The following is a 55,624-nucleotide window of genomic DNA, read 5'->3' on the forward strand; positions in this document are numbered from 1 at the left end:
ATCCCCGGCACCACGGCTACGACCAGCAGCGATCGGTACGTGACGGCAGCCAGCGCGGCCGTCAGCGTGAGCGGGTCGAGCGCGGGCGCCGAGCCATGCTCCACCCACAGGGCGTCGGCCCCGGCAGCCTCGAACGCCACGGCGTCGGTGAGCCACTCCCCCGGATCCCCCTGCGGCCTGGGCAGGACGATCCCCACCCCGACGCCATCGCCGGACCGCCCCAGCTCGCCCGTCATATCGCTCGCCTCCCGCACCTCGCTGCCCGATGACGCCGATCCCGCCGCTGACGTGCCGCCCCTCCGTCATGACGCCCTCTCCGCCATGACGCCACCTCCGTCATGACGCCACCTCCGTCATGACACCCACCCCCTCCGTCATGACGCCCCCTCCTCCCCCGACCCCGAGCGCAAACCTTCCTCCCCCTGTCCGGATCCGGTGACGACGCGGTGGCGGTCGTCGAGGCGGCGGGTGAGGCGGAGCCGGTCCAGGTGCTCCAGCAGCGGGATCACGACGCGCCGGTTGGTGCCGAGCGCCGCCCGCGCGTCGCCGGCCGTGAACGGCTGCGGCAGTCCCGCCAGGATCCGTACCGCCGCCCTGTCCGCCCCGGGCAGCAGCACGACGCCGTCGGCGAGCCGCAGCACCAGCCCGGCCCGTGCGGCCAGCGCGACCACCTGCCGGCTGAGCCCGAGCTCGGACAGCCGCGCCGCCTCCGGCGCCAGGTACGGCGCTCCGGCCAGCTCGGCACGCAACCGCTCGACCGCGCCGGCTACCTCCTCCGGCACCCCGCGGCCGTCGATCCGCCCATCGGCCACGCGCAACGGCGGACATGCCCTGACCAGCGCCTCGACCAGCTCCCGCACCGGTAACCCGAGTGCGGTCCGCGCCGCGTCCACCGGAATGCCCGGCTGCTCCGCCACCATCGCGCCGAGCCGCTCGCCCAGCTCCTTCCACCGCCCACCGTCGACCATCCAGTCCCCGGCACCGGGCACATCGAGCGGACGAGGGTCGAGCCCCATGGCGACCAGCTCCGACCGCCGTACCATCCCCCGCCACCCCAGCACCGTCCCCGCGTCGGGCAACCGCCCCACCATCCCGCCGCCTACCGCCCGCCCTTCCGGCCGGCCACCGGAGACCGCACCCACCGGCCCGCCACCGGCCATGCGGTTCGCCGTCCCTGCCATCGCCCCGCCCGGCCCGGCGAACGGCGCCAGCTGCACCGCCCGCCTCGCCGCCGCGCCCCGGCGACGGAGCACCGGTGGCCGTACGTCCAGCACCAGCACGCCGGCGATCGGCCGGCCGGAGCAGCGCAGCAGCGCCCGGTCACCGACGCGCAGCGGAAGCGCCCGGGCCAGCCCGAGCCTGGCCACCCCCGCAGCCGGATCGGCCCCATCCGGGCCGGAGGCGAAGGGGCGTATTCGAGCCGGGACCGAGGCCGACCCGATGTGAAGAACGGCCTCCCGCGGCAGGTCGGCGTCCACCCCATCCAGCCGTACGTCCACCACACCCGTCTCCACCCAAGCCCCAGGCGTGAGCAACGTCTTCCCCCGGGCCACCCGCTCCAGCTCGACCCCCCGCAGGTTGACCGCCACCCGAGCCGCGGCCCTGACCTCCTCCACCGGCTCCCCCGCGACCTGCAACGCCTTCACCCGCACCCGCTCCCCGTCCAGGACGAGCGCGTCCCCGGCACGCAGGGTCCCGGCGGCGAGCGTGCCGGTGACCACGGTCCCCGCGCCCCTGATGGTGAAGGCCCGGTCGATCCACAGCCTCACCGGGGCGCGCGGGTCCGGCGAGGGCAGCGAGGACACCAGCCGGTCGAGCCCGCGCCGGAGCTCGTCGAGCCCTTCACCCGTCGTGCCGCTCACCGTGACCGCCGGCCAGGAGACCCGTTCCCTGGCCTCCTCCAGCGCCAGTGCCGGATCCATCAGGTCGCGCCGGGTCACCACCAGCAGCCCCCGCTCCACCCCGAGGGCCTCGATCGCCTCCCAGTGCTCCTGCGACTGCGCCTGCCACCCCTGGTCCGCCGCCAGCACGAACATCACCGCCGGCACCGGCCCGAGCCCCGCCAGCATGTTGGTGACGAACCGCTCGTGCCCGGGCACGTCCACGAAGGCGAGCCTGCGGCCGGAGGGCAGCGTGGTCCAGGCGAAGCCGAGGTCGATGGTCATGCCGCGGCGGCGTTCCTCGGCCCACCGGTCGGGCTCGATGCCCGTCAGGGCGCGGACCAGCGTGGACTTCCCGTGGTCGACGTGCCCGGCCGTGGCGATCACGTACATGCCAGCACCGCCCGCGCCAGCTCCTCGTCCAGGTGGGGCGGCACGGACCGCAGGTCGAGCAGCAACCGCCCGCCCACGACCCGCCCGACGACCGCCGGATCGCCCAGCCGGAGCGGAAGGGCGAGCCGCTCGGGCAGTGCCAGCGCCACGCTGGGCAGCTCGCAACCCGGCGCACCACCCCCACCCACCACGCACACACTGCTCACCACCTCGACCTCAAGCCCCCCACCGTCCGAAGACCGGAAGGACCGCGCGAAAGGGGCGTCGTCGGGGGGCGAGGCGTCGTCGAAACGCTGGCCAGCATCGGCAGGCCCCCCAGCGTCGGCGAGCCCGATGCCATCGCTGGGCGGGGCACCGTCGGCGCGCCGGGCACCCTCGGCAGGCGCGGCACCCTCGGCGGGACGAGTGGGCGGTGAGGGATCGGCGGGCCCGACAGAATCGGCCGGGCGGATGGAGTCGGCGGGACCGAGGGAGTCGGCGGGGGCGACGGGTGGGGTGCCGTTCGGGAGCTCGGCAGGGGAGGCGCAGGGGGTGGGGCGAGTGGTGGTGAGGCGGGTGAGGAGGGCTTGGGCGCGGTGCTGGAGGTCGGCGGGGGCGGTGTGGAGGGCGAGGCGTATCGGTGGGTCGGTGCGGAGGGTGGCCTCCAGGGCGGCGAGGGTCAGCTTGTCGACGCGCAGTGCGCGGGCCAGCGGATGCCGGCGCAGCCGCCGTACGAGGTCGGCTCGGCCCAGGATGAGGCCCGCCTGCGGCCCCCCGAGCAGCTTGTCGCCGCTCGCGGTCACCAGGGCCGCGCCGTCGCGCAGCGCCGTACGGGCGTCGGGCTCCTCGGGGAGCAGCGGCTCGGGTTCGAGGAGGCCGGAGCCGATGTCCACCACGACGGGCACCGGCAGCGCGCTCAGGTCGGCGATCGAGGCGGAGGCGGTGAAGCCCTCGACGCGGAAGTTGGACGGATGGACCTTCAGCACGAACCCGGTCGCGTCCCCGACGGCGTCGGCGTAGTCGCGGGCGGTGGTGCGGTTCGTGGTGCCGACCTCGCGCAGCCGCGCCCCGGTGGACTCCAGCAGCTCCGGGAGCCGGAAGCCGGCACCGATCTCCACCATCTCGCCGCGGCTGATGACGATCTCGCGCCCGGCCGCCAGCGCGGTCGCCGCCAGCACCAGCGCGGCGGCGTTGTTGTTGACGACGTGTACGTCCTCCGCGTCCGGCACGGCCGCCCCCAGCGCCGCCATCGCGGTCCGCCCGCGCCCGGCCCGCTCGCCCGTCACCAGGTCGAACTCCACGTCCGTGCCCCCCGCGGCCGCCTCCACGGCCGCCATGGCGGCGGATGAGAGCGGGGCGCGCCCCAGGTTGGTGTGCACCAGGACGCCGGTGGCGTTGATCACCCGGCGGGGTCCGGCCGCGAGGGCGGACACGGTGGCCGTCACGACGTCCTCGGGCGCGATCCGCCCCTCCCTGGCCTGCTGCTGTGCCGAGAGGACCGCGGCCTTCACGACGGTACGGCCCGCGCCCCCGGCCGCCCGCACCACCCGCGGATCCGCCAGGACGGTGTCGGTGCGGGGGATGTGGCGGCGCGGGTCACCGGCCCGGCCGGTCCGGCCCGGCTGCGGGGTCATGGCGAGCCTCGGGGCGCGGAGGCGCACGGGGATCGAACCCGCCGGCGACGCCGCGCGCCGCCCACCGGTTTTGAAGACCGGGGTGCCCACCAGAACACACGCGCCTCCAAAGGAAGACGATACTCACGATATGACGGATCTCAGGCTCACGCAGTACGCCCGTGGTGGCGGATGCAGCTGCAAGATCCCGCCCGGGGAGTTGGAGGCGGTGCTGGCCGGGTTCCCCGCGCTGGGCGGCGCCAAGTTCTCCGACGCGGGCGGCACCGGGTTCACCGACGCGAGCGTGGCCGGGTTCACCGGCCCGACCGGGGCCGGGGAGATGCTGATCGGGCTCGAGCACGGTGACGACGCGGCCGTCGTCCGGCTCGACGGCGACCGCGCGCTCGTCTCGACGGTCGACTTCTTCGCCCCGGTCGTCGACGACCCGTACGACTTCGGGCGGATCGCCGCCGCCAACGCGCTCTCCGACGTCTACGCCGTCGGCGGCGAGCCCCTGGTGGCCCTGAACCTGCTCGGCTGGCCCCGCGACCTGCTCCCCATGGAGGCGGCCCGGGAGGTGCTGCGCGGCGGGGTGGACGTGGCCGGGCAGGCGGGGTGCGCCGTCGCGGGCGGTCACAGCATCGACGACGCCGAGCCCAAGTACGGCCTGGCCGTCACGGGCCTGGCCGACCCGGCGAGCCTGCTGCGCCTCGACGCCGGCCGTCCCGGGCTGCCGCTGTGCCTGAGCAAGCCGCTGGGCGTCGGCGTGCTGAACTCCCGGCACAAGGCCACCGGCGACGTCTTCCCCGAGGCGGTCGCGTCCATGACGGCACTCAACCGCGACGCCTCCCGCCACGCCCGCGCGGCGGGGGCTCGCTGCGCCACCGACGTGACCGGGTTCGGGCTGCTGGGACACCTGTTCAAGCTGGCCAGGGCGAGCGGGGTCACGGCCGTCGTGTCGGCGGGCGCGGTGCCGTACCTGGAGGGGGCCCGGGAGGCCGTGCGGGACGGGTACGTGAGCGGCGGCACCCGGCGCAACCTGGCCTGGGTGGCGCCGCACCTTTCCGCCGGCGGGATGCCGGAGGAGGAGCTGCTGCTGCTGGCGGACGCCCAGACCTCGGGCGGGCTGCTGGTGGCGGGGGAGATTCCCGGGGCGGTGGTGATCGGTGAGCTGGTGGCCCGTGGCGAGCAGGCCCTGATCGTGCGGTGAGGGCGGCGTCACGTGTTGATCGTCCCGTGGGGCTCGGTGTTACGTTGGGTGAGGCGTGCCCGACACCTGCGAAGGACGTGGTTTCCCGTGCTCTACCTCTTCGGATTCGACCGGATCGGCGTGGCCGTGAGCGACATCTACTTCGTCGACCCCAACCCCACTCCGGGCCAGGAGGGGGCGGAGCGCGGGGTGCGGCTGGAGCTGCGCCGGCTGGAGCCGGGCGAGCTCAAGGGCTCGATCTACTCGGCCCGCCCCATCACCGTCGACCGGCCGATCTGGCGGGTGGACCTGCTGGAGTCGGTCTCGGGGACGCCCGGGAGCTTCGACCGGACCCATCACCACCCCGGGGTGAAGGGGTGGGAGCCGGGGCGGCGGGTGTTCGACTCGCGGTTGTCGGAGGAGCCGCTGAAGTGGCTGGCGGAGCGGCTGGGCGATCTCGAAGGGGTGCTCGACCAGGCCGGGGTGGAGCGTGACGAGGTGAGCCCGGCTGATGTGAGCGGTCTGCGCGAGCGGGCGCCGGAGATCGTGGAGGCCGTCGGCCGCCTGCTCGACACCGTACGCACCGCCGCCCCGGAGACCCCGGCCGGTGCCGAGTCCGCCACGAGCGTCCGGGCCAGCTGGTTGTAACCGGCTCAGCCGGGCTCGCCCGAGGTGGGGCGGCGGTGCAGCAGGCCGAACTTGGTCCACATGGCCTCGGCCGCCTCGATCGAGGCCCCCGTACGCGCCGGGTCCACCGCGGCGAGCTGCGTGACCAGTGCCTGCGCCACCGCCATCCCGGCCGTCAGCGAGGGGAAGAACGCCTCCCCCTCCGCCGGCACCATCACGACCTGCTCCGCCGCGCTGGCCAGGGCGGGGCTGGCCGCGTCCGTCAGGGCGAACACCCGCACGCCGCGTGACCGGGCCTCGTTGGCGGCCAGGACCGTGCTCTCGTACAGCCGCCAGAAGCTGATCGCGATCAGCACGTCCCCGGCCTGGATCGCGGCGATCGTGTTCGCCAGCTCCGCGTCCCCGGCCGTCACCGCCGTCACCGGGTAGCCCGCTAGCCGGGCGTTGTGCGCGAGCGCCAGCCCGACGGCCGCGTAGCTGCCGTCGGCGACGATCACCGTGCGGCGCGCGCCCGCGATGGCCTCCGCGATCGTGAGCAGCACCGCCTCGTCCAGGCGCCGGTTGAGCAGCGCCAGGCTGTCGAGGTCGCGGCGCAGGGAGCGGGAGCTGGGCGAGCCGGTGCCGCGGTGCTCGGCGGCGACCTGGCCGGCGCTGAGCGAGGACAGGTAGCGGGCGCGCAACTCCTGTTGCAGCGCCGGCCAGCCGGCGAAGCCGAGCGCCTGCGCCGTACGGGTGACCGTCGCCACGTTGACCCCGGCGAGCTGGGCCAGCTCCCCCGCCGACCCGAACGAGGCCCGGCGCGGCTGCGAGAGCAGGAGCTCGAGCACGGCGGCCGCCTTGCCGCGCAGCCCGCGCACCGGCAGCCGCTCGCGCAGCCAGTCCTCGAAGCTGTCCGTGGTGACGTGCTCTGTCACAGACTCCCTCTCCCACCCGGCCGTCCACCGGCCGGGAACATGCTACGCGCTTGTAACAAGACAAACCTGCAAAGACCATTGCAATTTTGACGATCCGCACTATATGTTGCTTCGCAATTGACCTGCAGGGCCATGACCTGGGGAAAGGTGTGTCCAATGACCTTGTTGGCCCGTCTGGACCGGCTCCCGCTGAGCCGTCCGCACTATGTCCTGCTCCTGATCGGCGGGCTGGGCTACACCTTCGACGGCATGGACTCGGCCGTCGTCGCGTTCCTGCTGCCGAGCGCGCAGGAGGTCTGGGGCCTGTCCAACGGCCAGCTCGGCTTCATCGGGTCGGCGACGCCGTTCGGGTTCCTGTTCGGCGCGACCGTGGCGGGCCTGCTCGGCGACCGCATCGGCCGCAAGAAGGTGATGATGTACGCGCTCGCCTTCTACGCCGTCTTCTCCGTGGTGGCCGCGTTCGCCCCGAACTATGAGGTGTTCCTCGGGGCCCGCGTGCTGGCCGGAGCGGGGGCCGGGGCGGAGAGTGCGATCATCGCGCCGTTCCTGTCGGAGTTCGTGCCCGCCAAGCGGCGCGGGTGGTTCATCGGCGCGCTGGCCGGGTTCTTCTCGTTCGGGTTCGTGATGGCCGCGCTGATCGGGCGGTTCGTGGTGCCGACGATGGACGACGGCTGGCGGATCGCCCAGCTGATCACCGCGCTGCCGATCGTGATGCTGCTGTGGTGGCGCCGCTCGCTGCCCGAGTCGCCGCGCTTCCTGCTGCAGCAGGGCCGTACGGCGGAGGCCGAGGCGGTGGTCGCCGACCTGGAGCGCCGGGTCGAGCGGGCCACGGGCGAGCCGCTGCCGCCGGTGCCCGAGACCGCCACCGCCCCGGCCACCGAGACGCCGAAGGTGAACCTGCTCAGCGCGCTGCGGTTCCTGTGGAGCCCGGTGATGGCCCGGCGCACCGCGGTGATCTGGCTGGTGTGGTTCGTGATCACGTTCTCGTACTACGGGTTCTTCTCCTGGATCCCCACGCTGCTGGTGCAGCGCGGCATCACCGTCACCAAGAGCTTCGAGTTCTCGATCATCATCTATCTGGCGCAGATCCCCGGCTACTTCTCGGCGGCCTGGCTGTCGGAGCGGCTGGACCGCAAGAACACGATCGCGATCTACCTCGCCGGTTCTGCGGTCAGCGCGTTCTGGCTCTCGCAGATGGACACGCCCGTCACGATCACGCTCGCCGGCGCGGTGCTGTCGTTCTTCCTGAACGGCACGTACGCCGGCGTCTACTCCTACACCCCCGAGGTCTTCCCCACCTGGATCCGCGCCACCGGCACCGGCCTGTCGAGCGCGTTCGGGCGGGTCGGCAGCATCCTGGCCCCGACGATCATCGGATTGTCGGCCGCGAAACTGGGCTTCGGCGGCGTGTTCGGGCTCACCACGGCCGTGCTGGTGGCCGGGGTGGTGTGCGTGGTCGTGTTCGGCCTGGCCACGGCCGGGCGATCGCTGGAAGAGCTGACGGAACCCACGACTGAGGAGGCGACCAGGTGAAGGACCTGAACGAGCTGGAGGAGACGGTACGCCGGGAGGTGGGCGTGCGGCTGTTCACCGTGCTGGCCTGGGTGCCGGAACGGCGGGCGCTGCGCCGCGTCCACAGCAGCCATCCCGGGCAGTACCCGGTGGGCGGCGAGAAGACCGTCGAGGTCGCCCAGGACTGGCTGGCCACCTGCATAGAAGGGCGGCGGCCGTACTTCGGGCCGGACAAGGCCGCCGTACGGGAGATCTTCGCCGACCATGAGCTGATCGAGAGCCTCGGGTGCGGTTCGATCATCAACGTGCCCGTGATCGGGGAGGAGGGCGAGGTGCTCGGCGTGCTGAACATCCTCGACGCCGAGGGTAGCTACGACGAGAGGTCCGTGGCCGCCGCGCAGTCGATCGCCGGGCAGGTCACTCCCGCCCTGCTCGGAGGTGCCGCATGAGCCTGCTGCTGCGTAACGCCCTGCTGCTCGACGTCGCGACCGGCGAGTACGCCGAAGGCGACCTGCGCTGCGCCGACGGCCGCATCGCCGAGACCGGCCGCGGGCTCGGCGCGCCCGACGGGACGCGGGTGATCGACCTGGCGGGCGCCCGGGTCGTACCCGGGCTGATCGACGCGCACGTGCACGTCACCGCCTCGACCGCGAACCTCGGCACGCTCGGCTCCATGTCCCCCTCGTACGTCGCCGCCCACAGCGCCCGCATCATGGGCGGCATGCTGGACCGCGGCTTCACCACGGTCCGAGACGCCTCCGGCGCCGACTTCGGGCTGGCCGACGCGCAGGCGGAGGGCCTCATCCGGGGCCCGCGCCTGCTGTTCTGCGGCAAGGGGCTCAGCCAGACCGGCGGCCACGCCGACTTCCGCGGCCGGGGCGAGCACCTGCGCGACGACCACCCGTGCTGCGCGGGCGTCGGGCGGGTGGCCGACGGCGTGGACGCGGTCCGCGCCGCCGCCCGCGACGAGCTGCGCAAGGGCGCGCACCACATCAAGGTCATGGCCTCCGGCGGCGTGGCCTCGCCGACCGACCGCATCGACTCGACCCAATACTCGATGGACGAGCTGCGCGCGATCGTCGACGAGGCCGCGGCCGCCAACCGGTACGTCGCCGCCCACGCCTACACCGCGCGGGCCGTCAACCGGGCCCTGGAGGCCGGGGTGCGCTCCATCGAGCACGGCAACCTGATCGACGACACCAGCGTCGAGCTGTTCCTGCGGCACGACGCGTTCCTGGTGCCGACGCTGGTGACGTACTGGGCGCTCAAGGAGGAGGGCCGGGAGTTCGGCCTGCCCGAGCGGAGCTGGCGCAAGGTGGACGAGGTGCTGGAGGCGGGCCTGGCCGCGCTGGAGCGGGCGGCGCGCGGCGGGGTGCGGCTGGCGTACGGGACCGACCTGCTGGGTGGCATGCACCGGCACCAGAGCCAGGAGTTCCGGCTCCGGGCCGAGGTGCAGCGGCCGATCGACGTGCTGCGGGCGGCCACGACGGGCGCGGCGGAGCTGGTGGGGCTGGCGGGCGAGATCGGCACGCTGGCCGTGGGCGCGCACGCCGACCTGCTGGTGCTGGACGGGGATCCGCTGGAGGACGCCGGCGTGCTGACCGATCAGAAGCACCTGCGCCACGTCGTCCAGGCGGGCACGATCGTCTGACGTCCCGAGGCGCGATCGCCGGACGTCCGGCAGGTGCGTACCTTGGTGTGCGTGACGACGCTGACGCGCACCGCCCTGGTGGTCGCCGCGGTGCTGATCCTGCTGCTCGGGCTGCTGTGGGTGTTCCAGCGGCGGCTCATCTACCTCCCCGACGGCAGGCCGGTGCCGCCGGCCGCCGCGGTGATCCCGGGCGCCCGCGACGTGTCGTTCACGACGCGCGACGGGCTCCGGCTCGCCGCCTGGTACGTGCCCGGCGACCACGACGTGACCGTGCTGGTCACGGGCGGCAACGCGGGCAACCGGCTGCACCGCGCGCCGCTGGCCCGCGCGCTGGCGGCGCACGGGCTGCCGGTGCTGCTGATGGACTACCGCGGCTACGGCGGCAACCCGGGCAGCCCCACGGAGGAGGGTCTCCTCCTCGACGCCCTGGCCGCCCGCGCCTCGATCCGCAGCCCGCGGGTCGTCTACTTCGGCGAGAGCCTGGGCGCGGCGGTCGCGACCAGGCTCGCGCTGGAGCAGCCTCCCGACGGGCTGGTGCTGCGCTCGCCCTTCACCGACCTGGCCGCGGCGGGCCAGGTCAACTACCCCTTCCTGCCCGTACGCGTCCTGCTGCGCGACCGTTTCCCCGTCGCGGACCGCATCGGCGAGGTGGGGGCGCCGGTGGTGGTCGTCTACGGCAGCCGCGACACGATCGTGCCCCCGCGCCTGAGCAGGACGGTCGCCGAGGCCGCGCGGGCCACGACCGTGGAGGTGGCCGGGGCCGGGCACAACGACCTGGCCCTGCTGGACGGCCGCGAGCTCGTCGGCGCGGTCGTGCGGCTGGCCGAACGCGTCCGCAGGCCCTGATGGCATGACGTCCCCGGACCGATCTGGAAGGATCTGATGAAGTCGGCCTCCTCCGGAAGGCAAGGTACCGACGATGAGACCCGTGGACCGCGCTGAATATCTCGGCTACACCCCCGCCACCGAGAGCCACCGGCTGATCATCCACGGCCTGCCGAAGGAGCTGCCGGAGACGCTCGGCGGCCGGCACCGGTTCACCCCGCTCTCCCTGTACGTCGGGGAGCGCCTGGCGGCCACGGCCTTCGCGCGGCTCGACGACGTCGGGCGGTTCTGGTTCGACGTCTGGCTGCTCTCGCCGAAGCCCGGCGGGCGCTGGAGCCTGCGTACCGGGAGCACCACCGCGGCCGGCCCGGAGGACGAGGACGTGCTGCGCCCGCGCCCCGGGGCCGCCACGCTCAACGGGCACGCGCGGCCCGGGGAGAGCTCCCTGTTCAACGCCAGCCCCGTGCCGTGGCTGCGCCGCCCCTCCAGGTGGGTGGCCTTCGGCCTCGTGCGGCTGTCGGCCGAGGTGGGCGTCGTGCGGCTGGAGGAACGGGAGATCGCCGTCCCCGACCACGGCCTGCAGGCGCTGGCCTGGCGCGCCGGCCGCGCGGGCAAGGAGCTGGGCCTGCTCGGCCACCGGGGCGAGCACCTGTCGGCCCTCGACCTGCGCTAGCGACCCTGCCCGCCAAACACCTGCCCGCCGGGCACCTGCCGGCCCTGGACCCGCGTCAGCGACCCTGCACGTCGAGCAGCGGCTCCAGCTCGGCCACCGCGTGGTCCCGGTGCACGTCGAGCGTGGCCACGGCCTCGTCGGCGGACCGGCGGCGCAGGGCGTCGAGGGTGGCGCGGTGTTCCTTGACCACCCGCTCCCGGTTGCCCGAGTCGCCGTAGTACATCGACCGGTAGGCGTCGGTCGTGTCCCAGAGTGTCCTGATCAGCCGGGCCAGGCGCGGCATCCCGGCGCAGTCGAACAACGTCATGTGGAACACCCGGTTGGCGGTGGCCATCGCGGGCACGTCGCCCGCCGCGGCGGCCCGCTCCACCTCGTCTTGCGCCGCCTCCAGCCGCGCGAGGTCGTCGTCGCCGAGCCTGGGGACGGCCCGGCGCACGGCCTCCTCCTCCAGCAGCTGCCTGATGCGGTAGACCTCGCGCAGGTCGTCGAGCGAGAGCGTGGCGACGCAGTAGCCCTTGTGCGCCTTGTACGTGACCAGCCCCTCGCCTTCGAGGATCTTGAGCGCCTCGCGCAGGGGAACCCGGCTGACCTGCAGCTCCTCGGCCAGCGCGTCCTGCCGGATGGGGGCGCCGGGCCGCAGCCGGCCGGTGGTGATGGCACGGCGCAGCTCGGCCAGCACGAACTGCTGAGCCGTGGGGGGCCTGCGTCGCGCCTCTTCCGGACTCACGGCCCCAATATCTCACGAACCCACGCATCGTCCTGCCCGAGCGCCGGCGGCGGGCGGTGGTAGGCGGGCGGGGTGGCGCTCAGGCGCAGCGGGTTGGCGACCAGGACGGCGGCGCGGGCGTGGTGCGGGGTCGCGGCCCAGCCGGGCGCGGCCGCACGGGCCGCCGCGACGGCCCGCTCCACTTCGGGCACGGAGGTGAACCGGCCGCGCGCCACCACCTCGGAGGGGCGCGCGGGGTTCGTGTCGGCGAACTCCGCGCCCTCTCCCCCGACCCAGCGACCGGCGATGAGACTCAGAACGTCCATGGTCAACGCACTCTAACTATGCAATATTGGATTTTCAATATTGGATCCAAAATACAGAGAGGCTGCTCCATGATCGCACCCACCGCGCTGTTCGCCCTGGACACGCTGCTGACCGAGGAGGAACGCGAGATCAGGAACACGGTCCGGCGCGTGTGCGACCGCGAGATCCGCCCGCACGTCGCGAGCTGGTTCGAGACCGGGGAGCTGCCCGCCCGCGAGCTGGCCCGCACGCTCGGCTCGGTCGGCGTGCTCGGCATGCACCTCGACGGCTACGGCTGCGCCGGCATGGGCGCGGTCGCGTACGGGCTGGCCTGCCTGGAGCTGGAGGCCGCCGACTCCGGCCTGCGCAGCCTGGTGTCGGTGCAGGGCTCCCTGGCGATGTACGCGATCTGGAAGTACGGCAGCGAGGAGCAGAAGCAGGAGTGGCTGCCCGCGATGGCGGCCGGCGAGCGCATCGGCTGCTTCGGCCTGACCGAGCCGGACTTCGGCTCCGACCCGGGCGGCATGCGCACCACGGCCAAGCGCGAGGGCGGCGACTGGGTGCTCGACGGCACCAAGATGTGGATCACCAACGGCTCGGTGTCGGACGTGGCGGTGGTGTGGGCGCGTACCGACGAGGGCGTCAGGGGCTTCCTGGTCCCGGCGGGCACCCCGGGCTTCACCGTCAACGACATCAAGCACAAGATCTCGCTGCGCGCGAGCGTGACGAGCGAGCTGGTGCTCGACGGCGTACGCCTGCCCGCCGGCGCGATGCTGCCCGGCGCCAGGGGCCTGTCCGGGCCGCTCGGCTGCCTGAACGAGGCCCGGTTCGGGATCGTGTTCGGGGCGATGGGGGCGGCGCTGGACTGCCTGGAGACGGCCGTCGCCTACACGGCCGAGCGCGAGGTGTTCGCCAAGCCGCTGGCGGCGTACCAGCTGACCCAGGAGAAGCTCGCGGACATGGCGCTGGAGCTGGGCAAGGGCCTGCTGCTGGCGCTGCACCTGGGCCGGCTGAAGGAGGCCGGCACGCTCACCCCCGAGCAGGTGAGCCTGGGCAAGCTGAACAACGTGCGCGAGGCCCTGGAGATCGCCAGGAAGTGCCGCACGCTGCTCGGCGCGAGCGGCATCACCCTCGAATATCCCGTGATCAGGCACGCGGTGAACCTCGAGTCCGTGCTGACCTACGAGGGCACCTCGGAGATCCACTCGCTGGTCATCGGCCAGGCGCTGACCGGGATCCCGGCCTTCAAGTAGCGGCACTCAGAACGTCTGCCAGGTCGCCTCGGTGACCTGGCAGGGCCCGCCCTGGTGCACCCGCAGCCGGCCGGCGGGCAGGTCGAGCCCGATGGTGGCCAGGGTCTCCCACCGCTGGTTGAGCGGCTGGGTGAGGTCGGGGTGGGCGCAGACGGGCGCGTCGTCGGGGGCGTGGCTGAGCATGGCCAGAGCCCGGCCGTTCTGGTCCGCCACGCTCAGCCCCTCGACGTTGTCGCGCAGGTGCCGCAGGCGGTCGTAGGTGCCGGGCCGCTCGGTGGCGTGCCGCTCCCCCGCCGCCAGGTCCTCGTCCAGGAAGTGGTTGCAGTGCAGCAGGACCCCGTCGGGGCCGGGCGGGATGACGGCCACCCCGGCCGGTGAGATCTCGATGGACGCCGCGGCGGACCCGGTCACGGCCGTGATGACGGTGGAGGCCGAGACCGTGGCCGAGCGGGCGATGTCCGCGGCCTCCTCGACGGTGGTGGCCTCGTCCAGGATCCGGCGGGCGATCAGGTGCACCGGCACGCCCACGTCGGTGGTGTCGGAGTCGTGGCGCAGGATGTTGAAGTGCACGCCCAGGCCGGCCGAGTTGACGCCGATCTTGGCCAGCGTCCCGGCCTCGGTGAACGTGCGCACGACGTGCCCGGGACGCGGTTCGAGCTCCCACAGCACCGGCGCGTCGCGCAGGTGGTCGTGCCAGTCCCAGGTCTGCACCGTGCGCGCGGGGCCGTCCGGCGGAAGGACGACGGAGGTCGAGCACTCGCCGTGACCGACCGCGTCGATGGCGGCCAGGATCTCCGTGCGCGCGTTCACCACGGCGACCTGCCAGGGCTCCAGCCCGGCGCCGGCCGCGATGCCGGTGATCTCGTCCGCCAGCTGCGGCGCCCAGGCGGCGCTGCGCTCCAGCGCCACCTCGCCCCACGCGCGCACCTGCGCGTCCGTGGCGCCGGCGACCGCGAACAGGTCGGCGTATCCGGAGAGGTTGCCGAGCACCTGCTCGCGCAGGTGGGTGCCCAGCTCCTTGCCACGGGCCCGGGGGTTGCTCTGGCTGGACGTGAAAGTGGGAAAAGTCATTACCTATCCATCATGTCGGCGAGCCGCGGATTCTCGGCGGCGAAGGAGTCGCGGACACGGGTGTACCGCTCGGGGTCGATGTCCTGGCTCAGCTTGAACATGCTCTGCTCGGTACGCACGTGCACCCGGAAAGCCCTTACCCCAGGCAGCAGCGCGCGGAACCTGTCCCTGGAGGCCGGGGTCGCCCGCCAGGACGGCGAGCGCAGCGACTCCAGCGCCTCGACTGTGCGCTCCACGACCTCCATGGCGTCGTCGAGCACGACACGAGCTGCAGCTCATCCCACCTGGTCCGGTTGTCCCGGCGGGCCAGCAACTCGTCGCTCACGCCCGCCGCGGCGGCCAGCCCGTACACCGAGCCGCCGGCCAGGCAGATGGCGTCGTTCGACGCGACGGGCGACTGAGATCCGCGCCTCGACCAGCCCTCGCCACTAGAGACGGGCCACCGGAGGCGTCCGGTGGCAGGCGGGCGGTGGACGTGGCCGCGCCGCCGGACGCGCGTGGGGGCGGTCCGGCGGCGCGGAGGGCGGGGGCGGTCAGCTGAAGGTGACGTCGCTGCAGAAGTAGTACGTCTGGTCCATGTGCGAGGCCTTCCAGATCGTGTAGACCACGTGGCGGCCGGTGCGTGAGCCCTTGTTGATGCCGCTGATCATGTACGTCCCGGCGGGCGCGTACCGGGGAGTCTCGCGGACCAGTTCCAGGTGGTTCCAGCCGAGCGGCGTGGTCGTGGCGTCGTAGCCCTGGCGGGTGATGTACACCCGGATGTAGTCCGCGCCGTGGTAGGCCTGGTCGGTCAGGCGGATGTCGAACGTGGCGGCGAGGCTCGTCGTCTTCCAGGCGCCCGGCGTGTCCATGGAGCGGTAGCGGGCGCCCTGCGTCTGGCCGGCGCTGCAGAGCTGGCCGTTGGGGATGGCGGCCTGGTGGTTGCCGCCGACACCGTCACGGTAGAGGCCGTTCCAGTTCCACATGGCGTTCGTGTTGTCCTGCCACGCCTGCCAGCACATGGGGTCCTGCTGTTGCATGGTGGGGTTCTGGAAGTCGCTGCCCCAGCGCAGCCAGCAGCCGTAGTTGCGGGAGGCCGGGTCGGTGACCGACCCGTGCGCCGACGCGGTGCCGGTCAGGGGGATGACGACGAGCATCATGATGGACGTCAGCAGTACCAGGGCGCGCTTCGCCCAGCGACTAGGTGCGACTTGGGGCATAGTGCGGTCTCCGTGTTCCGGTCGGGGTTCCGGTGGTGGGGAGCGCTCCTGGTGGGCGACGGTATCTGACGGCATTAATCCGTACAAATGACGGGTTGTGTCAACGTCCGGCTCGACTGTCGTGAGCCCTGGTCAATGTGCTAGGTGAGCAGCGGAAAGGGCTTTCCAGAGCACCCCGAAAACAGGTGAAAGTTTCAGAACAGATCGCCCTTGTCGAATTGTTCAAACGAAATACCGATACATATGGTCCCCTTTTTCGCCATGGCGCTGGAGCCGCAAGCGTGACCATTCCATGACTTTGGGTGACGGATTTTGGGCAAGTAGCATGTGGGCGAGGGCGAGGCTCCCGATACTGAGTGGGTGACCGCAATGGCGACGATCGAACCGGCCGGACCACGCGTCTTTCCCCTGGGGAACGCGCCGTACACGGTCGACGACCTGCTCAAGTTCCCTGACGACGGGAACCGCTACGAGCTCTTCAACGGGAGCCTACTGGTGAGCCCTGCCCCCACCATCCACCACCAGGTAGCCATAACGAATGCGATGCGCATTCTCCTGGGCGCCGTCCCGGACGACATGATGATCTTGACGTACGTCAACTTCCGCGTGTCGGACAAGGACTACTACATTCCCGATTTCGTCGTCGTGTCGAGAAGTGCCGCAGTGCGCGGTGGGCTCATGTTCTCGCCTCGCGACATGCTGCTCGCCGGAGAGGTCGTCAGCCCGAGCACCCGGAAACAGGACAAAGGTCTCAAGCCCCTGGCCTATGCGGAGGCGGGCGTCCCCGTCTATTGGCGACTGGAGCTGGACGAAGGCCCGACCCTCTACGTCTACGAGCTCAACGGCGACAGCTACGACCCACCCACTGCCTGCAAGGCCGGCACCGTGGCGGAGCTGACGAAGCCGTTCCCCGTGAGCTTCGACCCCGCCGCGTTCGTGGAGTGACCTGGACCCCGGCTCTGCCGGCCCCCTCCAGCCGGGAGTGCCGGGGTCCAGGAGCTTCATCCCTCCTCTGGCGGGCTCTTGGCGGCCAGGGAGGTGTAGACGGTCACCTCGTCAGGGCGCACCAGGCCGTCCTGGATCGCGCAGATGAGCAGCTTCTCCTTGGTGGGCGCGGGTCTTCCGGCCGCCGCGTATTTGACCCGCGCCCGGTCTATGTACTGCCGCACGGTCCGTTCCTTGATCCCCATGCGCGCCGCCACCGACGCCTTGGACATGGACTGGAACCAGTACAGCAGCGCCGCCCGCTCCTTGTCGGAGAGCTGCGGCCGGTGGGGGCCCTCGTCGGTCGCGATCGCCTGCGCCATCGGCGGCGTGACGAAGGGGCGGTCGGCGGCCACCTCCAGGATGGTCTCCAGGCACGACTCGCGGGTCGCCCGGCCCTTGCCGATGAAGGCGGAGGCGCCGGCGTCCAGCACCGCGCGTACCGTCTCCGGCTCCTCGTGCTCGGAGAAGACGATCACCCGCTGCCCGCCCGCGCACAGCTCGGCGACCCGGTCCACGACCATGGTGCCGTTGAGGTTGAGGTCGAGCAGGAGCACGTCGGCGGCCGTGCCGCGGACGGACTCGATGGTGGGGCCCTGCGCGACGAGCGTGACGGGGCTCGGCGGGCCGAACCACGACCGTACGCCGTCCACCACGACCTGGTGGTCCTCCACCAGGGCGACCGACACGGGCCCCGACACGGGCCCCGTCATGGGCCCTGCCAGATGCTGTTGACCCACACCTCACCTCCCAGCCGCTGGTAGCTGACGACCACCCCGCTGGCCTCCCGTACGGGAGTCGGGCTGACGGGCAGATCGTCGTTGTCTGCCACGACTGCCACGCTGACCATCGTCGACATCGCCGACACCGTTACCCTGGCCCGCGACCTGGCCCCGTCCAGTGCCCGGACGGGCGCTCTGAGCAGGTCCTCCCGCACGCCGTCCGGCAGGAGGGGCAGGTGCTCGCCGAACGGCGGGGCCGTCACGAGGACCTGGCGCCGCTCGGCCGCGTCGATGCGCTCGCGCAGCACCGACACCAGCTCGTCGGGCACGTCCTCGCGTTCGGTGATGAGCCGGCGCAGCCGCATGGCCCCGGCCGTGCAGTCCTCGCGTACGCGCGGGTCGCCGGGGTCGGCGCCGTTGGCGAGCTGCGTGAGCAGCGACTCGGCCACGTCGCGGATGGCCTCGTAGCGGCGCAGCCGGTCGGTGTGGATGCGCTGGGCCGACTCGCGCCAGGCGTCGTCGGCGGCCAGCCGGCGGGCCAGCAGCACGGTCTCCTCGGCGCGGGCGCGCAGCATGTGGCAGCCGGCCATGTAGCCGAGCTGCATGGTGACGCCGCCGGCGATGACGATGAGGTATTTGGCGATGGAGACGCGGTCGAGCGAGCCGGAGATCGCCATCGCGGCCAGCATGATGCCGGCGTTGGCGGACAGGAACGCGATCATCTCGGCACGCCAGCGCGGCCGGTTCCAGGTCAGCATGACGCCGAGCCAGCCGATCGAGCCCCAGCCCCAGTCGCTGATCCCCAGCAGCTCGCCCGGCCGGGAGGCCACGATCACCGCGACGTCCACGGCCAGCGCGGCGAGCGCGAGCGCGAGGATCCGGTCGGGGCCCCGGGAGGTGCGCGACAGCGACAGCGCGCCGATCACGAAGATCGCGGAGTACAGGACCCAGGCCGCCATCGCCACCAGCGGCCACCGGAAGGAGCTCCAGCCGGTGAGGGTGACGGTGAGGTCGTAGCCGAGGTGCCAGACGCCGGCGATGACCACGGCGCCGAGCGCGGTGTAGCGGGCGTAGCGCAGCGCGATCTGCTCGATCTCCTCGGTCATGGCCGCCACCACAGGCTCACCCGGGTGCCCCGGTCGCCGGAGGAGATGCGCGCGCCGCCGTTCGGCAGGGAGCGCATCGTGTCGAGGATCGAGCCGCGCACGCCGAACCGGTCGGTCGGTAACCGGTCCTGGTCGAAGCCCCGGCCGGTGTCGGCGACCTCGACCAGGATCTCCCCGTCGCGCTGGCCCGAGCTCAGTTCGGCCTCGCGCACGCCGGCGTGCAGGGCGATGTTCGCCAGGGCCTCGGTGACCGCGCGCGCGAAGCGCTCGGCGACGTCCCCCGGCACGGTCTCGGGCGTCAGGCGCCGGTGCACGTCCAGGCCGGTGGCCCGCCCGGCCACCTCGTCCAGCAGCGTGTCCAGGGCGATGGGGGCGGAGAGGGCGCGCGGGGTGTCCCGCAGCTGCTCCAGCGCCGACAGGTCGGTGGCCACCTGGGCGCGCAGGGTGGGCGACGGCTCGTCGTAGGTGCCCTGGCCGACCATGGTGAGGGTGTGCAGCGACGTCTCGTGGATGCTGCTGACCTGCTTCAGCTCGTCCTCGCGGCGCAGCCGCTCCACCATGAGTGAGATGTCGGCGCGCGCGCTCTCCCGCAGGAAGGCGTCGGCCGAGGCGGCCGAGCGGCGCAGCAGCGTCATCAGCAGCACGATCGCGAGCAGCTGGACGAGGTGGATGCCGACGGTGCCGAGCACGTCGTGGGTGGGCGAGGCCAGCCGCACGCCCACCGCGAACGCCCCCGCCACGACCAGCCCGACGGGTACGGCCACCTTGGGGCGCCAGGTGACCCCGGCCATGACGACGGTCATCGTGACGAGTCCCGCCACCCAGCTCGACCCCGTGACGAGCGCCTCGACCGCCACGAGATGGACCTGCGCCAGGCACAGCGCGACGGTGATGGCCACATCACCGGCCACCAGCCAGCGGGGCAGCAGCTCCTTGCGCAGGAACACCCGCACGTGCAGCACCGTCCACACGAGGTGGATCGCCAGCATGGGCGCCAGCCAGCGGGCGGAGACGGGCGGGACCGCGCCGAAGAGGGCCGCCACGACGGCCACAGAGCCCACCGCGCCGCGCGCGCCGGCCCCCGTTCGTGCGACGGCCTTGTCCAGTTGCCTGGTGGCCGAGTCGTATCTCGTGGAGCCGGAGTGAACCATGAGCCGTCCGCACGCGATATGGGCACAAGACGGGTCTCACGATAACGCAGGGCAGGGTGGGTAAAAAGGAACGGAAACGCGTTTCTCCGGCAATCGCGGTGGATGACGTCATGGGTCGCATGGCTGTAGTCCTCGGGCCGGCTCTGCTGCGGTGGTTCACCGCCCTCCCCCGAACCCTGTCCCAGGCCGTCCCCGATGGCATGACGGCTGATCGGCCGTCAGGGCGCCACGACGGCCGATCAGCCGTCTGCCGCGTCCCTTGTGATGAGCGTCTACTGGGACGCGAGTGCCGCGATGATCGCGACGGGAGGGACTCATGACGGTGTTCGTGATCACGTTCCTGCTGGGCTGTCTGTCCGTGATGACGGTCCGGGGGCGTAAGGGGAACTGGCCGGCCGGCATGCCGGTGGCCCGGCCGAGGCTGGTGGCGGTGGGGGGCACGTACGAGGGCACGGACGGGTGGCCGTGCGACGCGTACGTCGTGCAGGAACGGATGATCGCGGCGGCCCGGGGGGCGGGCGGCACGCAGCTGGCCCACATGGCCGCCGCGCTGGCGCTGGGCGCGGTGGTCGCCGAGCGGCCGCAGCACGCGGGCACGCGGGAGGAGGACCTGGTCGAGTGCGCGCAGGCGGCGCACCGCGCCGTGCGTACGACGGCGCTGCGCGACGCCGCCATGCCCGACCTGGTCAGCACCCTCGACCTGGTCGTGCTCGACCGGACCGAGATCCCGCGGCTGCGCTTCGCGCACGTCGGCAACGGCGAGATCTGGCACTGCCCCAAGGGCGGGGAGCCGCACCGGCTCACGACGCCGCACGCGTTCGACGGCGGGCCGCTGCTGCGGGGGCTCGGCCTGCCGACGGCGCTCAACCCGGAGGTCGGCGCCGTGGCGCTGCGCCCCGGTGACCGGGTGGCGATCGTGACCGGGGGCGCGATCGCGGCGCTGGGGGTGGCGCGCATGAAGGAGCTGTTCACCGACGGGTCGTCGCCGGTCGCGTGCCTGGACCGGATGTACGACGAGATGGCGGCCGAGGAGCCGAAGGAGGACGCCACCGTGATCATCGCGGAATTCGTGACCGCGTGATACACGACCTGACCTAAGATCGTTCTGTGAGCTCATCACAGGGCATCAACCCGAACATCCCTCACTCCGCCCGCGTCTACGACTACTGGCTGGGCGGGAAGGACAACTTCGAGGCCGATCGCCGGGTGGCCGAGCAGACGATGGCGGCGGTGCCCGGCATCCGGGAGAGCGCCAGGAACAATCGCGCCTTCCTGGGCCGGGCCGTCCGCCACCTCTCGCAGCTGGGCGTCCGCCAGTTCCTCGACCTGGGCACCGGCATCCCCAGCCAGGGCAACACGCACGAGGTGGCGCAGGCGGAGGCTCCCGAGTCCCGCGTCGTCTACGTCGACAACGACCCCATCGTGATGGCGCACGCCAGAGCGCTGCTGACCAGCACCCCCGAGGGCAGGACGGCCTACATCGAGGCCGACGTGCGCGAGCCGCGCGCCATCCTGGAGCACCCCGACGTGCTGGAGACCCTCGACTTCACCCGGCCGATCGCGCTGGTCATGGTCGCCATCCTGATGCACATCCCCGACGCCGACGACCCGGAGCGGCTGGTCAAGGCATACGCGCAGGCGCTCCCGTCCGGCAGCTACCTGGTGCTGAGCCATCTGACGCTCGACCTGGTGTCCAAGGAGACGGCCGACGACTACCTGGCGGCCACCCGGCCGCAGGCGATGCACCGGACGCCCAGGACGGGCGAGCAGATCGCCCGCTACTTCGACGGGTTCGAGCTGGTCGAGCCCGGTCTCGTGGCGGTCTCCGAGTGGCGCGACACGCCCCTGTTCCCGGACTCGGCGGCCTGGATGTACGCCGGGGTGGGCCGCAAACCGTAGGCGCCGGCCCGGCGCGGGCGCGACCCCGGGCGTCCCATCGGGATCGCGCCGTCTCGTTCCAAAGCCGTTTAAGGTTCAAGTTGTGGATCAGTTCGGGGACGGGACGGCGGAGTGAGCACAACGATCAGGACAGAGCGGGCCGCGGCGGGCGACCAGCCGAAACCGAAGCGGCGCCGCCGGCGCTGGTTCGGCTGGGCGGTCGTCGTGCTGCTGGCGCTGTGGGCCGTCATCAGGGTCGGCGGCTGGGAGCAGGGCTCGTTCGTCACGCAGCTCATGACCGTGACGCCGTACGGCGCGGGGCTGGCGGCGCTGACCGCGCTCCTGTCGCTGCTGCGGCGCAACCGTCCGGTGGCGCTCGTCGCGGCGATCGTGTGCGTGGTGATGGTCGCGGTCGTGGTGCCGCGCACGATCAGCGCCGAGCAGCCGGCGGCTCAGGGCGCGCCGCTCCGGGTGCTGGCGGTCAACCTGTTCGGCCGGGGCGACGCCCAGACCGTGGTGGACCTGGTCCGGAAGTACGACGTCGACGTGTTCAGCGCCCTGGAGCTGACCCACGCCGAGGCCGAGCGGCTGGACGCGGCCGGGCTCGGACGGCTGCTGCCGTACCGGGTGCTGGAGCCGGAGTTCGGGGCGACCGGCAGCGGCATCTACGCCAGGCACCCGGCGACGAAGCTGGACGGCCTGTTCACCCCGATCGGCCACAACATGCCGGCCGCCACCCTGACGCTGCCGGGGGGTGGCAAGGTCGAGTTCGTGGCCGTGCACCCGAACCCGCCGCTGGGCCGCATGGAGCAGGAGTGGAACGCCGCCCTGCGCGCCTTCCCCCCGGCCTCCTCCTCGGCGGTCCGGGTGCTGGCCGGAGACTTCAACGCCAGCCTGGACCACCGCGCGTTCCGCGACCTGCTGGCGCGGGGGTACGTGGACGCGGCCGAGCAGGTGGGCAAGGGCCTGACGCCCACCTGGCCGAACTTCCGGCCGATCCCGCCGATCATCTCCATCGACCACGTGGTGGCGGATCGGCGGGTGGCGGTGCGCCGGGTGGAGATCCTGGACGTGCCCGGAACCGACCACCGCGGCGTCTTCGCCGAACTCCGCCTCCCCTGACCGGCCGGCCGGGCGCCGGGTGGTCGCGCATGCGCGCGGTCACTCCTCCAGGAGCCGGGCCGGGGTGCCGAGCCGCCGCGCGGGGCCGAGGGTGACGGTGTCGCCGGTGACCCGGATGACCGCGCGCAGCGGCGGCTCGTCCGCGGAGGGGCCCGCGGAGAGCGTGACCGTCCCGGGCTCGACGATGCGGCGCAGCTCGACGCCGGTGTAGGAGAACGCGTCCGCGGGCACGTCGAACGCCACCACCCGGGTCTGCCCCGGCTCCAGCGCCACCCGCGCGAACCCGATCAGCTGGATGGCCGGCCTGGCCACCTGCGCGACCGGGTCGGAGGCGTAGAGCTGCACGACCTCCTCCGCCGGCCGGTCGCCGGCGTTGCGCACCGTCACCCGGGCCTCGACCGAGCCGTCCGTGGCGCATTCCGCGCGGTCCGTCTCCAGGGCGACGTACTCGACCGCCGAGTACGACAGCCCGTGCCCGAACGCGAACGCCGGCGTCGGGTCCAGCACCGTGATGCCGTCCGCCCGCCTGCCCAGGGGTGCCTGGAGGTAGGTGGAGGGATTGATGGCGGGCGAGGCGGGGATCTGCACCGGCAGCCGTCCCGACGGGTTGACCCGGCCGCTCAGCACGCCGGCCAGCGCCGCTCCGCCCTCCACGCCGGGCAGGAACGCCTGGACGGCCGCCGCCACCCGGTCCTTGTACGCCCCCAGCGCGTACGGCCGCCCGGACACCACCACGAGCACCACCGGCGTGCCGGTGGCCAGGACCGCCTCGACCAGGTCCGGCTGGAGGCCGGGCAGCCGCAGGTCCGCCGCGTCGCAGCCCTCGCCCGAGGTGCCGCCGCCGAACAGCCCGGCCCGGTCACCCACGAACAGAAGCGCCAGGTCGGACCCGGCGGCCAGCTCCGCCGCCGCGGCGATCCCCGACCCGTCGTCGCCGGTCACGTCGGCGCCGAGCGCGTAGCCGAGCTCCGCCCCCGGGAACTCGGCCGCCAGCCGTTCCCTGACGGACGGGATGGGCAGGCCCATGCCGTGCTCGGGGTAGCGGTCGAGCACGTGGTTGGGGAAGGCGTAGCAGCCGAGCAGGGTACGCGGGTCGTCCGCGCACGGCCCGATGACCGCGATCTTCGAGGTCGTGGCGGGTTCGACGGGCAGGATTCCGACGGGGTTGGCCAGGAGGACGATGGAACGTTCCGCCACGGTGGCGGCGAGGGCGCGGTTGCGCGGGCTGTCCAGGTCGAGGTCGTCGACGTCCGGGAAGTCGTGATCGTCGTCGAGGAGGCCGAGCTCGATCTTCTGCCGCAGCACCCGGCGTACCGACTCGTCCACCAGCGCCTCGTCCACCCGGCCCGCGCGGACGTGCGCCACCAGGTGCGCGCCGTAGCCGACGGTCTCGGGCAGCTCCACGTCGATGCCCGCGCGCATCGCGACCGCCCCCGCCGCCGCGTCGTCCTCGGCCACCCCGTGCATGGACGCCAGGAACGGGACCGCCCAGTAGTCGGCCACCACCGTCCCCTCGAACCCCCACTCCTCGCGCAGCAGCCGCCGCAGCAGGTCCGGGCTCGCGCCGACGGGCACGCCGTCGAGGTCGGTGTAGGAGTTCATCACCGACCGCGCCCCGCCCTCGCGCAGCGCCGCCTCGAACGGCGGCAGGATCACGTCGGCCAGCTCTCTCGGCCCGATGCTGACCGGCGCGTGGTTGCGGGCGGCGCGCGAGGCCGCGTAACCGGCGAAGTGCTTGAGCGTGGCGATGATCCCGGCGCCCTCCAGCCCGCGTACGTACGCCGCCCCGAGCCGCCCCACCAGGTACGGGTCCTCGCCGAGGGTCTCCTCCACCCGCCCCCACCGGTAGTCCCGGACCACGTCGAGGACGGGCGACAGCCCCTGGTGCACCCCGGCCGCGCGCAGGTCGGCGCCGATCGCCCCGGCCAGCCGCTCGATCAGGCCGGGGTCGAAGGTCGCCGCCCAGGCCAGCGGCGTCGGGTACGCGGTCGCCCCGTACGTGGCGAACCCGGTCAGGCACTCCTCGTGCGCGATCGCCGGGATCCCGAACCGGTTGGCGGCCATCACCTGCTCCTGCAGGGATCGCAGGCGGGCCGCGCCCTCGGCGGGGCCCACCGGGGCGGTGCCGTAGACGCGGGTGAGGTGCCCGAGCCCGTAGCGCAGCCGCTCCTCCAGCCCGCCGGCCGACATGAACAGGTCCTGCAAGGGTGCGACGCTGCCGGGCTCGTCCGTCTGGACCCAGACGGAGCCGAGCTGCGCGACCTTCTCCTCAAGGGTCAGCTCGGCCAGCAGGCTCTCCACGCGCTCGCCGGTCGTGCGAGCGGCGTCCCGCCAGGGCGCGAGGCCCGGCGCGTTGACAGATGTCATGGCTGCGACTTTCGAGAGATTCATCCCGATCATTAAGCCGGGACTTTAGGTGCCCTCCGCAAACTCGTCAAGAATATTTCGAACTGATACCGAAATTTTCGGCGACCGTTTATCGGCACACCGGAAAGCAGCCTTCGCACCTGACCTTGACCAGCGAAGCCACCTCAGGCTCGGCGATGAAACTTTCAGGAAACTTGTTCCGGAAAGCAGTTGCCAGACGGGCCGGGGCAGGTCGATGTCACCTGTTGGCTACATCGAATGCGTGTTCGATTCTGGCATCGTCGCCCGGGGGCCCGTTGACGCTAGGAGAAGACACCCATGCCCGTTCGTTCCTTACGCACGATCGCGCTCGCTCTGGCGACCGCCGTCGCGCTCGTCCTGCCCGCCCTACCCTCCTCCGCCCAGGCCGCCACCGGCCCGAGCGTGGTGGTCAGGTGGAACCAGGCGCTGCTGGCGGCCGTACGCGGCGGCACGCTCGGCCCGCCGATGGTGGCCAGGGCGCTCGCGATCACCCACACCTGCGCCTATGACGCCTGGGCCGCCTACGACGCGGTCGCGGTCGGCACCCGGCTGGGCGGCTCGCTGCGCCGGCCCGCGGCCGAGCGCACGGACGCGAACAAGACCGAGGCGATCAGCTTCGCCGCCCACCTGGCCGCGGTCGACCTCTACCCGGCGCAGCGAGCCGGGTTCGACGCGTTGATGGCCGAACTGGGCTACGATCCCGCCAACCCGTCGAGCCAGGCGGCCCGCACCGGCGTGGCAGCCTGCCAGGCGGTGCTCGACCACCACCGCACCGACGGCGCCAACCAGTCCGGCGGCTACGCGGACACCACCGGCTACGCGCCGGTCAACGCCCCGGTCGTGGTCGCCGATCCGCTGACCACGCTGAACGCGCCGGGCCGCTGGGCGCCGCTGACGTTCGTCAACCGGGCCGGGGCGCTCGTCACGCCGCCGTTCCTCGCGCCGCACTGGGGGCAGGTGACCTCCTTCAGCGGCACCGCCCGGTCCCTCGCCGACGGCGTGCCCGCGCCGTACGCGTACGGGTCCTCCGGGTTCCGCGCTCAGGCCGCCGAGATCGTGGCCGGCACGGCCGCGCTGACCGACCGGCAGAAGGCGATCTCCGAATACTGGTCCGACGGGCCGAGCAGCGAGACGCCGCCGGGGCACTGGTGCCTGTTCGCGCAGCAGGTCTCGGCCCGTGACCGGCACGGGATCGACCAGGACGCGAAGCTGTTCTTCGCCCTGGCCAACTCGGTCATGGACGCCGGGACCGCCTCGTGGGAGGTCAAGCGGGACCACGACTCGGCGCGGCCGATCACGGCGATCCGCTTCCTGTACCGGGGGCAGCAGATCCCGACGTGGGGCGGCCGGGTGGTCGACGGGGCCTCGTGGGTGCCGTACCAGGTGCCGACGTTCCCGACGCCGCCGTTCGCCGAGTACGTGTCGGGGCACAGCACGTTCAGCGCGGCGGCGGCCGAGGTGCTCAAGCGCTTCACCGGCGCCGACACGTTCGCCGGGCAGGCGCTGATCGCCAAGGGCTCGTCGCTGGTCGAGCCGGGGGTGACGCCGGCGCAGGACGTGACGCTGCGCTGGCGCTCGTTCAGCGAGGCGGCCGACGAGGCCGGGATCTCGCGCCGGTACGGCGGCATCCACTTCCGCTCCGGCGACCTGCAGGGCCGCACCCTGGGCCGGGCCGTCGGCTCGGCGGCGTGGGAACGCGCGACGGACTACTGGTCCGGACGCGGCTGACCGGCCTGACCGTCCTGACCTTTCCTGACCTTTCCTGACCGGCCGGACCGTCCTGACCTTCCTGACCGGCCGGACCGTCCTGACCGGACGTCGCCCGCTCCCCTCGTGGCGGAGCGAGCGGCGTTCACGTCCGGAAGCGCCCGCTCCCCTGTACGGGAGCGGGGCGCCTTCGTGCTGCGGAGGTCAGGCCGCGCTCTCCTCGGCCTGCCGGTTGAGCGTCTCGAGGTCGAACGCGCCCGACTTGACGGCCGCGGTGAACGCCTCCCAGTCGTGGCGAGGTACTTCCAGCACCGCGTCCGGGTTGTCCGCGTGGATGACCTCCACGTGGTCGTTGATCCGCTTCGCCGCGACGCGGCTGGCGTCTTGCGTCATCTGCAGCACTCCTCTCGGTGCATTGCGGGTTCCGGCCCCGGCCACCCGTTCGCAGGAGGACCGGGGCGGTTGCGGGCAGCCTTGCATCCGGCGGGCCGCGTCGGCCACCGGTTCGGCGAGGGAGGCGGTGGAAAAAGTCCCCCCGCGGGAGTCGATCTCTTGCCCTCGGTACAACAAAGACCTCCGCCGTTCGTCGGACCCGCCGCGCCACAAGATCGTGTAGCTTTTCGCTCACCCGTTCTGTTTCCCCGCCGAGGCGTTACGGCGGCTCGGCGTCGCCCCGGGGCCCGTCGCCGGCGACCACGGCTTCGGCGTCGCCGCCTACCGCGCCCGGGGCGGTGCCGTCCTGGTCGAGGTCGGCTGGGGGAACGTCTGCTACCACGGCGCGGCGGCGCTGTCGGCGGGGACGGTGGCCGCCGCGGTCTTCGCCGCCGGCAGCGACGCCGGCAGCGACGCCGGCTTCATCCACTGCGCCGACGGCCGCGTGATCGCCGCCTTCGACCTGCACGCGTGCCGCACCCGGAGGGGCGAGGGCCCCGACCGCCTCCAGGCCCACCAGCGCGAGCTGGGGATGGAGACCTCCTACGAGGACCCGGGGTGGGCCGGCGCGCCCACGGCGGCCGCGCTCGCCCTCGCCGGGCGGGCCACCGGCGTGCACCTGTCCCGGGCCCGCTACGCGGCCGACGCGCTGTTCGGCCCGACCGAGCACCTCGCCCCGTACGCGTGACCTGTTCCCGCCCCGAGGCGGGAGGTGCCGTCGCCGCGAGCCCGGCGACGCACCGCGTGATGTAAGGGACCGTCAAGTCAGGAGTTAGTGGAGTGGCGTAGCTTCCTCGATCGACGGCTGGACCTGAGCAGGGAAGAAAGCATCCAGGAATTTTGAAATGTCGCCGGTGCCCGTGCATCGCCGAGTTTCATGGGAGTGGTGAGCCGGATGGCCGCCGCAGACGTCTACGAGGGCGGCGGCTGGGGCGGGGCGTTCGTCATCCTCTCCGGGGCTCAGCGGGCCAGCAGCGCGAAGCGGTGGGCGGTGGCCCGCAGCGGCCGGCCGCGCCGCATGTCCGCGTGCAGGGCGCGCAGCCGCTCCTCGTAGGGGTGCGGGTCGAAGCCGGGCACCTGCCACGGGACGGCGCGCAGGAACAGCACCAGCGCCCCGATGTCATGGAATGTCGTGGTGAACCCCGCCTCCTGCCGCCAGATCACCTCAAGCCCGGCGCCTTCCAGGGCGGTGACCGCCGTGTCGAGGCCCCAGGCGGCGTCCTCGTGCGGCGGGCCGCCCAGCGCGGCGTTGAGCTCCTCGAGGTCGCGGCCGGCCACCTGCTGGGTCAGGAACGTGCCGCCGGGGGCCAGGAGGCGGCGGAGCTCGCGCGGGTCGTACGCCTCGTGGCGGTTGATGATGAGGTCGAAGGAGGTGTCCGGGAACGACCGGGTGTCCTCGGCGACCTCGACGCCCAGCGGCTCCAGGCGGGCGCGGGCGACCGGGAGGTTGGGCGGGTGGCCCTCGGTCGCGGCGGTGCGGGGCGGCAGCGGCGGGGCGAAGGAGGCGAGCAGCTCGCCGCCTCCCGTGCCCTGGTCGAGGAGGGAGCCGGCCCGGGAGAGGTGATCGCGGACCAGCTGCTCGTAGTCCCACGGCAGGGCGCCGTCGTAGGTGACGCGGTCGCGGAAGAGCGAGAAGTCCCAGCCCTCGAACGAGGCGGTCCGCGCCTCGTGGATCAGCTCCTCGAAGTCCATGGTCGCGATCATGTCGCACCGCCGTGGCGGCTCGCATCGCGATAAAGCCGCCTTACGACCGCCTGAAGGCCTCAGGTCCGCATGAGATCGGCATGAGAGGTCTTACGCCCGCGGGCGCGGCGGGGTGCTGCCGCGGAGGACGACGGTGACCGGGAGGCACGGGTCCGCCGGCGCGTCGTCCGCCAGCGCCAGCCGCACGGCGCTCAGCCCGGCCTCCCGCAGCGGCACCGCCACCGAGGTCAGCGCCGGTACGACGTCCACCGCCGAGGCGATGTCGTCGAACCCCGCCACCCCGATGTCCGCCCCCGGCACCACCCCCGCCTCCCGGAACGCGGTCATCGCGCCGATCGCCATCACGTCGTTGACCGCGAACACCGCCTCCACGTCCTCGAAGCCCCGCTCCACCAGCCGCCGCGCCGCCTCGTGACCGCCCGCGCGGGTGAAGCCGGTCTCGATCGCGAGCGGCTCGGGCACCCCCGCCCCGTCGAGCCCGGACAGGAAGCCCTCGTGCCGGTCACGGGAGGTGCGGAGCGAGGGCGGGGCGTGGAAGACGGCGAAGCGGCGGTAGCCCGCGCCGAGCAGGGCGCGGGCCAGGGCGGCGGCCCCGCCGTGGTTGTCGATCGTGACGGTGCCGAACGGCAGGTCCCGCTGGCTGATCAGGACGACCCGGCCACCGGCGGTGCGGTATTCCTCCAGCTCCTCGACCAGCGCGTCCCTGGTCGGGGCCCCGTCGATGCGGCTGCCCGTCACGATGACGACGCGCGGCCGCCGGCCCCGCAGCGTCCTGACGATCTCCAGCTCGCGCTCCGGCGAGCCGCCGGCCACCGCCATGGTGACGATGAGCCCGGCCTCCTCCGCCGCCTGGGTGACCCCGGCGGCGATGGAGGAGAAGTAGGGGTCGGCCACGTCGCGCACCACCAGCGCGACGGTCCTGGTCGAGCCCTTGGCGATGGCCTGCGCCGACAGGTGCGGCTCGTAGTTGAGCCTGGCCGCGGCGGCGCGGACCCGGGAGACGTTCTCCGACCGGACGTTGCGCGCGCTGCCGTTGAGCGCGCGCGAGGCGGTGGCGATCGAGACGCCCGCCTCCCGGGCGACGTCGTGCAGGGTCGGCGGGGAGGCGGGGGCCGGGGCGGGCCCGTGATCCATGGCGGTCATTCTGTCACCACGGTCAAGGGTTCGCCCCTGGTCGTGCCGGCCTCGTTGACGAGCTCGGCGACGTACACGTGCGGGCCCGCCGGCCGGCCCGTGAGCACGGTGGCGGCGCTCTGGGCGGCCGGGGTGGCGGCGGCGAGCTGCTGGGTGCCTACGAGCACGCCGTCCTCGTAGAGGCGGTAGGCGGTGGCGTTGGTGCCCCACCACATGTTCATGCGGATGGTGTGGTCGCCGTCGCCGTCCCAGTTGTCGCTGCTGAGCACGGGCCTGCCCGGGTTCGCGTCGGTCACCTCGACCTTGACGGGCGTGGTGGCGGTGCGGCCGGCCTGGTTCAGCAGCTCGCCGGTGTAGACGTAGGTGCCGTTCTTCCGGGCGGTGACGGGCACCGTGGCCTTCTGGGCGGACGGGGTGTCCGGGGTCAGGTCGCGCCTGGCGATCTCCTTGCCGTTCTCGTAGAGGACGAGGACGCTGGCGTTGACGCCGTACCAGAGGTTCATGGTGACGTCGTACGTGCCGTCGTGCAGGCCGTGCGCCCAGCCGCTCGTGGTGGAGAGGGCCGCGCGGCCGGGCGGGGCGGTGGCGCCGTCCTGCGGGAGCTCGGGCTCCGGACGGGTGACCTCGACCCGGTACGTGGTGTCCGCCGTGCCGTCCTCCGCGACCACCTTGATCGCGATCTCGGTGTCGCCGACCGGGATGGGGATCGCGGGCGATGCGGTGCCGCTGGGGACCGGCCTGCCCTGGACCGTGATGGCGGACTTCGGGTTGAGCGCGGTGGGGGTGAAGACGAGCCGGTCGCCCGGGACGGTCAGCCCGTACGTCAGGGTGTCGGGGGCGAAGGCCGGCTCCAGGGTGCCGGCGGAGGGGGAGAGGGCGGACAGGGTGGTGTCCTGGGCGAGGGGGCGGCGCCGGATCTGGAGGGGGTGGGTGGCCTCGGTGCCGTCCTCGGCGGTGACCACGATCCGCACCTCGGCCCCCGTGTCGCCGAGGGTGATCTCGCGGGTGGCCCGCGCCCCGTCGGCACGCTCGCCGTCGATGGCCACCGACCTGGCGAACGGGCTGCGCGCCACGGCCGTCACCTCGACCTGCGCCACCCGCGCGGGCACCTCCAGCACGCCGTCGGCGGAGGGGGCGCCCTGGCTGGTGTCCAGGCCGAGCAGTCCGGTCTCGTCGCGGGCGAGCCCGACGCCCTGCGAGACCCGGAGGTCGTCCAGGTCGATGCTGCCGTAGTTGGTGCTGGTCGCGGCGTACTCGATCTTCGCGACGGCGTCCACGCCGGTTCTGAAGGCGGCGTCGTCCAGCACCTTGCGGCCGTCGACGGTCAGGTCGAAGCGCTTGTTCACGGTGTCCATGACGGCGGCGACGTGGTACCAGCGGCCGGGCTCGTACGTGCCGACGGTCTTCGTGGCCGAGCCGGCGTAGGCCACGATCGTGTTCTTGGTGAAGGCGAGGCTGACCGCGTTCTGGCCGCTCGCGTCCTTGACGTAGGGGATGGACCACCAGTGGTTGCCCGAGCCGTAGGGCTGCTCGCTCATGACGTTCGTCTCGACGGTCACGACGCCCTTGAGCGCGAACTCCCGGGTGAGGCTGGTGACGCCGCTGTTCGTGGTGCGGGTCAGCCTGAGGTTCCGGTCGCCGCCGGACTCGACGATCTCCACCTTCCCGCCGCCGGCGCTGACCGCGAGGCCGTCGCCGCCCGCGTACGGGCCCGTGGGCAGGTCGTCGAAGTCGTGCACCACCACGTAGTCGGGGGTCGGGCGGACGAGGAGGAGCGATCCGGCGTCCGTCGCGGTGGCGGCCTCGACCTTCAGTCCGGTCCTGGTCTCCGGGACGAAGCCGCCGGCGGCTGCTCGGAGCGTGTACCCGTCGCCGATCGGGACGCTCTCGACGGTGAAGGCGCCGTCGGGGCCGCTGGTGGCGGTGGCCAGGGTTTGGTCTCCGTCCTCGACGGTGACGGCCGCGCCGGGCAGCGGCCGGGCAGCCTGGTCCAGCACGCGGCCGGTGACCGAGCCCACGGTGCTGGTCGAGGCCATGGTGAGGTGGACGGTGGCGACGTTGCCGGGGCGCACGTCGACCGTGCCGGTGGCCGTCGCGTAGCCGTTCCTGGTGGCGGTCACCTCGACGCCGTCGGCGAAGGGCAGGCTCCTGATCGCGAAGCGACCGTTCGCATCGGTGGTGGCCGTGCCCATGGTGGCCGCCGTCACGGTCGCTCCGGAGACGGGGGCGCCCGACGGGGTGCGCACGGTGCCGGTGACGGATTCGGTGGTGGCGCCCTCCGGGGTGACGTACTCGAAGGCGCCGAGGTCGGGGGCGCCGTTGTAGAGCGGGGTGCCGGCGTAGTCGCGGCCGCCGTTGCCGGTGATCCCCGTGCCCCCGTCGGCGGCGTACGAGCCGGAGGTCACCCGCAGGCCGTGGGCCGTCTCCAGGGCCGGGCCGCTCTCCGGGGTGCCGTAGGGGCCGTCGAGCGGGGCGGCGGCGAACAGCGGGTCGCCGAGCACGGCGTTCGCGTCGCCGGCCGGCACCGGGAGGGTGGCGCCGCCGTAGAGGTTGTGGTCGTAGGCGATGGTGGGGCTGGTGGTCAGGACCGCGCCCGCCCTGGTGGAGTAGAGCAGGTTGTTGGTGATGTCGTAGCGGGCGTCGAGGTAGCTGCCGTACCCGTAGATGAGGTATCCGGATTTGTCGTTGTAAATGGTGTTGTTGTAGATCTTCGCGGTCGCCGCCTTGTCCGAGTGCAGGTAGATCTGGTAGCGGCTGTTGCCCGCGATGACGTTGTTCCTGACCACGGCGTCGCCGAAGCCGAACTGGCACAGCAGCACGCCGTCGCCGTTGCCGTGCAGGTAGTTGTACTGGACGACCTGCCGGGTGGTGCCCTTGTCGGGGTCGATGCCGTTGGAGTCGGCGCCGCCGGCCTTCTGCTGCGTCTCGTACACCTCGTTGAACTGGAACGTCACGTCGTCGGCGTAGTACGTCTCGATGCCCGAGGTGCCGGTGCGGTGGACGACGTTGCGCTCGATGAGGGCACCGCGCACGTTGGTGACGTACATGCCGTTGCACCCGTACGCGGTGCCGGCCTGGGTGATGTGGTTGTTCCTGATGACGATGTTCGTGTGCGGGGTGAACTTCGGGTCGTCCCGGTTCTCGCGGGTGCCCCAGCCGGTGGGCTCGGCGATCGTCTCGCCCGCCTCGTTCTTGCCGTCGCCGGTGTACTGCTTGACCACGATCCCGGCGAACGAGGTGTTGGCGACGGTGGAGTTCTGGATCACCACGTCGTTCAGCACGGTCGCCCGCTCCGGCGGGGCGCCGATGTCGGGCACCGTCGTGTCGAACACGATGCCGCCGGTCTTCTTCGAGCCGTCCCAGCCGGTCTGGAAGCGTACGCCCGGCGCGTTGTTCTCGACGCTGCCGCCGATCCAGTTGACCTGCCCGGTGACGTCGTGCACGGCCACGCCGTCGATGACGAAGCCGTCGAGCGTCTGGCTGTTGTCGCCGGATACGTGGATGCCGCGCAGGTCGCGCAGGTTCTCGCCGGGGGTGCCGGTGGCCGGGACCTCGTTGGTGACCACCAGGTTGCGGATGGTCCAGAACTCCTGGTTGAACAGCCGCACGGCGTCGTTCACCTGGCCGGCGGCGTCGATGCGGGGCTTGGCGCCCTCGCCGTAGCGGTCGACGGTGATCGGGGCGCCGCTCTCGCCGGAGCCCTTGGGCCACAGTTGCTGCCCGCTCCACCGCTGCCCCGCCAGGAGCAGGATGCGGTCGCCGGGCCGGAACGTGGTCTCGCTGACCCTGGTCAGGCTCTTCCAGGGGTGTGCCTCGTCCTGGCCGGTGGCGGAGTCGTCACCGGCGGTGGCGTCGACGTAGTACGTGGTCCCGGCCTGGGCGGCGGCGGGCTGGGCGGCGGCGGGCTGGACCGGGAGGGTGAAGGCGGCCACCATGGCGGCGGCCGTCAGCAGGGTCGGGAATCGGGCAGGGAACATCGCTGCTCCTTTTGGGTGGGGGGTGGGCGCCGAGACGCCGGCGTTCGGAAGGTCAGCGCGGGGTGTGGACGACGGGGTCGGCGACGTCGTGGGCGCGCAGGTGGCCGCACATGCCCCAGCGCTCCTGCGGCGGGCTCTCCATCAGGGCGGACTCCAGGAGGTGGGCGCCGTCGCCGCGCTCCAGGGCGTCGAGGACCTCGGCGGTGCGGCGGGTCTGCGCGGCGACCGTCGCCTCCCAGGTCTCCCGCCAGCCCGCCGCCTTCGGCCGGACCAGGGCTACCGCGCTGTCGTAGAAGCGCCGCACCGCCTCCGGACCGCCCTCGGCCAGCCGCAGGAAACCGGCCACGGCCAGCTCCCGCCGCCGCGCGACCGCCTCCTCGACCCCGACGGCGGGCAGGGCCGCGGCCTCGCGGTACCGGGCGGGATCGGCGACGACCTCCGGCGGGAACGTCATGACGGCGTCGCCCGCCTCGGGCAGCCCGGCGTTCGACATCACGACCACCACCTCCAGGCCGCCCCCATTTCCGGCGCGGTTGACGGCCCGGTGGATGGTGCCGGGCGTGAACCACACGGTCGAGCCCGGACCCAGCTCCGTCTCGCGCAGGCCGTTCACGTCGAGCGTCTGCAGCGCGCCGTGTCCCCCGACCACGACGTACGCCTCCGTGGAGGCGGTGTGCAGGTGCGGCGTGCCGCCCTCCAGGCCGTCGGCGCAGGCCCCGGTGTAAACGGTCAGCCGGCTGACCGACGTGCCGCCGGGGAACGTCATCGCAGCACGTCCCTGCCCTGCTTGGCGAGCAGCGCCGTGCCGTCCTCGCCCCGGTCGCCGTCGGCGATCACGACCGCGTACCGGAAGCGGATGGTCTCGCCGTCCGGCAGCGGCACCTCCTCGCTGAAGAACGGCGCCGGGTTCAGGCAGGCGAAGTGCTCGGTGCGGGCGAACCACCGCGGCGGGTGCCGCGGGTTGGCCGCGTCGTCGACCATGACGATCGTCGAGTGGTCGCCGCTCTCGTCGTGCCGGCCGCGGAAGCCGAACCACTCGGCCCGCAGGCCGCGCAGCTCGTCGCCGCCCGCCCCCTGCGGGGACTGGATGACGCCGTCGGTGAACGAGCGGGGACCGCGCCAGAACAGGCCGCCGTAGCCGGCGTTCTCGCGGCCCTTGGTGGTCGGGGAGCCGAAGTCGATCGTGGCGCCCGACACGTTCGTCATCTCGGTCTCGAACAGCAGCGCCCAGGTAGCGTCGTCGATCAGCGTGGCGGCCAGCCCGCGCCGCTCCTCGATCACCGGGTCGCCGGACTGCGCGGTCCAGCCGAGCGTGTGCCCGATCTCGACCCGGTCCGCGGCGGCCGTCAGCGTGGTCATCTCGCGGTGCGTGGCGCTGCCGTTGTTGTCGAGCTGGACGTACTCGCCGGCGACGTACGTCGGCCCGCCCCAGAAGTTGTGCTCGCCCACGCACGGCAGCGACCAGGCGATGCCCTTGTGCCAGACATGGTCGTGCGGCCGGTAGAGCGACACCAGGGCGCCGCCCCGGGTGCGGATCGGGTGCAGGTACGGCTTCGGCGACTCCAGCACCGGCGTGTCCGGGCTGTAGACGTAGGTGAACAGCTCGACGTCGCCCGCGGTGACGGCGACCGACCGGCCGAGCTCGTGGGTGGCCCGCAGGGTCACTGGTTCCTCCAAGGGGCGCCCGTGCCGTCCATGCGGCGGGCGAACGGGTTGTCGGCGGTGATCTGACCGGCGCGCACGCGCTCGCCGGTGAAGGCGGAGGCGTACAGGGCGGCGATGAACTCCATCGTGCGCCGGGTGTCCGAGGCGGTGACCGGCGGCGCCTGGCCCTGGTCGAGCGCGTCGAGCACGGCGGCCAGCCAGCCGCCGTGGCCGCTGGACCCCTCGCTGCGGTCCGCGGCCCAGAGGGGCCGCACGTCCTCCTGGCCCGGGGCGGGGGTGACGGTCCAGTGGTCGTCGGTGTAGCCGTACAGGTGCGCCACCTCGACCGTGGCGCGCTCGTAGTCGAAGCGCAGCTCGGAGGTCTGCCTCGGGGACACGACCGAGTTCACGACCGTGGCCACCGCGCCGCTCTCGAACGTCACCAGCGCCATCGACACGTCCTCGGTGTCCACCGGGCGGGCCTGCCGGGCGGCCACGGCGGTCACCTCGCTCCACGGGCCGAGCACCGACAGCAGCAGGTCGAACTGGTGGATGCCGTGGCCCATCGTGGGCCCGCCGCCCTCCGACTCCCACGTGCCCCGCCACGGGACCGCGTAGTAGTCCTCGTCGCGGTACCACTGGGTGACGCACGTGGCCAGCAGCGGGCGGCCCAGCGTGCCGGCCTCCGTCAGCCGCCGCAGCCGCACGGCGCCGGCGCCGAAGCGGTGCTGCAGGACGGTCGCGACGTGCCCGGCCGAGCGGCTCTCCGCCTCGATCAGGGTGTCGAACTCGGCCAGCGAGAGCGTGGGCGGCTTCTCCACCAGCGCCGTCACGCCGGCCTCCAGGCAGGCCAGGGCCAGCGGGGCGTGCAGCTGGGGCGGGGTGCACAGGTGCACGAAGTCCGGTTCCTCGGCCCGGAGCAGGTCCTCGGTGCCGGCGTAGCTGTTCGGGACGCCGTACTTGGCGGCGAACTCGCCCGCCCGCCCGGCGTCCACGTCGGCCACGGCCACGAGCTCCGCCCGGCCGCCGGACTCCGCCACGGCCTGGGCGTGCGCGTGGGCGATCCCGCCGGTGCCGACGATGGCGGCCCGGTACTTGCGTTGAGACATGTGTTCCTTCGTTGGCTGGTCGGGCTGGTGAGGGTCAGGCGCCGTCGATCTCGGCCTGCAGTTCCTTGATGAACGAGGCGGCCGCCTGCTCCGGCGTCTGCCGGTCGAACAGCACCTCTTCGGTGTGCCGCTTGATGATCGCCTCGATGGCGCTGGCGCCGTTCGGGGTCACCCTGGGGGCGGTGCCGACCTTGACCGCGTCGAGGTACTCGGCCGCCGCCTTGTCCGTCTCGCCGAGCTTCGGGGTGATGGCCGCGCGGGTCTTCCTGTTGGCCGGGACGCCGCGGTCGGTCAGCATGACGTCGGCCGCCTCCTGGCTGTTGGCCAGGAAGTCCACGAACAGCGCGGCCTCCGCCGGGTGCTTGCTGCGCGAGGAGATCGACCAGTACATCGAGGGCTTGAAGTAGGCGGCCGGGGTGGACGCCTGCGACTCGCCGGGCAGCTTGAGCAGCTTCAGCTGCGACCCGCTGGCCGCCGCCAGCGACGGGAGCTGCGTGTTCCACCAGGTGCCGAAGGCCGAGGCGTTCGTGGCGGTGCCGGACTGGTCCAGCGAGCCGCCGGCCCGCTCGATGGTCACCGACGGCGCGGGGGCGACGCCGGACTTGGCCAGGTCCTTGATGTAGGCCCAGTAGCCGGCCAGCACGCCGGCCGGGACGGCGACCTTGCCGGCCTCGTCGAACAGCGCCGCGCCGTGCTGGCGGGCCCAGATGTTCAGGCTGCCCGCGTCGAAGCCGAACGACTGCACGCCGGTGATCTTGCCGCCGCCCGCCTTCGACACCTGGTCGCCGACCTTCTTCAGGTCGTCCCAGGTCCAGGTGTTATCGTCGGGCAGCTTGATCTTGAGCTGGTCGAGCAGGCCGGTGTTGGCGACGATCGAGTACGTGGCCAGCCCGACGGGCAGCGCGTACTGCTTGCCCTTCACGATGCCGGTGTCCAGGGCGGGCTTGTCGAAGTCGGCGGTATTGAGGTGTTTCGTGGCCGTGCCGAGGTCGAGCAGGGCGCCGCGCTCGGCGTACGAGGAGAGGTAGAGCTCGTCCATCTGGATGACGTCGGGCGCGTCGTTGGCGGCCACGGTCGTCGCCAGGCTCTCCCAGTAGCCGTTCCAGTCCTTGAACTCGCCCTTGACCGTGATGTCCGGGTGCTTCTTCTGGAACAGGTCGATGACCTGCTGGGTGCGCTTGTGCCGCTCGTCGGCGCCCCACCAGGTGAAGCGGATCGTGACGGGGTCCTTCGACAGCTCCTGGCCGGCGCTCCCGCCGCCGCTGCCGCACGCGCTGAGCATGAGTGCCGCCGCGGCGGCCAGGGCGATTCTTCTCATGATGATTCCTGTTCGCGGGGGGTTACTTGCCGCCGGTCGTGGCGATGCCTCGGATGAGGTAGCGCTGGCCGACGAGGAAGGCGAGGAAGACCGGCAGCAGGGAGACCACGCTCATGGCGAACATGGATCCCCACGAGGTGGACACCGTGGCGTCCACGAACGAGCGCAGCGCCACCGGAACCGTGTACATCTCGGGGTCGGTCAGGTAGATGAGCTGGCTGAAGAAGTCGTTCCAGGTCCAGATGAAGGTGAAGATCACCGTCGTGGCCAGGGCCGGCAGCATCAGGGGCAGGATGATCCGGACGAAGATCCGGGCGTGGCCGCAGCCGTCGATCCTGGCCGCCTCGTCCAGCTCGCGCGGCAGCCCGCGGATGAACTGCACCATGAGGAAGACGAAGAAGGCGTCCGTGGCCAGGAACTTCGGCACGACCAGCGGCAGGAACGTGTTCACCCAGTCGAGCTGGGAGAACAGGATGTACTGCGGCACGATGATCACGTGGATCGGCAACATGATGGTGCCGAGCATGATCGCGAACCACAGCCGCTTACCGGTGAACTCCAGCCTGGCGAACGCGTACGCGGCCATCGAGCAGGACACCAGGTTGCCGATGATGCAGGCCAGCACGAGGATCGCCGAGTTGGCCAGGTAGTGGCCGAACGGGGAGGCGAGCGCGGTCCAGCCCTCGCCGTAGTTCTGGGTCTGCAGGCTGTCGAGGATCAGGCCGGGGCGGCGGAAGATCTCGTTGTCGGGGCGCAGGGAGCTGACCACCATCCACAGCACGGGATAGAGCATGACCAGCGCCAGCAGGATGAGTGCGGCGTGCTTGACCGCCTTGCGAAGGTCAGTCATCGTAAACGACCCAGAATCTCGCGGCCCAGAAGTTGACGGCGGTGAAGCCACCGATGATCACCAGGAGCAGCCAGGCGAGGGCGGAGGCGTATCCCATGTCGAAGTTGCCGAAGCCGCGCTGGTACAGGTAGAGCGTGTAGAACAGGGTGGAGTCCGAGGGGCCGCCGCTGCCGCCCGAGACCACGAACGCCTGGGTGAACGACTGGAAGGCGTGGATGACCTGCAGGACCAGGTTGAAGAAGACGATCGGTGACAGCAGCGGGATCGTGATGCTCCTGAACTGCGTCCACCTGCCGGCCCCGTCGGTGGCGGCGGCCTCGTAGTACATGGCGGGGATCTGCCGCAGACCGGCCAGGAAGATCACCATCGGCGCGCCGAACGTCCACACGTTGAGCACGATCAGCGTCCCCAGCGCGCTGTCCGGGTCGGAGATCCAGCCCTTCCCCTCGATGCCGAACGCGCCGAGCACCTGGTTGAACAGCCCGTCGGCGCCGAAGATCTGCTTCCAGAGCACCGCGATGGCCACGCTGGAGCCCAGCAGCGACGGCAGGTAGAACGCCGAGCGGTAGAACGCCAGGCCGCGCAGCCCCCGGTCCAGCAGCAGCGCCAGGCCGAGGGCGCAGACGAGCTGCAGCGGCACGGAGACGACGACGTAGACCAGCGTCACGCCGAGCGCGTGGTGCAGGCGCTCGTCGCCGAGCATCCGCGTCCAGTTGTCCAGGCCGTTGAAGACCGGCGGCTGGATCAGGTTGTAGTCGGTGAAGCCGAGGATCAGGGAGGCCACGATCGGGCCCGCCGTGATGAGGAGCAGGCCCACGAACCAGGGCGCCAGGAACGCGAAGGCGGCCCTGTTCTCCTTCTTGCCGCCGAGGGTTCCGCCGCTGCCTCTGCGCATGCGCTGCAACTCGCCGAGAGCGCTCACGCGGGACTCCTCGACGCGATCATTCGTGACCTCCTGTTACCAAGAGGCGGGGGGTGGCCGCCTTGGGAAAACGTATTCCGCAGTTTGCATGCCTGTTACGCGAGCGTCAAGAGTGTTACGAGGGATCCACCCCGAGTGTGACGAGATCGCCGATCACCCGGAGTGAGCGCCGCCGCGGCGGCGCCGCTAGGGGCTTCACCTGGGCGAATGTCGCCTGTGGAGTGCGTGGCGGCCCTTCGGGGGTGTGGCCTCGCGCGATCATCGTCCCGCCGCGCGATGACGGCGGCGCCTGCGGTGGCGTGGCCGGCGGGCGGCGGGCGGCCCGGAACGGAGATTACTCAGCGTGACTTTCGACGGGACGGGCGCTGTCACGGACGATCAGGTGGCCCTCCAGGGCCAGCCGCTGCGGGGCGGCCGAATCGCCCAGGGCGAAGCGGATCGCCTCCGCCCCCGCCCGCGCCAGCGGGAGCGCCACGGTCGTCAGCCGCGGCGTCACGTCAGAGGCGAGCGAAATGTCGTCGATCCCCGTCACGGAAACGTCGGCCGGCACCTCCACACCGGACTCGCGAAATCCCGAAAGAGCGCCGATCGCGATGGCGTCGTTGACCGCGAGAACCGCCTGCCCGCCGTCCATTCCGGCCCCGGCCAGTTCGCGCGCCGCGTCGAATCCGCCCTGCCGGTTGACCTCGCAGGAAATGATCCGGATATCCCGCTCGTCAACGCCTCCGGCCCGCAGTCCCGCGATGAATCCGGACGTCCGGTCGGCCATGTTGCGCAACTCCCGGGAGCCCGCGAATATCGCCACCCGCCGGTGCCCGATTTCCGCGACAAAGGCGCCCATCGAGCGCCCGGCGCCGTAATCGTCGAAGACGATCGACGAGAAAGGCATGTCCGTCTCGCCGACCATCACGACCCGCCCGCCCTCCTGCTCGTACGCGCGGAGCTCTTTCAGCAGCCGCCCCTCGGCCGCGCTCGCCAGAAAGCGGCTCGACGTGACGACCAGCGCGCGCGGGCGCAGCGAGCGGAGCACGCGGACGGTCTCGGCCTGCCGCTCGGCCGCGCCCATGGTGGACGACACGGTGACGAAGGCCCCGGCCGTACGGGCCTCGCGCTCCATCGCGGCCACCACCACGCCCATGGACGGCGTCGTGAGGTCGTCGGCGACGAGCGAGACGGAGTCGCCGGCCCGGCGCATCGCCCTGGCGGCAGCGTCCATCGTGTAGCGCAGGGCCGCCGCGGCGGCCAGCACGCGGGCCTCGTACTCGGGGGCGACCTTCCTGGTGCTGCCGCCCAGGACCCGGGAGGCGGTGGAGACCGAGACCCCGGCCGCCGCGGCCACGTCGTGCAGCGTGACCGTGGGCCTCGCCGCGTGGGGCATCCGCAGTGTCCTTTCCGAGAGCCGAACCGACCGGCAATGAAGAGTACTGTGCTCCTGCTCGCCCCGGCTGCGGCAGCGCCACATGATCCATGTCATATGGAACCGATGACACGGTGGACTAACCCGGCCGTCCCGGCGCCACCATGCTGGCGGCATGTCAATTCGCCAGTTCGGTCACAAGACCTCAAATCGTCGCGCCGTCCTCGCCTTGGCTGCGGGCCTGCTGATCGCCGCCGTCCCGGCCCAGGCGGCCGCCGCCGGCACCGACCTCGACGGGCAGGTGTTGCGGCAGTCGCTGGACGCGGTGCACGAAGCCGGCATGTACGGGATCTACTCCCAGGTACGGGACGGAGCCCAGAGCTGGCGGGGCGCCTCCGGCGTCGCGGACGTGGACACGGGCCGCCCGGTACGGCCCGACATGGTGCACCGGGTCGGCAGCATCACCAAGACGTTCACCTCGGTGGCCGTGCTCCAGCAGGTGGCCCGCGGCACGATCGAGCTCGACGCCCCCGTCGCCCGCTACCTGCCCGACCTGGTGCCCGGCGAGCGCGGCCGGCAGATCACCGTACGGATGCTGCTCAACCACACCAGCCACATCGCCGACTACGTGGGCCCGGCGTTCCCGTCGCTGCTGGAGGGCTCGGGCAGGAGCCTGGACGACAACCGCTCGCGCACCTTCACCCCGCAGGAGCTGGTCCGGCTGGGCCTCGGCGCCACGCCGACCGGGCAGCCGGGGGCCACGCCGGGGTCCTACTCCAACACCAACTACGTGCTCGCCGGCCTGCTCCTGGAGAAGGTGACGGGCATGGACGCCGAGCGGTACATCACCCGCAACGTCATCCGCAAGGCGGGCCTGCGCCACACGTCCTTCCCGCGCACGCCGCACATCCCCGGCCCGCACTCCAAGGCGTACGAGTCGCTGTACGGCCTCATCGACCCGCCCAAGGACTACAGCGTCTACGACATGTCCTGGGCCGCCACGGCGGGCGCGGTGACGTCCACGATGGACGACCTCAACCGCTTCTACCGGGCGCTGCTGCGCGGCGAGCTGATCGGCCGGGAGCAGGTCGCCGAGATGCAGAAGACGGTGCCGGTGCTGGCCGGCGGGGCGCCGCTGAACTACGGGCTCGGCATCTACTCCTACGACCTGCCGTGCGGGCGGTTCTGGGGGCACAGCGGCGGCGTGTTCGGCATGGGCACGGAGTCGATCTCCAGCCCGGACGGCGGCCGCCAGCTCTCCATGGGGATCAACCTGATGAAGTACCAGCGCCTGGACGAGAACGGCTATCCCCAGGTGAGCCCGATCGACGTGGCGACCGTGAACCACATCCTGACAGGCCTGTGCGGGCAGAGCGCGGCCCAGGCCAGGGCGGCGCAGCCGTCGTTCGTCCCGTTCGCCGTGGACGGGCTGTCGGTCAAGCGCTGAGGTGTGTCGCTGATCACCCCCTATGTGTTGATTCCTGCACAGATGATCGCGCCAGGTCTCCGTACCGTCTCTTCTGCCGGAGCACCTCGGCAGCACCGACAGGGGAGGAATTCCGAAATGCGTAAGACCTTTGCGATCGCGGCGATGGCCGGCTCGATGGCCCTCACGGGCCTCGCCCTCAGCCCCGCAGCCGCCCAGGCGGCCACCCAGTCCACCGCGACTCAGGCCACCGCGACTCAGGCCACGATCCACACGGGGACGAGCTGGGGCAAGTTCTTCTCCAGCGACCGCAAGGCGTACACGTTCGGCAAGACGTGGAAGTCCGGCGGCAAGGTCCACACGAAGTGGTACGGCGTGGACAAGGTCGGCGGCAAGAAGGGCTGGGTCTGGTTCGAGTACTACCAGAACGGCGGCTGGCACAAGTTCAACAAGTCCTGGGACGGCAAGGTCGTCGGCTCGTGGAGCGGCCGGGGGATCAAGAAGGTGTACACCTACACCTGCTGGGCCGGCAAGTTCGACAACTGCGGCAAGAAGTACCGCATCTACTAAAGGACATGTTGGACAGCTGAGGCCCGGCGAGCGCTCGCCGGGCCTCAGCGCCGTACCAGCTCCAGCACCTCCGCCAGCGCCCGCGGCGTCGGCATGATGCGCAGCGCCTCGTCGATCTCGCGCTCCGCCCACTCGCGGTGCCGCCGCTCGGCCCGCGGGTCGAGGGCCACGCGCGTCTGGTCCAGCAGGAAGTTCAGCCGGGACGCGACGAGCATCGAGAAGTCCGCCGGCTCCGTGATCCGGCCGGGCCCGCCCGCGCGGACGTACGCCTCGTACATGTCCCGCATGGCGCCGAGCTCGGCGACGGGGTCGCAGAACCAGTCGAACAGGGCCCGGGCCAGCTCCCGCCCCGGCGCGGCCGGTCCGAGCTGGTCCCAGTCGACGACCACCAGCTCGCCGCCGGGACCGGCCAGGACGTTCTCCGGATGCAGGTCGCGGTGGCAGACGATCAGCTCGGCGGGATCGGCGGGGCCGACCGCCGCGCACAGCTCGGGCACGGTGGCCAGGCGTTCGCCCAGGCGCGCCGCCCACGCCGCCCCCGACGCCGCCGCCCGCTCCCACTCGTGCGGAGCGGGGGCGCGGTGGTACCAGGCGGCGGGCGGTTCCCCGCCCGGCGCCCCGGTCGGCGCCCCGCCCGGCGCCCCGGTCGGCTCTGTCGCCGCGGCCGGCGCGCACCGGTGCAGCCGCGCGAGCAGCGCCCCGAGCTCTCCGGGAGTGGCCGGCGCCGCGAGATCGACCGGGCGCAGGTCGATCCAGTCGTACAGGCGCAGCCACGCCCCGCCGGGCGCCTCGACCACGTGGCGGCCGTCGCGGGCCGGATGGCCGGCCGGCAGCCGCACCCCGGCCCCGGCCGCCCGCCGGGCGAACGCGAGCTCGGCCTCGACCAGCGCCTCCGGCGGCGGCCCGCCGAAGATCTCCTTCAGCGCGTACGAGACGCCTCCGGCGTCCACCCGCCAGATCTGCCCCAGCGCGCCCCGCCGCCCCGCGGACACCACGGCGTCGTCACCCCACCCGAACGCCTCCCACGCGTACGCCACCAGTTCCTCGGTCACACACCAAGAGTGCACCCGGGAGCCCGCTCAGCGCTCCCCCTGCCGCACGCCTCCTCGCCACACGCCGGCGATCGCGCGGGTGGCGGTGATGTCGGCGGTCGGGTCACCGTCCACGAGCAGCAGGTCCGCCCGCAGCCCGGCCGCGATCCGCCCCCGGTCCGCGAGCCCGAAGCACCCCGCCGTGACGCTCGTCGCGGCCGCCAGCGCCTCCTCCGGCGTCAGCCCCGCCTCGGTCAGGAGCAGCAGCTCGTGGTGCAGGCCCGCCCCGTGCACCGGCCCGAACGGCGTCGCGTCCGTCCCGGCCGGCAGGGGCACGCCCGCCCGCAGCAGCGCCGCCGCCGAGTGCGAGGCGTTGACCACGCCCCGCGAATGCATGGGCACGCCGGTGATCTCGCGCTGGAACGTGGCCTTCGCCCGTTCCGACATCCGCCCGGCCGTCCTCGGGTCGCGCAGCAGCTCGGTCCCGCCGGGGTCGCCGGTGACCGCCTCGATGTAGGCGAGCGTGCTGATGACGAACGCGTCGTACGCGGCGATCCTGGCCGCCATCTCCTCCGCCCCCTCCTCGTCCACGTCCGAGTAGAGGTGCGCCAGGCCGTCGGCCCCCGCGTCCAGCGCGATCAGCGCCTCCCTGGCGGTGACCGTGTGGGCGATGACCTTGAGCCCGGCGGCGTGGCCCGCCACCACCAGGACGGCGGCGAGCTCGGGCGTGAGGACCGGCAGGTCCATGCCGGACACGCCACCGTCGTCGACGGCGATCTTCAGGTAGTCGGCGCCCTCCGCGAGCCTGGCCTCCACGAACGCCCTAGCCTGGCCGGGGTCGGCGACCGTGTCCAGGCCCGACTCCAGGCCGAGCGAGCGCATCAGGTCAGGGGTCATGAGCTGGGTCGGGTGACCGCCCGGGGCCGTGGCGATCATGCCGGAGCTGCGGAAGTCGGCCACGTCGTCGCGCTCGGCGGCCAGGCGGCGCTGGGCGGCCACGATGGGCGGCAGGTTGTTCATCTCCAGCTCGGTGGTGACGCCGAACCTCAGTGCCTCCGCCAGGTCGCCGTCGTAGGCGTGCGCGTGGGCATCCATCAGGCCGGGCAGCAGGGTCTTGCCCGTGCCGTCCACCTCGACGTCCACGGGCCCGCCCGGCTCCGCGATGCGGTCGCCGTCGATCAGGACGTCGGTGCCGGTCAGGGTCCGCTCGCCGTCGAACACTCGGGCGTTCCGGATCAGGGTACGCATGTCTCCCCCGGAGATAGTTTTACGTCGAATTAACCTCTCTTGGGATAGTACGGCGTCTAATCACTTTGGGCAAGGAAAGGGCCCGCGCCCCTCACGCGGAGCGCGGGCCCGGAGATCGATCAGTGCGAGTACGCCTGGAACTCGGCCGCCCTGACCTGATCCCGTTGCGGGCTGGCCGTGGCGCAGTCCGTCGCCGAGTTCGGGTCGGCGTCCTGCTCACCGGCGTACAGCGGGTTGCCGGTGCACTGCGTGGTGAGCGCGCGGAACATCAGGTGGGTGGCGCTCGTGGTCCGCACGTCGAACGACTTGAAGATCATGTCCGCGCCCCGCGGCCGCGGCAGCCCGGACTGGAACGCGTCCGCCGGGCTGGTGTAGATCTTCCGGAAGCTCGCCGGGTCGGCGCAGTTCGCGCTGCAGGCCAGCACCTCGAAGGAGCGCAGGCTGGAGAAGCGGTTCTGCCCGCCCGGGTCGGCCGGGTCGCCGATGTTGGGCCGCAGCATGGTGCTCACCTGCACCCTGCGGATCTTGACCGGCGCGTCGCCCGCCAGGTCCACGACCACCGACTTGCCGGCCGGCGCGCCGGTGAGCGAGGCCCAGTTCGTGGCCTCGGTCTCGTCGATCAGCCTGGCCTGGTTCACGCCGTCGCCCGTGGCCGTCGCCCCGCTCGCCGCCGAGGCGTGGTTGCGGGTCAGGGCCAGCGGGACCGGCAGCGTGATGCCGGGGACGACCGCGTACTTCAGCCGCCTGTGGCCGAAGCCGGCGCCCGCCACGACGAAGTCGTACAGGCCGGGCGTCATCTGGACCGTGTCGCCGAGCGGGGTGGCCGGGTCGGTGTCCGCGACGGGGACGACGCGGCCCTCGTAGTCGCCCACGTACAGCCGCAGCGCCGCGCCCTTCGCCTCGCCCAGCGGCTTGAGCTGCAGCGAGCCGTTCTTGCCCGCCGGGTTGACGAAGCTCGGCGTGGCGTCGGCGTCGTTCTGGCCGTTGCTGGCCGCGCCCTCGCCCAGGCCGTGCTCGGCGAACGCGCGCCACATGATGTCCTGGTTCGCGCCGCCGAAGCGGATCCGGTCCGCCGCCAGCAGCGCGTCGCGGTGATCGACGTAGCTGACCGCGCCCGAGGCCATCAGCAGCAGGGCGTCGAACGAGAGCTGGGCCCAGCGCCGGTTGCCCGGGCACCTGTCGACCGGCGTCTGACCGTCCGCGCACGCCCGCTGCTGCCTGGCCGTGCCCTGGCCGTACCGCTTGACGAAGGCCGCCCGCACGTCGAACTGGGTGGCCGACCAGATCTCGCCGTCGGCGTGCGACTGCGTGCCGACGATGTCGTAGCCCAGGTCGCTGTAGTTGAGCGGCGACTTCGACATGTCGTAGTTCCGGATGCCCGCCGCCTTGTCGCCCGTGACGTACCCGCCGGTGACGTACGGGGTCTGGCCCGAGGGACGGAAGCCGTACTCGAAGAGGTGCTCCATGGCGAACAGGTCGGAGGTGCTCTCGTTCATGGCGCCGGCCTGGGAGCCGCTCCATCCGGCGTTCGGCCCGCCGACCATGCGGCCGGAGATGGCGTGCGTGTACTCGTGGCCGATGACCGACATGTCGTAGTCGCCGTCCACGCAGGGCGCGTAGAACGAGCCGGCGATCGGCTGCCACAGGTACATGTTCGTGATCGGCGCGACCCCGTCCGGCCCGGTGATCTGGTTGGCGTTGTCGCGTACGGACAGGACCCGGGCGCCCGCCTGGGCGTTGCCCTGCTCGGGGTCGTTGCCGAGGCCGCCGCGCTCGCCGTTGTCCGCCTGCATGTTCCAGGCGGTCTCGGTGAACCCGAGCCGGTAGGACCAGTCGTGCATGCGGTTGTGCATGGCGTTCAGGTTCGCCATGGCCGCCTCGAGGTCGGCCTCGCCCGGCTGGTCGAACACCGCGGGGTTGCACTTGGCCTCGTACCAGGTGTTCTTCCAGGGGTAGGTGTAGTTCCTGCTCGGCGTGAGCACGTTGGAGCGGGTGCCGACCGTGAACGCGTCGCCGCTGGCCCGGTTCTCGAAGGTCCTGGCCGCGTTGCCGAGGCTGGTGTTCGTGGGCGCGTCCGTCGTGTGGTCCACGTCCCACGCCTTGCCCGTCCCCGGGTCGCCGCCGCTGACGTAGTCGCAGCCCGGGCCGGGCGCGAAGCACCAGGTCTGGCGGGTGTCCTTGGAGGAGTAGTCGTCACGGGGGTTGGCCGGGAAGACGGACCAGTGCGGATTGTCCGGCTCGGCGTGGTGGTCGACCAGGTTCTCCCGCGTGATGATCGCGCCGCTGACCGCGTCCACGTGGGTGGTGAAGCCCGCCTCGGCGCCTTGCGCGCCACCGATCAGGACCACCTGGTACGCGCTGTGCACCCCGTCGGGCGCCGGCACCGCCACCGGGGTGGCCTGCTTGGTGATCGCGGTGGCCAGGTCGATGCCGCCGTCCCTGGCCGCGATCTCCAGGGCCTGCTGCGCGGTGATCGCGGCGGCCGGCGGCGCGCCCGTCTCGCGCGACAGCGAGGACGTGACGTGCCTGATCTGGCCGCCCGCCACGCCGATCGCGACGAGACCGTCCACGCCGGCCGGCAGGTCGCCGAACCGCTGGCGCAGCAGCACCGCGTGCCCCGCGCCGATGGGGTTGACCGCGACCGTCTCCAGAGCGTCCACGGCCTCGGCCGCCAGCCCGAAGACGCTCTCGTTGTTCTTGAGGTAGTCCTTCGCGGCCTGGACCGGGTCGGAGCTCAGGCCCTCGGCCAACGGTTCGGCGCTGACGACGGACGCCGGGGTGCCGAGTGCGTTCCAGCGGACCTCGGCGGCGGGACCGGCGCTGCGCCGGTCGGCCCCGGCCGGGGGCGGCACCCTGCCCTGGCGGTTGTCCACATCGGGTTTGCCGTGGTTCTCCGCCTGGAAGTCGTGGATCACCGGGGCCTGCCCGCCGGGTTCGCCCCGGGCCGCCCCTGTGAGGGGTAGAAGCGTCGCGGTGGCCGCGACGCAGATGAGCGTGCTGCGTAACCAGGACTTGGTCGACACGTTTCCCTCCTGCGTGTCAGGGATGCGCAGATTGCGCGCATCTTCGCAAGAGGTAGCACCCGCATCTCGGGCTGACAAGATCTTGTTAAGTCGGAAATATGAGCGTATAAGCAGTTGAAAAGTGCGGGACAGGTGGCCGGCGCCTCGACGAACCTGCAGAGTCGTTATAGACGACCATCCCTTACATGGAATGAGGGTTTCGTCCGCCGCGCCCGGCGCAGTTCCCGCACTGATCATTCAACCGGCGCCCCCGCGGCCGCCGCAACCGGTTTACCCGCCGGCGAACACCGAGGCGTACACGGTCCGCCCGTGCTCGGTGACCACCTGCCCGGCCAGCCCGCCGCCGGTGAGTGTGGACAGCCGCAGGTCGAGATAGCGCTCCTCCTCGACCAGGCGCACGTCACCGGCCGGGGCCGGCATCCAGGAGGCCACCTCGGCCAGCCGCGCGCCCCGGTCGCGCGCCAGCTCGGCCCGCAGCTCCGCCATGCTCCCGGCGTCGTACGGCTCAGCCGCCGCCCGCCCCGGCTCCGCCTGCCAGGCGGCCACGCCGTACGCGAAGCAGACCAGCGCCATCCACAGCTCGGCGAAATAGGCCGCGTCGGGCGCCAGCTCCAGCCCCGCGAACCGGTCGCGGACGAAGAACAGCGCCCCGAGCTGCCCCGGCATCAGCTCAAGCCGGCTCCGGAACTGGGTGAGCGTGGCCCGCTTGCGCGACAGGATCTGCTCCAGGTGCCCGCGGGACGGCAGCCCGTACGCGCTGTTGAGCGCGCTGATGTCCGGCCACAGCTTGGCGTAGTCGGACCGCCCGCGCAGCCGCAGCGCCTTGGCCCGCAGCTCCAGCGGCAGCACGAAGAACCACTGGTCGCGGCCCTCCAGGTAGCCGCCCTGGCCGGCCTGGACGCAGCAGGCGTCGTCGAAGCGCCTGGTCTGCCCGGCGCCGAGCAGCGCCGCGGAGCACAGGGCGTGGTTCTGCGCCGCGTCCTGGATGTAGCCGAGGTGCAGCGGCACGATGGCCACGCCCTCGCGGGCGCCGTTGTGCAGCTCCACCTGGCCGTAGCCGACGACCCGCTTGAGCTTCAGCCCGGAGCGGGGCGGCACGATGCCCGGGCGTTCCGGGCCGTACACCGGCACCATGGTCAGCGCCCCGGCGCGCTGCGGGGTGCCCACCCGGTGGCCGCCCAGGTCGAGCGGCACCGGCATGAGCGTGTCCAGGCTGGTCATGTCCGTCCTCCTTCCAGCCGGTCGAGCATCGTCGTACGGATCCAGTCGCGCCCGGGCGCGCAGTGGCCGAACATCCACGGCAGCAGGCCCGCGAAGTCGTCCTGGTGCCAGAAGGACTGGCGCGGCAGCTCCGGCGCGGGGTCGCGCAGGGTCAGGTCGTCGCCACGGGTGAAGGTCGCCAGGCACAGCACCACGGGCGTGGTGACGCCGGCCCGCGGCAGCGTGGCCGCCACCCTGGACAGGTCGCCCGGCAGGTGGTTCTCGTAGCCGTCGGTCACGATCACCACCAGGTCGGGCGCCGTGTCCAGCGCGTCGAGCAGCCCGCCGGCCAGGTCGGTGGCCCCCGCCGGAACCCCCTCCGTCCCGCCGGTCTCGATCACGGTGAGCCGCTCGCAGACCTCGGCCAGCATCAGCCGCAGCGCCACGGCCTGGGACATCACGGCCCACTCGCGCTCGCCGTACCCGCGCATCGAGCCGGACGTGTCCAGCACCATGGCCACGCTCGCGTCGAGGCGGGGCAGCCCGCGGGTCGCCCGCGCCACGTACCCGGCCAGCGCCGGGCGCAGCTCGGCGGCCGGTCCGCCCTGGTAGAGGTGGACCAGCGTCGCGGCGATGTCACCCCGGTTGGTGGGCGTGACGATCGGCGGGTGCTCCCTGACCGGGTCGAGCGGCGCGGGCGGCTCCTGCGGGGCCGCCGCGCCGTACGTGCCGGGCGCGTAGAGCGCGCGCACCCGCTTGACCGCCCTGGCCGGGTCCGACGTGAAGCGCAGCAGGCTCCTGCGCAGCCGGCCGGATCCGGTGTCGCCCCCGGCGATCAGGCGGGCGCACCCGCGCGCGGTCGCCTTGCCGAGCGCGTGCTCGAAGCAGTCGACCAGGGCGGGACGGCGCGCCTCGATCAGCGCGTCCACGTCCGGGTGCTCCAGGACGAAGGCGACGATGGCCCGGGTGGTGTGCTTGTGGTTGGCACGCAGCCGGCGCAGCGCCAGGAGGACCGTGAGCGCGTACGCGGGCGGCAGGCCGAACATGAGCGCCCTGGTCACCTTGGCCAGGGTGGCCCGGGTCCGGTCGTCCAGCCCGGCCTGCGAGGCGGCCAGCGTCCTCAGCAGCACGCGGGCGCGCTGCCAGGGGAGCACACCGGGCACCAGCGCGAGCAGCGCGTATCCCTCGGGGTCGCTCCGCTGGGCATTCCGGTGGAGCTCCGCGTCGTCCCAGACCGGCTCGCCGCCCCTGGACAGAACCAGTGGGACATCATGCGTCCGGAAATGCAGGAGAAGAGGTGGGGTGTCCACGGTATGCGAGTTTAAGAATTAGCTCCGGAAAATCACACCGATTTTCTTCCGTCACGATTCGCACGATTTCCGGAAATTCGCCGGGCGGAAAACGCGGTCAGCCGGCGGCCATCCTGACGTCGAGCCAGACGAGGCGGTGGTCGGAGCTCGGGAAGGGGAAGACGCCGGTCAGCCGGGACAGCGGGTCGGCCTGCGGCGGCCAGAAGACGCCACCGCCCACGGCCCTCAGCCGCCTGGCCGGCAGCACGTAGTCGGCGCGGAGGTTTCCGGGCGCGGTGTCGGCGAAGTCGGCGGTGTCGTACTTCGGGTCGCCGGTGTGCGTGGCGTTCGCGCCGCCCTGCAGCGCCGCCGCCTCGGCCGCGCCCGCACTCGACGGCGCGGACCGGCCGTCGATCCTCGGGTGGTCGAGGAGCTGGTGGATCGCGCCCTGGTAGCTGTCGCCGTCGTTCGGGTCGGCGTTCTGGTCGCCGGCGATCACGAAGGCCGCCCCCGGCTCCAGCCCGCCGCGCCTGCCCCGGTCGTCGTAGAGGTAGCCGCCCCGGCCCGGATGCGTGTAGTCGGCCCACAGCCTGATCTCGTCGTGGTTGCGGTGGCCGTTGCGGTCCTCCGCGCCGTCGAACGTGGGCGGCGTCGGATGGCTGGCCAGAAGGTGCACGGTACGGTGCCCGACGCGTACGGGCACGTCCCAGTGGCTCTTCGAGGACAGGCGGAGCACCCGCAGCTCCTCGGCCGAGTACCAGCCGGGCGGCAGCGCGGCCCCGGGCATGTCCTTCCAGAGGAACTTCTGGAACGTGCGCACCCCCCGGGTGTCGATCGGGTGCTTCGAGTAGACGACCATGCCGTACTGCCCGGGGAAGGCGCCGAAGCCGTACGCGTCGTCGCCGTAGCCGGGGGCGCCCGGGGTGGTCACCGCGGAACCGTCGTTGTTCAGGTCGAAGCCCGAGGCCAGGCCGGTGTTGCTGGGGGCGGTGAACCGGTACGGATAGCTGATCGGCCGCGCGCCGCCCTGCCCCACCGACAGGTAGTTGTCCTGGAAGAGGCGGGCGGCGGCACCGGCGGCGTCGTGGTCGAACTCGTTGATCAGCAGCACGTCGGGCCGTGCCCGCTGGACGATCTCGGCGATGACCTTCGCCTGCGCGTTGTCCGGGGTGGACAGGTCGCTGACGAGCTGCCCCTCCGCGCCCCGGTTGAGCGAGGCGTTGAAGGTGGCGAACCTGACCCGCGTCTGGGCCTGCGCCGGGACGGGGACGAAGACCGCCGCCGCGACGACGACCGCCAGGACACAACGGAAGATCATGGTGTCTCCCCTCGCACGGGCCCGTGGCCGGATCATGGCATCTCGCGACCGGACGCGCCAGTCACCATTCCCCCGCGATCAGCGGCGCGCGCGGTCCTCGATCACGGAGGCCGCCTGGGGCGCGACCCGGTCCGCCCAGACCGCCAGGACCTCCGCCAGCCGGGGCAGCTCGGACTCCAGCACCGCCAGGCCGGGGGTGGGCACGGTCGCGCCCAGCTCCACCAGCAGCGGGCGCAGGTGCACCTCGACCGCCAGCGCGTGCTTGGCGTCCCCCATGACCAGCACCGGCAGCGCCGCCTTGCCCGCCAGCGCCTGGGACGGCAGGCGGTCGAGGAACGACTTGAGCAGGCCGGTGTAGGTGCCCTTGTAGGTCGGGCTGGCCACCACCAGCACGCTCGCCTCCGCCACCAGCTCCAGCGCCACCTCCACGCCTGGGGACGAGCCGGGGGACAGCAGGTGCGGCCCGAGCGCGGACAGGTCCACCACCTCGAACGGCACCGCTTCATCGAGCCCGACGGACCCGTTGCCGGCCGCCCTGATCCCGGCGTCGATCCCGGCGTCGATCCCGGCACCCCCTGCCACCCCGCCCCCAGCCACCCCGGGCCCGGGTGCGTCGAGGCGTCGCTTGACCGCGCGGGCCGCCTCCGCCGCCACGGTCAGGGTCCTGGAGCCCTCCCGCGGGTTGCCGACCAGTGCGACGACGCTCATCGCCCCACCGCCACGATGGCGCGCGCCCAGCCGGTGACGAGGCCCGGCCACCTTCTGCGGCCGAGGTCCGCGCGGGGTTCCGCGTCGAGCCCGAAACCCTCCTCCGCCTCGTCGTCCGGGAGGTCATACCAGTGGACGTCGCCCTCGCGTTCGCCCGGCGCCGGATCCCAGCGCGATGTCGTCGTCTCAGCCATGGGAGGCCGTCACCTTCCGTTCCCGCGCCCGCGCCGCGGCGAGTTCGTCGCGCAGCAGGCTTCCTACGTGCCGTCGGTGCTCCGCGAACGCCGGATGCGCCCGCGAACCGCCCTCCATGGGATCAATCCCCACTTTCACCACTTCCTTGACACGGCCCGGGCCCGCCGTCATCACCGCGACCCGCCGCCCGAGGTAGACGGCCTCGCCGACGTCGTGCGTGACGAAGACGACGGTCTTGCCCGTGTGCCGCCAGACGCGTACGAACCGCTCCTGCAGCCACTCGCGCGTCCGCGCGTCCAGCCCGGCGAACGGCTCGTCCATCAGCAGCACGCCCGGGTCGAACGCGAGGCTGCGCGCGATGGCCACCAGCTGCCGCTCGCCCCCGGACAGCTCGTACGGATACCGCTCCTCGACGCCGGACAGCCCCACGACCCCGAGCAGCTCGCGCGCCCGCCGCGCCCGCTCCCGCACCGGCACCGCCCTGGCCTCCAGCCCGAACTCCACGTTGGCCTGGGCCGTGCGCCACGGGAACAGGGCGTACTGCTGGACGACGACGCCCCGGTCGAGCGCGGGCCCGGTGACGGGCGCGCCGTCTAGGAGAACCTGGCCGGCGGTCGGCCGGGTGAGCCCGGCGATGAGGGCGAAGACGGTGGACTTGCCGCAGCCGCTGGGGCCGACGAGCGTGAGCAGCTCGCCGCGGCGCACGTCGAGGTCGAGGCCGGACAGCGCCGTGAACGGCTCGCCGGCGTCGCCCTGGAACGTCTTGGTCACGTTCCTGAGGCTGAGGTGAAGGCCCTGGCTCATGCGTACGAAGCTACGAGCAGGCACGCATGAAGTCAACATTTCCTACATGAGATATAGAGAATACCCGGTCGATAGGCTCGTCCCCTGACAACGCTGACGATCGAGAGAGCTCATGATCTTCATCACCGCCAAGTTCCGCACCCTGCCCGAAGACGCCGACCGCTGGCCGGAGATCACCGCCGAGTTCACCGCGGCCACCCGCGCCGAGCCCGGCTGCCTGTGGTTCGACTGGTCCCGCAGCCTCGACGACCCCACCGAGTACGTCCTGGTGGAGGCGTTCCGGGACGGCGAGGCGGGAGCGGCGCACGTGCAGTCGGCCCACTTCAAGCAGGCCCAGCGGACGCTGCCGCCCCACCTCGCCGAGACGCCCCGCATCGTGAACACCACCCTCGACCAGGACGGCTGGTCCGAGCTGGGCGAGATGGCCGTCCCGCCCAAGGCCGAGTGACCCAGCGGGCGCTGCGCATGCCTCGTTACGCGAACGTTACGAGCCCCGTGCATCCTCGATAGGGGCGTTCTTCCAGCTCACAGGCCACATGTCAGGGCGGATACGTTTTTTTCCGGGTTATTGACGAAAAAGCGGGGGCGTCGGCAGACTCTGCACATGTCACATCCCCGTGGCCCCCTGTCACAACTCCGGCGCGGGCACGAAGAGCTCGTGCTCGGGCTGCTGCGCAAGCACGGCCCGCTCAGCCGGGGCGAGCTGGGCAAGCACTGCGGACTGTCCCGCACGACCCTGTACGACATCCTCGCGGACCTGGTCTCCAGCGGCGCGGTCGTGACCGCGACCGCGCAGGAGGCGCCGCGCGGGCGCGGCAGGCCGGCTGAGACCCTGACCCTCAACCCCGACGCCGGCCAGGCGATCGGCATCGACTTCGCGCGCCGCGGGCTGCACGTCGCCGCCGTCAACCTGGCCCACGAGATTGTCGGCTCGGCCAGCGAGCCGCACGCGGCCGACCTGCCGTGGGAGCAGCGCGTCGCGCTGGCCGAGCGGCTCGTCGGGTCGCTGACGGGCACGGGCTCGGGGACGCTGCGGCTGGGCGCGCTGAGCGCGATCGGCGTCGGCGTGGTCGGCCCCGTCAACGGCCCAGTCAGCGGTCCCGCCAGTGGACCCGCCGATGGCCCCGCCAGCGGCCTCGCCGGGGAGCCCGCTGAGGAGGCGGGGGCGGACCGTGGGGACGGAGACGTTCGCGAGGCGGTCCCGCATCCCGTGCAGACGCTGTTGCGCGAGCGGTTCGGCGTGCCCGTGCTGATCGACAACAACACCCGCCTCGCCGCGCTCGGCGAGGCGATCTGGGGGGCCGCCGCCGGCGGGCGGGACGTGCTGTACCTGCGCCTGTCCCACGGTGTCGGCGGCGGGCTGGTGGTCGGCGGGTCGCTGCACCGCGGCGCGTACGGCCTGTCCGGCGAGTTCGGCCACATCACGGTCGAGCCGGACGGCGCCCGCTGCGACTGCGGCGGGACCGGCTGCCTGGAGACCGTCGCCTCGATAAGGGCCGTGCTGGACGCCTACCGC

Annotated in this window: 52 protein-coding genes and 1 tRNA gene (1 of these 53 cut by a window edge); 18 read left to right on the forward strand and 35 right to left on the reverse strand. The window is 72.5% G+C overall.

Translation table 11 applies throughout. The annotated features are described in order from the left end of the window. The 4 genes from ACTWPW_RS34010 to ACTWPW_RS34025 form a co-directional block, all read right to left on the reverse strand. On the reverse strand, nt 1-236 hold a 236-nt coding region (locus ACTWPW_RS34010), incomplete at its 3' end, for a hypothetical protein (RefSeq protein ID WP_443171018.1). 138 nt (nt 237-374) lie between these two features. Then, on the reverse strand, nt 375-2,273 hold the full coding sequence (gene selB, locus ACTWPW_RS34015; protein WP_443171019.1) for a selenocysteine-specific translation elongation factor: 1,899 nt from the start codon (nt 2,271-2,273) through the stop codon (nt 375-377). After that, nucleotides 2,264-3,886 carry an L-seryl-tRNA(Sec) selenium transferase gene (gene selA / locus ACTWPW_RS34020; protein WP_443171020.1) on the reverse strand — a complete coding sequence of 541 codons (1,623 nt, stop codon included), beginning with the start codon at nt 3,884-3,886 and terminating at the stop codon, nt 2,264-2,266. Before selA ends, selB begins: the two co-directional genes overlap by 10 nt. Before the next feature lie 15 nt (nt 3,887-3,901). Next, nucleotides 3,902-3,994 (reverse strand) — tRNA-Sec (locus ACTWPW_RS34025). 22 nt (nt 3,995-4,016) lie between these two features. Here ACTWPW_RS34025 and selD point away from each other — a divergent pair. Together selD and ACTWPW_RS34035 are read left to right on the forward strand one after the other, a co-directional pair. Beyond that, on the forward strand, nt 4,017-5,075 hold the full coding sequence (gene selD, locus ACTWPW_RS34030; protein WP_443171021.1) for a selenide, water dikinase SelD: 1,059 nt from the start codon (nt 4,017-4,019) through the stop codon (nt 5,073-5,075). Between the two features lie 87 nt (nt 5,076-5,162). Beyond that, nucleotides 5,163-5,702, forward strand: a complete 540-nt coding sequence (locus tag ACTWPW_RS34035; protein WP_443171022.1) for a hypothetical protein — start codon at nt 5,163-5,165, stop codon at nt 5,700-5,702. A 5-nt stretch (nt 5,703-5,707) separates the two neighbouring features. Here the strand turns inward: ACTWPW_RS34035 and ACTWPW_RS34040 are convergent, their stop codons facing one another. Next, nucleotides 5,708-6,595, reverse strand: coding sequence for a MurR/RpiR family transcriptional regulator (locus ACTWPW_RS34040; RefSeq protein ID WP_443171023.1), 888 nt, complete (start codon nt 6,593-6,595; stop codon nt 5,708-5,710). 156 nt (nt 6,596-6,751) lie between these two features. On the opposite strand from ACTWPW_RS34040, the gene ACTWPW_RS34045 reads away from it, so the two are divergent. The 5 genes from ACTWPW_RS34045 (at nt 6,752) to ACTWPW_RS34065 (ending at nt 11,256) form a co-directional block, all read left to right on the forward strand. Beyond that, nucleotides 6,752-8,128 carry an MFS transporter gene (locus ACTWPW_RS34045; RefSeq protein WP_375111638.1) on the forward strand — a complete coding sequence of 459 codons (1,377 nt, stop codon included), beginning with the start codon at nt 6,752-6,754 and terminating at the stop codon, nt 8,126-8,128. Then, a complete protein-coding gene (locus ACTWPW_RS34050) occupies nt 8,125-8,556 on the forward strand; it encodes a GAF domain-containing protein (protein ID WP_443171024.1) in 432 nt (143 codons plus the stop codon). Before ACTWPW_RS34045 ends, ACTWPW_RS34050 begins: the two co-directional genes overlap by 4 nt. Further along, the gene (locus ACTWPW_RS34055; RefSeq protein WP_443171025.1) at nt 8,553-9,758 is read left to right on the forward strand and encodes an amidohydrolase family protein; all 1,206 of its coding nucleotides are present in this window, start codon (nt 8,553-8,555) and stop codon (nt 9,756-9,758) included. Before ACTWPW_RS34050 ends, ACTWPW_RS34055 begins: the two co-directional genes overlap by 4 nt. Nucleotides 9,759-9,809: 51 nt before the next feature. Continuing rightward, a complete protein-coding gene (locus tag ACTWPW_RS34060; protein ID WP_443171026.1) occupies nt 9,810-10,604 on the forward strand; it encodes an alpha/beta hydrolase in 795 nt (264 codons plus the stop codon). Between the two features lie 73 nt (nt 10,605-10,677). After that, the gene (locus ACTWPW_RS34065) at nt 10,678-11,256 is read left to right on the forward strand and encodes a hypothetical protein (protein ID WP_375111642.1); all 579 of its coding nucleotides are present in this window, start codon (nt 10,678-10,680) and stop codon (nt 11,254-11,256) included. Between the two features lie 55 nt (nt 11,257-11,311). On the opposite strand, the gene ACTWPW_RS34070 is transcribed toward ACTWPW_RS34065, so the two are convergent. Together ACTWPW_RS34070 and ACTWPW_RS34075 are read right to left on the reverse strand one after the other, a co-directional pair. Beyond that, nucleotides 11,312-11,983: a GntR family transcriptional regulator gene (locus ACTWPW_RS34070; protein WP_375111643.1), complete on the reverse strand. Its 672-nt coding sequence runs from the start codon at nt 11,981-11,983 to the stop codon at nt 11,312-11,314. Then, complete coding sequence (locus tag ACTWPW_RS34075; protein ID WP_443171027.1) at nt 11,980-12,288, reverse strand: aldehyde dehydrogenase family protein; 309 nt, start codon at nt 12,286-12,288, stop codon at nt 11,980-11,982. Before ACTWPW_RS34075 ends, ACTWPW_RS34070 begins: the two co-directional genes overlap by 4 nt. A gap of 69 nt (nt 12,289-12,357) precedes the next feature. Between ACTWPW_RS34075 and ACTWPW_RS34080 the strand changes: the two genes are divergently transcribed. Then, nucleotides 12,358-13,521 carry an acyl-CoA dehydrogenase family protein gene (locus ACTWPW_RS34080; RefSeq protein WP_443171028.1) on the forward strand — a complete coding sequence of 388 codons (1,164 nt, stop codon included), beginning with the start codon at nt 12,358-12,360 and terminating at the stop codon, nt 13,519-13,521. Between the two features lie 6 nt (nt 13,522-13,527). Here the strand turns inward: ACTWPW_RS34080 and ACTWPW_RS34085 are convergent, their stop codons facing one another. From ACTWPW_RS34085 to ACTWPW_RS34095, 3 genes are all read right to left on the reverse strand, one after another. Then, on the reverse strand, nt 13,528-14,592 hold the full coding sequence (locus ACTWPW_RS34085) for a C45 family autoproteolytic acyltransferase/hydolase (RefSeq protein WP_443171029.1): 1,065 nt from the start codon (nt 14,590-14,592) through the stop codon (nt 13,528-13,530). Continuing rightward, the gene (locus tag ACTWPW_RS34090; RefSeq protein WP_443171030.1) at nt 14,592-14,852 is read right to left on the reverse strand and encodes a hypothetical protein; all 261 of its coding nucleotides are present in this window, start codon (nt 14,850-14,852) and stop codon (nt 14,592-14,594) included. Before ACTWPW_RS34090 ends, ACTWPW_RS34085 begins: the two co-directional genes overlap by 1 nt. A gap of 273 nt (nt 14,853-15,125) precedes the next feature. Further along, nucleotides 15,126-15,791 (reverse strand): lytic polysaccharide monooxygenase auxiliary activity family 9 protein, encoded by a 666-nt coding sequence (locus ACTWPW_RS34095; protein WP_364122219.1) that lies wholly within the window; start codon nt 15,789-15,791, stop codon nt 15,126-15,128. 369 nt (nt 15,792-16,160) lie between these two features. Between ACTWPW_RS34095 and ACTWPW_RS34100 the strand changes: the two genes are divergently transcribed. Then, a complete protein-coding gene (locus tag ACTWPW_RS34100) occupies nt 16,161-16,736 on the forward strand; it encodes a Uma2 family endonuclease (RefSeq protein ID WP_375111982.1) in 576 nt (191 codons plus the stop codon). A 56-nt stretch (nt 16,737-16,792) separates the two neighbouring features. On the opposite strand, the gene ACTWPW_RS34105 is transcribed toward ACTWPW_RS34100, so the two are convergent. Genes ACTWPW_RS34105 through ACTWPW_RS34115 form a run of 3 tightly spaced genes read right to left on the reverse strand, consistent with a single transcriptional unit; the run spans nt 16,793 to nt 19,754 of the window. Then, nucleotides 16,793-17,488, reverse strand: a complete 696-nt coding sequence (locus ACTWPW_RS34105; RefSeq protein ID WP_375111648.1) for a helix-turn-helix transcriptional regulator — start codon at nt 17,486-17,488, stop codon at nt 16,793-16,795. Further along, entirely contained in the window at nt 17,485-18,603 is a 1,119-nt protein-coding gene (locus ACTWPW_RS34110; RefSeq protein WP_443171031.1) for a hypothetical protein, read from the reverse strand. The genes ACTWPW_RS34105 and ACTWPW_RS34110 overlap by 4 nt, the downstream gene beginning before the upstream one ends. Beyond that, nucleotides 18,600-19,754, reverse strand: coding sequence for a sensor histidine kinase (locus ACTWPW_RS34115; RefSeq protein WP_443171032.1), 1,155 nt, complete (start codon nt 19,752-19,754; stop codon nt 18,600-18,602). The genes ACTWPW_RS34110 and ACTWPW_RS34115 overlap by 4 nt, the downstream gene beginning before the upstream one ends. A gap of 316 nt (nt 19,755-20,070) precedes the next feature. Here ACTWPW_RS34115 and ACTWPW_RS34120 point away from each other — a divergent pair, with 316 nt between their 5' ends. The 3 genes from ACTWPW_RS34120 (at nt 20,071) to ACTWPW_RS34130 (ending at nt 22,754) form a co-directional block, all read left to right on the forward strand. After that, nucleotides 20,071-20,835: a protein phosphatase 2C domain-containing protein gene (locus ACTWPW_RS34120; RefSeq protein WP_375111650.1), complete on the forward strand. Its 765-nt coding sequence runs from the start codon at nt 20,071-20,073 to the stop codon at nt 20,833-20,835. Between the two features lie 26 nt (nt 20,836-20,861). Continuing rightward, nucleotides 20,862-21,653, forward strand: coding sequence for an SAM-dependent methyltransferase (locus ACTWPW_RS34125; RefSeq protein ID WP_443171033.1), 792 nt, complete (start codon nt 20,862-20,864; stop codon nt 21,651-21,653). Between the two features lie 111 nt (nt 21,654-21,764). Next, nucleotides 21,765-22,754: an endonuclease/exonuclease/phosphatase family protein gene (locus ACTWPW_RS34130; protein ID WP_375111652.1), complete on the forward strand. Its 990-nt coding sequence runs from the start codon at nt 21,765-21,767 to the stop codon at nt 22,752-22,754. 39 nt (nt 22,755-22,793) lie between these two features. On the opposite strand, the gene ACTWPW_RS34135 is transcribed toward ACTWPW_RS34130, so the two are convergent. Continuing rightward, nucleotides 22,794-25,121 carry a beta-glucosidase family protein gene (locus tag ACTWPW_RS34135; protein WP_443171034.1) on the reverse strand — a complete coding sequence of 776 codons (2,328 nt, stop codon included), beginning with the start codon at nt 25,119-25,121 and terminating at the stop codon, nt 22,794-22,796. Between the two features lie 318 nt (nt 25,122-25,439). Between ACTWPW_RS34135 and ACTWPW_RS34140 the strand changes: the two genes are divergently transcribed. Then, nucleotides 25,440-26,870, forward strand: a complete 1,431-nt coding sequence (locus tag ACTWPW_RS34140; RefSeq protein WP_443171035.1) for a vanadium-dependent haloperoxidase — start codon at nt 25,440-25,442, stop codon at nt 26,868-26,870. Between the two features lie 183 nt (nt 26,871-27,053). Here the strand turns inward: ACTWPW_RS34140 and ACTWPW_RS34145 are convergent, their stop codons facing one another. Together ACTWPW_RS34145 and ACTWPW_RS34150 are read right to left on the reverse strand one after the other, a co-directional pair. Next, a complete protein-coding gene (locus tag ACTWPW_RS34145) occupies nt 27,054-27,242 on the reverse strand; it encodes a hypothetical protein (protein ID WP_364122190.1) in 189 nt (62 codons plus the stop codon). Nucleotides 27,243-27,501: 259 nt separating this feature from the next. Continuing rightward, a complete protein-coding gene (locus ACTWPW_RS34150) occupies nt 27,502-27,624 on the reverse strand; it encodes a hypothetical protein (protein ID WP_443171036.1) in 123 nt (40 codons plus the stop codon). A gap of 27 nt (nt 27,625-27,651) precedes the next feature. Between ACTWPW_RS34150 and ACTWPW_RS34155 the strand changes: the two genes are divergently transcribed. Next, nucleotides 27,652-27,969 (forward strand): DUF6461 domain-containing protein, encoded by a 318-nt coding sequence (locus tag ACTWPW_RS34155; RefSeq protein ID WP_443171037.1) that lies wholly within the window; start codon nt 27,652-27,654, stop codon nt 27,967-27,969. 272 nt (nt 27,970-28,241) lie between these two features. Here ACTWPW_RS34155 and ACTWPW_RS34160 read toward each other — a convergent pair whose 3' ends face one another. The 10 genes from ACTWPW_RS34160 to ACTWPW_RS34205 form a co-directional block, all read right to left on the reverse strand. Further along, on the reverse strand, nt 28,242-28,985 hold the full coding sequence (locus ACTWPW_RS34160) for a class I SAM-dependent methyltransferase (protein WP_443171038.1): 744 nt from the start codon (nt 28,983-28,985) through the stop codon (nt 28,242-28,244). Between the two features lie 90 nt (nt 28,986-29,075). Next, nucleotides 29,076-30,119, reverse strand: a complete 1,044-nt coding sequence (locus ACTWPW_RS34165) for a LacI family DNA-binding transcriptional regulator (RefSeq protein ID WP_443171039.1) — start codon at nt 30,117-30,119, stop codon at nt 29,076-29,078. A 5-nt stretch (nt 30,120-30,124) separates the two neighbouring features. Then, complete coding sequence (locus ACTWPW_RS34170) at nt 30,125-34,096, reverse strand: carboxypeptidase regulatory-like domain-containing protein (RefSeq protein ID WP_443171040.1); 3,972 nt, start codon at nt 34,094-34,096, stop codon at nt 30,125-30,127. Between the two features lie 52 nt (nt 34,097-34,148). Beyond that, complete coding sequence (locus tag ACTWPW_RS34175) at nt 34,149-34,862, reverse strand: cupin domain-containing protein (RefSeq protein WP_443171041.1); 714 nt, start codon at nt 34,860-34,862, stop codon at nt 34,149-34,151. After that, nucleotides 34,859-35,761, reverse strand: a complete 903-nt coding sequence (locus ACTWPW_RS34180; RefSeq protein ID WP_375111660.1) for a DUF6807 domain-containing protein — start codon at nt 35,759-35,761, stop codon at nt 34,859-34,861. The genes ACTWPW_RS34175 and ACTWPW_RS34180 overlap by 4 nt, the downstream gene beginning before the upstream one ends. Further along, nucleotides 35,758-36,849 carry a Gfo/Idh/MocA family protein gene (locus ACTWPW_RS34185; protein WP_375111661.1) on the reverse strand — a complete coding sequence of 364 codons (1,092 nt, stop codon included), beginning with the start codon at nt 36,847-36,849 and terminating at the stop codon, nt 35,758-35,760. Before ACTWPW_RS34185 ends, ACTWPW_RS34180 begins: the two co-directional genes overlap by 4 nt. 34 nt (nt 36,850-36,883) lie before the next feature. Then, nucleotides 36,884-38,167 (reverse strand): ABC transporter substrate-binding protein, encoded by a 1,284-nt coding sequence (locus tag ACTWPW_RS34190; protein WP_443171042.1) that lies wholly within the window; start codon nt 38,165-38,167, stop codon nt 36,884-36,886. A gap of 22 nt (nt 38,168-38,189) precedes the next feature. Next, nucleotides 38,190-39,017 carry a carbohydrate ABC transporter permease gene (locus ACTWPW_RS34195; RefSeq protein ID WP_375111663.1) on the reverse strand — a complete coding sequence of 276 codons (828 nt, stop codon included), beginning with the start codon at nt 39,015-39,017 and terminating at the stop codon, nt 38,190-38,192. Further along, nucleotides 39,010-39,912, reverse strand: coding sequence for a carbohydrate ABC transporter permease (locus ACTWPW_RS34200; protein WP_443171066.1), 903 nt, complete (start codon nt 39,910-39,912; stop codon nt 39,010-39,012). The genes ACTWPW_RS34195 and ACTWPW_RS34200 overlap by 8 nt, the downstream gene beginning before the upstream one ends. A gap of 361 nt (nt 39,913-40,273) precedes the next feature. Next, nucleotides 40,274-41,317, reverse strand: a complete 1,044-nt coding sequence (locus tag ACTWPW_RS34205; protein ID WP_375111664.1) for a LacI family DNA-binding transcriptional regulator — start codon at nt 41,315-41,317, stop codon at nt 40,274-40,276. A 154-nt stretch (nt 41,318-41,471) separates the two neighbouring features. Between ACTWPW_RS34205 and ACTWPW_RS34210 the strand changes: the two genes are divergently transcribed. Both ACTWPW_RS34210 and ACTWPW_RS34215 read left to right on the forward strand, forming a co-directional pair. After that, nucleotides 41,472-42,743, forward strand: a complete 1,272-nt coding sequence (locus ACTWPW_RS34210) for a serine hydrolase domain-containing protein (RefSeq protein WP_443171043.1) — start codon at nt 41,472-41,474, stop codon at nt 42,741-42,743. 117 nt (nt 42,744-42,860) lie between these two features. Next, nucleotides 42,861-43,292: a hypothetical protein gene (locus ACTWPW_RS34215; protein ID WP_375111666.1), complete on the forward strand. Its 432-nt coding sequence runs from the start codon at nt 42,861-42,863 to the stop codon at nt 43,290-43,292. 44 nt (nt 43,293-43,336) lie between these two features. Here ACTWPW_RS34215 and ACTWPW_RS34220 read toward each other — a convergent pair whose 3' ends face one another. From ACTWPW_RS34220 to ACTWPW_RS34260, 9 genes are all read right to left on the reverse strand, one after another. After that, nucleotides 43,337-44,344, reverse strand: coding sequence for a phosphotransferase (locus ACTWPW_RS34220; protein WP_443171044.1), 1,008 nt, complete (start codon nt 44,342-44,344; stop codon nt 43,337-43,339). A 27-nt stretch (nt 44,345-44,371) separates the two neighbouring features. Further along, nucleotides 44,372-45,571: an amidohydrolase family protein gene (locus ACTWPW_RS34225; protein WP_443171045.1), complete on the reverse strand. Its 1,200-nt coding sequence runs from the start codon at nt 45,569-45,571 to the stop codon at nt 44,372-44,374. Nucleotides 45,572-45,690: 119 nt separating this feature from the next. Beyond that, nucleotides 45,691-48,594, reverse strand: a complete 2,904-nt coding sequence (locus ACTWPW_RS34230; protein ID WP_443171046.1) for a M36 family metallopeptidase — start codon at nt 48,592-48,594, stop codon at nt 45,691-45,693. A gap of 270 nt (nt 48,595-48,864) precedes the next feature. Further along, the gene (locus ACTWPW_RS34235; protein WP_375111670.1) at nt 48,865-49,815 is read right to left on the reverse strand and encodes an ARPP-1 family domain-containing protein; all 951 of its coding nucleotides are present in this window, start codon (nt 49,813-49,815) and stop codon (nt 48,865-48,867) included. Continuing rightward, nucleotides 49,812-51,104 (reverse strand): hypothetical protein, encoded by a 1,293-nt coding sequence (locus ACTWPW_RS34240; protein ID WP_443171047.1) that lies wholly within the window; start codon nt 51,102-51,104, stop codon nt 49,812-49,814. The genes ACTWPW_RS34235 and ACTWPW_RS34240 overlap by 4 nt, the downstream gene beginning before the upstream one ends. A gap of 97 nt (nt 51,105-51,201) precedes the next feature. Beyond that, entirely contained in the window at nt 51,202-52,401 is a 1,200-nt protein-coding gene (locus tag ACTWPW_RS34245) for an endonuclease/exonuclease/phosphatase family protein (protein WP_443171048.1), read from the reverse strand. A 78-nt stretch (nt 52,402-52,479) separates the two neighbouring features. Continuing rightward, the gene (locus ACTWPW_RS34250) at nt 52,480-53,109 is read right to left on the reverse strand and encodes an NADPH-dependent FMN reductase (protein ID WP_443171049.1); all 630 of its coding nucleotides are present in this window, start codon (nt 53,107-53,109) and stop codon (nt 52,480-52,482) included. Then, on the reverse strand, nt 53,106-53,303 hold the full coding sequence (locus ACTWPW_RS34255) for a hypothetical protein (RefSeq protein ID WP_375111674.1): 198 nt from the start codon (nt 53,301-53,303) through the stop codon (nt 53,106-53,108). The genes ACTWPW_RS34250 and ACTWPW_RS34255 overlap by 4 nt, the downstream gene beginning before the upstream one ends. Continuing rightward, nucleotides 53,296-54,108, reverse strand: a complete 813-nt coding sequence (locus ACTWPW_RS34260) for an ABC transporter ATP-binding protein (RefSeq protein WP_443171050.1) — start codon at nt 54,106-54,108, stop codon at nt 53,296-53,298. Before ACTWPW_RS34260 ends, ACTWPW_RS34255 begins: the two co-directional genes overlap by 8 nt. Nucleotides 54,109-54,220: 112 nt before the next feature. On the opposite strand from ACTWPW_RS34260, the gene ACTWPW_RS34265 reads away from it, so the two are divergent. Together ACTWPW_RS34265 and ACTWPW_RS34270 are read left to right on the forward strand one after the other, a co-directional pair. After that, the gene (locus tag ACTWPW_RS34265; RefSeq protein ID WP_364122127.1) at nt 54,221-54,556 is read left to right on the forward strand and encodes a putative quinol monooxygenase; all 336 of its coding nucleotides are present in this window, start codon (nt 54,221-54,223) and stop codon (nt 54,554-54,556) included. Nucleotides 54,557-54,712: 156 nt separating this feature from the next. Continuing rightward, nucleotides 54,713-55,624 carry the 5' portion of an ROK family protein gene (locus ACTWPW_RS34270; protein WP_443171051.1) on the forward strand. Its footprint extends 384 nt past the window's final position, so the window shows 912 of its 1,296 coding nt (coding positions 1-912); it begins with the start codon at nt 54,713-54,715; its stop codon lies beyond the right edge, outside the window.

The sequence above is a fragment of the Nonomuraea sp. KM90 genome (assembly GCF_052246675.1).
GTDB lineage: Bacteria > Actinomycetota > Actinomycetes > Streptosporangiales > Streptosporangiaceae > Nonomuraea.

Coding starts and splice junctions, on each gene's coding strand:
- selB (WP_443171019.1), bottom strand. CDS start 2,273: ATGTACGTGATCGCCACGGCCGGGCACGTCGACCACGGGAAGTCCACG.
- selA (WP_443171020.1), bottom strand. CDS start 3,886: ATGACCCCGCAGCCGGGCCGGACCGGCCGGGCCGGTGACCCGCGCCGC.
- selD (WP_443171021.1), top strand. CDS start 4,017: ATGACGGATCTCAGGCTCACGCAGTACGCCCGTGGTGGCGGATGCAGC.
- ACTWPW_RS34045 (WP_375111638.1), top strand. CDS start 6,752: ATGACCTTGTTGGCCCGTCTGGACCGGCTCCCGCTGAGCCGTCCGCAC.
- ACTWPW_RS34055 (WP_443171025.1), top strand. CDS start 8,553: ATGAGCCTGCTGCTGCGTAACGCCCTGCTGCTCGACGTCGCGACCGGC.
- ACTWPW_RS34065 (WP_375111642.1), top strand. CDS start 10,678: ATGAGACCCGTGGACCGCGCTGAATATCTCGGCTACACCCCCGCCACC.
- ACTWPW_RS34075 (WP_443171027.1), bottom strand. CDS start 12,288: ATGGACGTTCTGAGTCTCATCGCCGGTCGCTGGGTCGGGGGAGAGGGC.
- ACTWPW_RS34080 (WP_443171028.1), top strand. CDS start 12,358: ATGATCGCACCCACCGCGCTGTTCGCCCTGGACACGCTGCTGACCGAG.
- ACTWPW_RS34085 (WP_443171029.1), bottom strand. CDS start 14,592: ATGACTTTTCCCACTTTCACGTCCAGCCAGAGCAACCCCCGGGCCCGT.
- ACTWPW_RS34095 (WP_364122219.1), bottom strand. CDS start 15,791: ATGCCCCAAGTCGCACCTAGTCGCTGGGCGAAGCGCGCCCTGGTACTG.
- ACTWPW_RS34100 (WP_375111982.1), top strand. CDS start 16,161: ATGGCGACGATCGAACCGGCCGGACCACGCGTCTTTCCCCTGGGGAAC.
- ACTWPW_RS34105 (WP_375111648.1), bottom strand. CDS start 17,488: ATGACGGGGCCCGTGTCGGGGCCCGTGTCGGTCGCCCTGGTGGAGGAC.
- ACTWPW_RS34110 (WP_443171031.1), bottom strand. CDS start 18,603: ATGACCGAGGAGATCGAGCAGATCGCGCTGCGCTACGCCCGCTACACC.
- ACTWPW_RS34115 (WP_443171032.1), bottom strand. CDS start 19,754: ATGGTTCACTCCGGCTCCACGAGATACGACTCGGCCACCAGGCAACTG.
- ACTWPW_RS34120 (WP_375111650.1), top strand. CDS start 20,071: ATGACGGTGTTCGTGATCACGTTCCTGCTGGGCTGTCTGTCCGTGATG.
- ACTWPW_RS34135 (WP_443171034.1), bottom strand. CDS start 25,121: ATGACATCTGTCAACGCGCCGGGCCTCGCGCCCTGGCGGGACGCCGCT.
- ACTWPW_RS34140 (WP_443171035.1), top strand. CDS start 25,440: ATGCCCGTTCGTTCCTTACGCACGATCGCGCTCGCTCTGGCGACCGCC.
- ACTWPW_RS34145 (WP_364122190.1), bottom strand. CDS start 27,242: ATGACGCAAGACGCCAGCCGCGTCGCGGCGAAGCGGATCAACGACCAC.
- ACTWPW_RS34160 (WP_443171038.1), bottom strand. CDS start 28,985: ATGATCGCGACCATGGACTTCGAGGAGCTGATCCACGAGGCGCGGACC.
- ACTWPW_RS34165 (WP_443171039.1), bottom strand. CDS start 30,119: ATGGATCACGGGCCCGCCCCGGCCCCCGCCTCCCCGCCGACCCTGCAC.
- ACTWPW_RS34170 (WP_443171040.1), bottom strand. CDS start 34,096: ATGTTCCCTGCCCGATTCCCGACCCTGCTGACGGCCGCCGCCATGGTG.
- ACTWPW_RS34175 (WP_443171041.1), bottom strand. CDS start 34,862: ATGACGTTCCCCGGCGGCACGTCGGTCAGCCGGCTGACCGTTTACACC.
- ACTWPW_RS34185 (WP_375111661.1), bottom strand. CDS start 36,849: ATGTCTCAACGCAAGTACCGGGCCGCCATCGTCGGCACCGGCGGGATC.
- ACTWPW_RS34190 (WP_443171042.1), bottom strand. CDS start 38,167: ATGAGAAGAATCGCCCTGGCCGCCGCGGCGGCACTCATGCTCAGCGCG.
- ACTWPW_RS34195 (WP_375111663.1), bottom strand. CDS start 39,017: ATGACTGACCTTCGCAAGGCGGTCAAGCACGCCGCACTCATCCTGCTG.
- ACTWPW_RS34200 (WP_443171066.1), bottom strand. CDS start 39,912: ATGCGCAGAGGCAGCGGCGGAACCCTCGGCGGCAAGAAGGAGAACAGG.
- ACTWPW_RS34205 (WP_375111664.1), bottom strand. CDS start 41,317: ATGCCCCACGCGGCGAGGCCCACGGTCACGCTGCACGACGTGGCCGCG.
- ACTWPW_RS34210 (WP_443171043.1), top strand. CDS start 41,472: ATGTCAATTCGCCAGTTCGGTCACAAGACCTCAAATCGTCGCGCCGTC.
- ACTWPW_RS34215 (WP_375111666.1), top strand. CDS start 42,861: ATGCGTAAGACCTTTGCGATCGCGGCGATGGCCGGCTCGATGGCCCTC.
- ACTWPW_RS34225 (WP_443171045.1), bottom strand. CDS start 45,571: ATGCGTACCCTGATCCGGAACGCCCGAGTGTTCGACGGCGAGCGGACC.
- ACTWPW_RS34235 (WP_375111670.1), bottom strand. CDS start 49,815: ATGACCAGCCTGGACACGCTCATGCCGGTGCCGCTCGACCTGGGCGGC.
- ACTWPW_RS34245 (WP_443171048.1), bottom strand. CDS start 52,401: ATGATCTTCCGTTGTGTCCTGGCGGTCGTCGTCGCGGCGGCGGTCTTC.
- ACTWPW_RS34250 (WP_443171049.1), bottom strand. CDS start 53,109: ATGAGCGTCGTCGCACTGGTCGGCAACCCGCGGGAGGGCTCCAGGACC.
- ACTWPW_RS34255 (WP_375111674.1), bottom strand. CDS start 53,303: ATGGCTGAGACGACGACATCGCGCTGGGATCCGGCGCCGGGCGAACGC.
- ACTWPW_RS34260 (WP_443171050.1), bottom strand. CDS start 54,108: ATGAGCCAGGGCCTTCACCTCAGCCTCAGGAACGTGACCAAGACGTTC.
- ACTWPW_RS34265 (WP_364122127.1), top strand. CDS start 54,221: ATGATCTTCATCACCGCCAAGTTCCGCACCCTGCCCGAAGACGCCGAC.